The organism is Serratia sp. M24T3, assembly GCF_000257645.1.
GTDB lineage: Bacteria > Pseudomonadota > Gammaproteobacteria > Enterobacterales > Enterobacteriaceae > Rouxiella.
The window spans coordinates 1-54,805 of the sequence record NZ_AJHJ01000009.1 but is presented as its reverse complement, the minus strand read 5'-3'; the positions used below and the strand labels follow the sequence as shown (position 1 = coordinate 54,805).

The window sequence follows — 54,805 nt, the reverse complement described above, 5'->3', positions numbered from 1 at the left end:
ACACCGGCCAGCGTACCCACTACGCGCAGGGCCAGACGCCGACGAGTAGCGCTATAGTTTGGCTGGCAGACGAACAGGCTGGTCAGCAGGATCCAGTATCCATGATTAAGCCCGCTGAACTGAATGAACGTGTAGCCGACCAGCAGCACCAGCGACATTCTTACCGCGTGGCGAAATAGAGCCGATTTCGGTGTCAGATGACGTGAAATACGCAGCCAAATATCTTGAAATCCACTTATTCGGTCATCGGCAAACGTTTTTGGACCTGCAGGCTGGTCGTCAGAAAGCGCCTGCTCAGACTCCATGTTCAATAGATTGGCATCGATGGCGCGCAGGTTTTTAATCAGATGGCGTAACGCTTTGATCAGGCTGCTGTCATGATCAAGGGCAGACTGGCGCTCAATAGCCTCGCCAAGCCTTATAAAAGCCCTCTCAAACAATGGATTATGTTGATATTTTTGACGATATAAAATGCATTGGGACAGTTGCTGACAGGCGGTAGATTGCATGCTCATCAACCGCTGCAAGCGGAATAAAATATCGGTGTGATGAAATTGTTCCCTAAGCTTTTGATACTGCACGTGGATTGAACTGGCGCGCTCATGTATATCCTGTGCGACAAAATAGTACTGCAGCGTGCGCCGTGTTCCCTTCTGGCCGCGATCCCCTTTTAAACGACTTTGTAGCGCCGTTTTGGTTTCATTCAATGTTGATACCAACTGGCTGTTGGCCATCGCCAGATTGACCAGCTGCTGGTTGTTGCTGCCATCCTGATCGGGATCAAACATGATGGATTTCGCATCCAGATAAACAGCCAACTGCTGATAACAGCGAGAAATATGGTCCTGCAACGGGCGAATCGGAAACACAATGTGACCGGTTAGCGTCAGAAGGTAATACCAGAGGGTGCCAATCAACAGTAGCAGCGACTGTTCGTACCACACAGGATAAACGTTATTGATCCCCAGCATGGTGTAAATGGCTATCAAAAGTGCGCCAAATGCGATGGTCGCATAACGCTGCCCTAGCGCGCCGAGTAGGATAAAGCCGCAGGTTGAAAAGGTTAGCCCGATGGCAAACAACCAGGGATAGGGAAAGAGTAAAACCACGGAAACCGAGGCGATAAAAAACGACACCAACGTAATCAGTAAGTTACGAAGCCGCCCCGCTAACCTGTCATCCAGGTCACTCAAACCGGCGGCAACGAGGCCCAGCGTAAGCGGGATGGTTAGCTTGGGCTGTGAGAGGAGCCAGGGACCGGCTACGGTCCCGGCAAGAGCAATAAAAATGCGAATGCTGTACAGCAAATTGCTGTTGTAAGCATAGCGCCGCAGACCTGGTGCGATAGAAAGCACGGAAAACTCCAGCAACAAGGTGAATTAGAAACTCAGCGGAAACGTCCGTTATTTCTGAAACGCGCAGCGCTGGCTTCGCGCGCCTGTCTCGCCAGCTCGACAGAAACCACGCGTCTTCCAACCGGCCACAGCGCGATGCCAGCGATTTTAAAGTTTGCGATGCCAACGGGAATGCCGATGATGCTGATACACTGCGCAATGCCGATGGTGATGTGTGAAAGACACAGCCACCAGCCAAAGAAAATCAGCCAGAAAATGTTTAATAAAGTTCCGCCGCCAGAGAGCAGGGCGTTGCGTTTTTCCGGATATAACTCATCCACATGAATCGCTTCATTGCCAAAAGGCAGAAATGACAGGCGGGTGATTTCCCAGCAGGAGCGAGTCAGCGGTAAGGTAAAAATCAGCACGATGCTGATAACGGTGGCGAATAGCCAGGCAAGAGTGGTAAAAAATCCACCCAAAACGAAATTTAGAATATTCAGTACAGTACGCATAAAAAGTCCCGTCTTTAATTTAAGCTGTCCAACGCCATTGCGTTACGTTTTTCCTACTCTTATGTATTCTACTCTGTTTTTGGTGCTGGAGCGCCACCGCCTATCACAGGTAAACTGTTTTGGGACTCGCTCATAAATTAAAAATCATGGCGCATAAACATGGAACTGAAATCGACATCATTTGGCAAGCATCTGGCACAGCATCCTTACAACCGGGTGCGGCTTCTGAACGCGGGGGTCGAGGTCAGCGGCGATAAACACAACTATTTAATCCCTTTCAATCAGCTGCTCTATATTCGCTGTAAGCGCGGCATTGTCTGGGGCGAGCTGGAGTTTGAGCTGCCGGAGGCCAAAGTGGTGCGCCTGCACGGCACCGAATGGCAGGAAACTCAACAATTTTACCACTATTTAATGAAAGCCTGGCAGAGCTGGAGTCTCGAAATGAGCGAGGTCAGTGCCGGGGTTTTGCATAAGCAAATCGAAAATATCACCCGCATTGAGCAGCAAGACAGCTGGTATAAAAGCTCACGGCTGGCGGAAGTGCAAAAGCAAATCCAGCAGGCGTTTGAGGCGATCCCTGTGCCGGTTGAGCGATTGGTCGAGTTCGATAACTGCCGCGACGATTATGAAACCTGTTTGCGCTGGTTAAAGCAGGGATCGCAAAGCGTGATGGAGCGTAATCAGGCATGGACCGAGCAGGTTATCAGCCAGAACCGGGATTTTTTCGATAATGTCGAAACGAGTCCGCTCAATGACAGCCAGTGTCGCGCAGTGGTTAACGGTGAAGATGCCGTCTTGGTGCTGGCGGGGGCAGGCAGCGGTAAAACATCGGTGCTGGTGGCGCGCGCTGGCTGGCTGTTACTGCGTCAAGAGGCACTGCCAGAGCAGATTTTGCTGCTGGCGTTTGGACGTCAGGCCGCTGACGAAATGAACACCCGTATTAAAGAACGCCTGAAGATCGACGGTATTAAAGCCAAGACTTTTCATGCGCTGGCGCTGCATATTATTCAGGAAGGCAGCAAGAAATCACCGAAAATCAGCAAGCTGGAAACGGACAGCAAAGCTCGCCGTAGCCTGCTGGTTAAAACCTGGCAACAACAGTGCGCCGAGAAAAAGGCTCAGGCCAGCGGTTGGCGTCAGTGGCTGACTGAAGAGCTGGAATGGGAAGTTCCTGAAGGCGATTACTGGAAAAACAAGGCGCTGGCCGAGCGTTTGGGCAGTCGTCTCGAGCGCTGGCTCGGATTAATGCGCAGCCACGGCGGCAGTCAGGCTGAGATGATTGAGCAGGCCTCTGAAGAAGTCCGCGAACTTTTCCAGAAACGTATTCGCCTGATGGGACCTTTATCGAAAGCGTGGAAAGCCAAACTCAAAGAAGAGGATGCGGTCGATTTCTCCGGTCTTATCCATCAGGCTGTCAATATTCTTGAAAAAGGCCGTTTTGTCAGCCCATGGAAACATATTCTGGTCGATGAATTCCAGGATATTTCCCCGCAGCGCGCACAATTACTTTCCGCTTTACGCAAGCAAAATAGCCAAACAAATTTGTTTGCCGTGGGTGATGACTGGCAGGCAATTTATCGTTTCAGCGGTGCCGAGTTACAGCTGACCACCGCTTTTGCTCATCATTTCGGCGAAGGTGCACAGTGCGCGTTGGATACCACCTATCGCTTTAACGATCGCATCGGCGAAATCGCCAATCGCTTTGTCCTGCAAAATCCGCATCAACTTAAGAAGCCGTTGAACAGTTTGACTAAGGGCAACAAGAAAAACGTGGTGATCTTGCCTGAGGATCAGCTGGAGAAGCTGTTCGATAAACTCAGCGGCTTTGCCGAAGATGATGACCAGATTCTGATCCTGGGTCGCTACCATCATTTGCGCCCCGAGGTGCTGCAAAAAGCCGCGACGCGCTGGCCGAAACTCAACCTTGATTTTATGACTATCCACGCCAGCAAAGGTCAGCAGGCGGAGTATGTCATTATTGTCGGACTGCACGAAGGCAATGATGGCTTCCCGGCGGCGGCGCGCGAGTCGGTGATGGAGCAAGTGTTGCTGCCAGAACCAGAAGATTTTGCAGATGCAGAAGAGCGCCGTTTGTTATACGTTGCCATCACCCGCGCCAAACATCAGGTCTGGCTAATGCAGGACAAATCGCGACCTTCGGTGTTTGTCGAGCAACTGGAAGCGCTGGGCGTGCCGACACAGCGTAAACCATAAAATTATGCGTCATCGGCAGGCTCGCTGACGACGCGTAATTTTAATGCCTTATTTCAGGCGATCTTGCAAATAACGCTGATAATCAGGAATGCTGATTTCAACTTTTTGCTCGAACAGTGGGGATTGGATCAGGAAATCTGCAGTCGAGCGGTTGTTGGCGACCGGAATATTCCATACCGTAGCCAGTCGCAGCAGCGCTTTAACATCTGGGTCATGCGGCACTGCATTCAGCGGATCCCAGAAGAAAATCAATACATCAATTTTCCCTTCAGAAATTAAAGCACCCACCTGCTGGTCACCCCCCATTGGGCCGCTAAGCATGCTTTTCACCGGCAATCCGGTATTTTTCTGCACCAGATTCCCCGTAGTCCCGGTGGCATACAACACGTGTTCACTTAACTGAGCCTTGTTGGCATCGACCCAGCTCAGCAAGTTGCTTTTACAGTGATCGTGAGCAACGAGGGCAATATGTTTCTGTTTTGTAATCGTACGAGTGGTGTATTCCATCAGTCTGGCCTTAAGAGGGAGTATGGGGAATAGATTACTTAAACTCGGTTTTTCTGGGAAGCAATTAGCGGCTAAATAGGGTAAGCAAAGTGGCAATCGTGACAAGTATCAGATTAATGAGCGGAAAATTCACCCATTGTACTGTCGATACGCGGGCTGTGCCGCAGCATCGACCATAAAGAGAAAGATACCGAAGCGGTAACATCTTCGGCATGTAATGCTGAATTATTCTCGGTACGGCTGGCGTTTAAGGTCATGGCGCTCTTTTTAGTCAGTGCAAAAGCCGGAATCGAAGCCGAATGACCGGACAAATTATATTGGGTCATGGCTGCTTCCAGGTTGGCAGGATTGGCGTCTTTAATCTGTAACAGCCGATCCTGTCGGTAACTAATCTGATTACCTTTTTCATCCAGCAGAGCAATATTCATCTTTTGGCTGAAATCACGCCCTTCCTGCTCGGTAGTTAACGACGGCAGACTGATGCTAACCGCATGAAGATTTTGTGCATTAAAGGCCACGATAATCGGCGGGGAGTGATAAATGGTCTGGGGAGCAGCGCCAGGATGCATATTTTTACTGATTTGAAACAGCAGTTGATGTTGACCGGCGTCGAGTTCGAGGCTGTCAGCACCTTTTAGTATTGGCCCAGAAACCTGTTTGCCGTCGACAACCAGTAGATCAATTTCTGGTGAAAGTTTGAGGCTTAAGGCGTAAGCAGGCGCACTCAGGTTGGCCAGTAAAATACCGGCAACCATAAAACCAAGCTTCATCATTATCTCCAGCCCCAGTGACTCACCGCATTATTATTCAGCATTGCTTATATTGTGTCAAAGTTTTACAAAATGTATTTTAGTTTATAGTGCTGAAACACCTGTTAAAAAGAGAAAGTTTTTTAATAAAACCTTCACTAAAGTCAGACTGAATTACACTTAACTAACCTACAACTTGGGGAGAGAAGCGAGTGAAAGACACTGAGCTAGCTGTATTACTAAAGAATATCAAAAGCATAGCGTTGGTGGGGGCGAGTGATAATCCTTCCCGCCCTAGCCACGGTGTGATGAGATATCTGCTCGACCAAGGCTATGATGTAACTCCGGTAAGTCCAAAATTGGCAGGGCAAACCTTGCTGGGGCAAAAGGTGGTGGCAACGTTGGCCGATATCCAGCATCCAGTTGATCTGGTTGACGTATTTCGTAATGCAGAAGCAGCGTATGGCGTGGCGCAGGAAGCCATTGCCATTGGGGCCAAAGCACTATGGCTACAGATTGGGGTGATCAACGAACATGCAGCTGTGCTGGCTAAAGAGGCTGGTTTGGCGGTAGTGATGGATCGTTGCCCGGCGATTGAAATTCCCCGTTTGGGGTTGGCGCATTGATGATGTGATTATTCAAGCAGCCAAAATTCAAAGCATAAAAAAACCGGTCATCAAGGACCGGTTTTTAAGTTTCAACTGTTATCTGAACAATTAGTTACGCAGGCGAGGCGCCAATAGCTGGCTACGCACAGATTCTGCCAGTTCATCCAGAGTGCTTTGTTCAGGATGTGGAATGCGTGCCTCATGATCGATTTGAATTTCTGCCAGATAAGTATGCATTGGCTGTCCTTCGTTATCTTCCATCACTACGTGATACCAAGGGGCGGCGCGCATCGCGTCATCGGCCTCGATTTCGGCAGCCTCTGGCTTGTCGAGCGAGAACTCGGCATCGACGTCAATAACCACGCCCAAATAGCCCAACATCCGATGGCGGACCTGTTGGCCAATGCCATACTTGCTGGCGACCCCATATTTGCTAGCTAACATAGCGACCTCCTCAAAAGTGTAACTTGTAAAGGATATGGGGCCAAAGCGTGCATTTTCAACCCGTGTGCTTTTTAAAGCTTACGCTGAAACCAGACAGGCGAAGCCTTTCAAATACAAACCTTCAGGATAAGCGCCGGTTACCGGATGGTCAGCGGCTTGACGGAACTGTTCAACAAACTGGATCTCGCGGCCCGCGTCCAGCGCAGCGTCGGCAAGAATTTTTTGGAACAAATCGGTAGGCAGCAGGCCGGAGCAAGAGAAACTCAGCAAAATGCCGCCGGGACGCAGCAACTGGATCGCCAACATGTTGATGTCTTTATATCCACGACAGGCGCTGGCCAACTGACTTTTGTTCTCGACGAATTTCGGCGGGTCCATAACAATCATGTCAAACTGCTCGCCCTGCGCGCGATATTTACGCAACAGCTGGAAAACGTCATCGCGAACAAACTCGGCCTTGGAAAGATCGAGCTTGTTCAATTCTACGTTTTTGCGCGCGATATCCAGCGCATCCTGTGAAGTGTCAACGTTGATCACTTTCTCGCAGCCGCCCATCAGCGCGGAAACAGCAAACGCACCGGTATAAGAGAAGCAGTTCAGTACTTTTCGGCCAGCGGCATAGTTGCGCGCTGCAAGACGGCTGTCGCGCTGGTCAAGGTAGAAGCCGGTTTTATGGCCGCCTTTGATATCAACCAGCAGGCTCATACCGTGTTCCTGAATTGGCAGCAGATCCGGCGGATTTTCACCCAAGATCAGACCTTGTGTCAGTTCAAGACCTTCTTTTTTACGTACCGCAACATCGGAGCGGTCATAAATTGCACATTCAGGATAGCAATGCTGTAATGCGCCAAGTAGCGCGGCACGTTGATATTCTGCACCTGCCGAGAGCAGCTGCAATACGAGGAAATTCTGGAAGCGGTCGATGGTAATACCCGGCAAACCGTCAGATTCACCGGCAATCAGGCGATAACCATCAAGCCCGTCGCGTTTGGCAATCCAGTCACGCCAGGTTTGTGCCTGCTGCAGACGGCGAATAAAGAATTCGATATCGATAGCTTCGTCTTGCTTGAAGCTCCAGACGCGAGCCCGGATTTGAGAGTTAGGAGAATAGGCGGCAGTTGCCAGCCATTTACCCTGATTGTCTACAATATCAATAGTATCGCCGGAGAGCGCTTTTCCTTCGATGCGTAATACAGCCCCGGAAAACACCCACGGATGGCGACGAAGAAGGGATTTTTCACGGCCTTTGGCCAGATACAAACGTGCAGTCATATAATTAGGTTCTGTCGGTCGGGAGACAAAAAAGAGCGACATTGTCCGAGCAAGAGAATGAGATTGCAACGAATCAAATCGCTATGAGGAGATAATTATGCCAAAAACCAGTATAGCCGCTTACGTTTATGGCCGAGTACAGGGCGTCGGCTTTCGATTTGCAACCCAGCAGCAGGCCAACGGGCTGGGATTAACGGGTTATGCCAAAAATCTCGACGACGGCGGTGTCGAAGTTATTGCCTGCGGTGAGCAGCAGCAAATCGATCAACTTCTCGACTGGCTCAGGCAAGGCGGCCCAAAACATGCCAAAGTGGATAAGTTGTTAACTGAGCCCAGGGCCGTTGCCGAATACCAGGGTTTTGGCATTCGCCACTGATCGTCGATGCTTTATTAAATACATTTAACCGGTTTTGGCAGACCGGCAATTTTGGTGGCCTGCTTGGCAGGACCTTCAGGAAACAGGCGATAGAGATAACGACTATTGCCTTTTTCTTCACCGTATTTATTTGCCATGGCCTTTACTAGCATACGGATTGCTGGAGAGGTGTTGAATTCCAGATAAAAATCACGCACAAAACGGACCACCTCCCAGTGGGCGTCGCTAAGAACAATCCCTTCTTCTTCAGCCAGTATCGGGGCCAGCGCTTCCTGCCAGTCGGCGCTGTTTTTCAGGTAACCTTTGGCATCAGTTTCAATAACCTGGCCGTTAAACTGCAACATATAACCTCTGAAATCTTGAAAGCAGTGCGCAAGTTTAGCAAAAAAGCGGTCCGCGCCAAACAAAAAGCCCCACCATTGGCGGGGCTAGGAGCAGGTTTACCAATTAAATTTAATTACTGCGTGACGATAAACCCAGAATGCTTAGCAGGCTGACAAAAACGTTATACAACGACACGTAGAGGCTCACCGTGGCTCTGATGTAATTGGTTTCTCCGCCGTGAATGATGTTACTGGTTTCCCACAAAATGGCGCCAGCGGAGAACAAAATAAACAGACAGCTAATTGCCAGCGACAGGGCAGGGATATGCAGGAACAAATTGGCGATGACCGCCACCAGCAACACCACAAAACCCGCCATCATCATGCCAGACAGGAATGACATGTCTTTACGTGTAGTCAGCACATAAGCCGAGCAGCAGAAGAACACCAGAGCCGTACCGCCAAGCGCCAACATAATAATGTCGCCTGCACCGGCTGCCAGCAGTGAACTAAGCAAGGGTCCCAGGGTGTAACCCATAAAGCCAGTCAGCGCAAAGGTACATAGAATACCCGCCGGACGATCGGCCATGCGATAAGTGAGGAACATCAGCCCGTAAAAGCCGACCAGAGTCAGGAGCATGCCCGGTGAAGGCAGCATCAATACGGTGCTGGCAGTTGCTGTAATTGCCGAAACACCCAGCGTCAGTGCCAGCAGGAAATAAGTATTACGCAGCACTCGATGCGTGCTGAGCAGTGAGCCAGCGCGTGAACGTGAAGAGGCAACGATACGATCCATTTTAATAATCTCGCTTATCGACAAAAAGTGAAGTCGGTGAAAAAGCATGTAGAGTGGGATGATAGATAGTTGCCTCGCGTGATTAAAGGGGTTTTACCCTTCTTTACCACCTGCCTAGGTTCTTTACCGACAATGAATAAAAATAACCGCGATGAGTCGCTTGAGCAGCCAACGTTGATGAAAATTTGTTAATAATGACGATAAAATCAGCATTCGGATGCCTAAAGTGGATTTTTACTGCAAATGAATAAATTCCGGCTTTACAACCGGATCGCCTATGTTTATAGTGCGTTCCGTTGCGGAGGGGTGGCCGAGCGGCTGAAGGCACCGGTCTTGAAAACCGGCGATGGGAAACCATTCGAGAGTTCGAATCTCTCCTCCTCCGCCATAAACAACACAAGAAAGCTGCTAAGAAATTAGCGGCTTTTTTTGTATCTAAAATTTGTGATTCTGTATGCCAAATACAAAGCCAGCCCGAAGACTGGCTTTAGAAAATTAAACGGGTGCACCTGAATTCATACATCACAACCAATGGGCGGGAGCGAACCCCCGCCATTGAGTCGCTTCTACCTTTAGGCCTTGCAGGCCATCAAAGCCTCAACCGTCAGTAATATACTCGTAATGTGGAGCTCACAAAGCGCGGGCCCCTTTATAAGTACAATCAAAACAATGGCCATACAAATAACCATCACGGCATTTACTATCAGTTTTAGGGGCATTTCTGACCTCCTTATCCTTGCCTTGCGGCGGGTAAGAGGCTAACCTGATGTTGTTGATGCATGCAGATAGGCCTCGATTTGATTAACTTCAATTCGGGGCTTTTCTCTTTCTGCCTTCACATACTCTCTACAACATGACTGCTATACATCGTACTTTATGCTCGGGACAGAAAGATCCAGAGCACCCGCAAGCAGTGTACCAACATTCCAATCCAATTGATCAAATAATAAGCATTAAAATCAATCATTTAAAATTTTAAAACACCACGGTTGGCATTTTGATTCCCGTTGATATAACTTTTTAACCTAGCTCGTTTAATGGCCTGATCAACTTGCATTCATTTTCGGATCGTTTTCCCAACGACTTTTGTTTGTAAAATCGACACTTCCCACGTCGCTGAGCCTTATTCCGAAAAAAATTGAATTTGCGCCGATTTTTCAAGCAAATGAACAACATCGGGCTTTACATCCTCATCGCCTATGTTTATAGTGCGTTCCGTTGCGGAGGGGTGGCCGAGCGGCTGAAGGCACCGGTCTTGAAAACCGGCGATGGGAAACCATTCGAGAGTTCGAATCTCTCCTCCTCCGCCATAAACAACACAAGAAAGCTGCTAAGCAATTAGCGGCTTTTTTTGTGCCTGTCGCATTTCAAAAAACACTTGTTTTAGGCTATCTGCCTGCTTTTCATTACCCAGTCTTTATAAAGCAACGTCCCGCAGCCCGCGAAACGTTTGCTCAAAAAGGCTAGCCCAAACGTTTATCCACCGCATCCCTGAAGCGATACCAGCCACTGGCAAAGGGCAGAAACCACGGATTACCGTTATAAAGCGGGATAGTTTGAAAATCAGCGCGATCAAACGATAGCGGTTGTTTTTCGATTGCCAGAATTTTTTGCGCCAACCGGTAGCCCAGCCAGCTCATCAGCGCTACGCCGTTGCCGTTGCAGCCCACGGCATAGTCCCCGTTATCCATCTTTCCGACGTGTGCGGTTTTATCCGCCGTCATGCCGACATTACCGCTCCAGGCGTGACTAATGCGGTAATCCGCCAGCTCCGGCCAGATATCCAACATTCTTTGACGAATTTTAACTGCCGCACTGCGATCATCGACCTGCAAGATCCCGGGTCGTGATCCAAAGAGTAATCTCGTACCGTCAGGAGAGGGACGGGTATAAATCAGATCGCGTCGGCTGTCGGTTATCATACGTTTTTTAGGGATCAGGTACTCAATCAGATCGGCAGGCAGCGGTTCGGTGGCAATTTGATAGCTTTTCACCGGTACAATGCGGCGCGCAATATTTGGCGTTGCCTGTCGGCCGGTGTAACCGTTAGTCGTGATCAGCACTTTCTCGGCGTTCACGGTGCCGCGCTCGGTCAAAACTCGTTTACCGTTGGCACATTCTTCAATCGAGTTAACTCTTGCATGGGAAAATAGCTGCACGCCGTAGTGTTTTGCCAGATTACGCAGTGAACGGTGATATTTTCCCGGATGAATACCCCCGTACTCATCCACCAGAATCCCGCCGTGATAAAAGTGGGAACCGATGACTTCTGACTGGCTATCGCGATTGATCTTATGCACGGTGACGCCGGTAACGCGGTTCAAGATGTCGCCCATTTCATACAAACGTTTCATCTGGGTCGGCGTGTGGCCGCCAAAATAGCGACCGCCAATGTAAAGGTCGGCGTCGAGATTTTCCTCACGCACCAGTTCCTGAATAAAGGCAAAAGAGGCTATTGAATCGGCAATCATGTTTTTAAATAGTTCTGGCGAGATACCTTTTATCGCGCCGCCAACCACCAACTTTTGTCCGCTGCTGATCATCCCGCCAGTGCGCGTGCTGGCACCGCTGCCCAGGCGATCGGCATCCAGCACAGCAACCTGGCGACCGTTACGTGCGAGTTCAATGGCAGCATTCAACCCGGCATAGCCTGAGCCAACAATCAGAATTTCCACCGCTGACGGCAGCGGATCAAGTTGAGTTTCTGGTTCACTGGCGTCCCACCAATAAGGGGCAGGAGTGAAATCCGAGGTAAAGATATTATTTTGGCTGGACATGGTTTTCTCTGGGTTCGCTATCACAAAGGGATTACAAAACTTGTCCGAGAAACTCGCGAGTTCGCGGGTCCTGCGGGGCATCAAAAATCTGCGCGGGTGGACCGGCTTCGACGATAGTTCCGCGATCGGTAAAGCACACTCTGTCGGCAACCTCGCGGGCAAAGCGCATCTCGTGAGTCACCAGCAGGCAGGTCATGCCTTCCTCCGCCAACTCACGGATAGTATTGAGCACCTCTTTCACCGTTTCCGGGTCCAGCGCTGCCGTCACTTCATCGAACAAAATGATCTCCGGCTGCATCGCCAATGCCCGTGCGATCGCCACTCGCTGTTGCTGACCGCCGGAAAGTTCGCCGGGATAACGAGCTTCTTTGCCGGAAAGACGGACCTTGGCGATCAGCTTCATGGCGCGTTCTTCAACCTCATCGCGTCGATGTTTCAGTACCTGAATTGGCGCCATCATAATGTTGTCGAGCACGGTGCGATGGGGAAACAGGTTGTACTGCTGGAATACCATGGCTACTTGATGGCGCAACGGGCGCATGGCTTTTTCGCTGTGTATTTCATGCACCCGGTGCTGGCCAACGCGAACAAATCCCTCTTCAAACGGCAGCAGCCCGTTGATGCAGCGCAAAATAGTCGATTTTCCGGAACCGGACGGGCCGATGATACATACCGCCTCGCCCTTGGCGACATTCATGGAAATGCCTTTCAGCACCTCAGTGTTACCAAACGATTTGTGGATGTTATCGACTTCAATCAATGCGTCGGTACGGGCTATCATATGGCGTCCCCTTTGGTTTTGTTTTCCAGACGTCGCGCCAGTAGCGCAATCGGATAGCAGTAAAAAAAGAACATCAGCAGCACGGCTACGTAGAAGTAAATCAGCGTGCTTTCGCTCTCCATGGCCAGCGTAGTGCGTAGCAGCGTGACCACTTCCTGCACGCCGGTGACCGTCGCCAACGCGGTGGAAATCATCAGTAGTGCATATAAGCTCATCCAGCCGGGAATAATGCGCCGCAGCGCCTGCGGTAAAATTACCAGCCGATAAATTTGCAGATGGCTGTAACCCAGCGAGCGGGCAGATTCCCACTGTCCGGCATGAATGGATTGCACCGCGCCTCGGATAATTTCGGCAAAGTTAGCCGCCGTCGGCAGACTCAGGCCGATAATTGATTTAGCTACCGGCGAGAAATCAAAGCGAATACCGAATAACTCGGCGTGGTAGGGCAGCAGGTAAAGCATCGAAAACAGCAGCACGAGCCAAGGGGCGTTGCGCAAAAAATTCATCAATAGAATTGCCGGGCGACGCAACCAACCGCGGCGCGCCATCATCGCAATGCCCAGCAGCACGCCCATTACTGTTGCAGCGGCCATGCTGATAATGCTTATAAAAATATTGAGTGCAAAACCGCCGGTAATCGGCCAGCCTGACATACTGCCGGTTAATAACAGAGGCAGCCTCGCCACTACCAGCATCCATTGCGATGCGCCGTGACCAAAAGTGGTAAACACCAGCAACAGCAGGGCCAAAATCGCAACAGCCTGTTTAGTCTGACGTTTACGGCGGATATAAAGAACGTCACTCAGCATCTCAACCTCCGTTACCATAGCCGGGATAGGCAAACAGGCGTTCCAGGCAGGACAGTCCCCACGCCAGCAGGCTGACCAGCACCACGTAAATCACCAGCACCAGCAACATTACTTCCAGCGTGCGGAAAGTGTCGTTGTAGATTTGTCCTGCGGCATACATCAGCTCGGGGACGGTGATGACCGAGGACTGCGAGGTAGTTTTGAACAAATTGGTCAGCACATTGGTTAAAGCCGGTAAACAGACCCGTGAGGCAATCGGCACCTGAACGTGGCGGAATAACCCCAGACGGGTGTAACCCAGCGCTCGCGCGGCCTCCAACGTGGCCTTGGGTACGGCTTCCATACCGGAGCGGAAAGCTTCGACGCACAGCGCGCCGCCAAACAGGCTAAGCGACACGCAGGCCGAGGCAAAGGCGCTGAACAGCGGTTTTTGCAGGCCGGTAACCGGGTCCTCCACGGTAAAGCCCAGCTGAGTCAGGGTGAAGTAAAAGAAAAGCATCTGCAGCAGCGGCGGCGTATTGCGAAACAGTTCAACAAAAAGCTCAATCAGCGCATCCAGCCAGGCAATCCGCAGAGTCAGCGCCAAAGTGGCGACCAGTCCGATAACAATGGCAAACAGCGAAGAGATAACCGCCAGTTCAAGGGTTATCCCCACGCCTTTGAGCAACCACTGCTGATAGACCGGATCAAGAAGCCAGGTGTAATCGAGTCCAGCCATAAGTCTTGCTCCTGCCGATTATTTTGCCGCAGCGCGGGCAGCTTCGGCGCGTTTTGCGATGTAGTCGGAAGCCGGCATATCGAACTGTTTTTCCCACGCGATCAGCTTGTTTTCACCTTCGGTCTTGACGATGGCTGCGTTAACCGCTTTCAGGAATGTCTCGTCACCTTTGCGCACGCCACCGGCCATCGGCAGGAATTCATAAGGCTGAATGGCAATTTTGTAACCCTTCCAGTCCGGCTGCTCGAGCTTGTTGCGTAGCGTCATGTCATCAAAGGCCATTGCCACGCAGCGATTATCCTGCAAGGCACGATAGGCTTCCGGCAGCGCGGTGAAATTCACCAGATTGATTTTGTATTTTTCGGTCAGCAGTTTGTTGTAGTACGAGCCTTGAATGCCGCAAACGTTTTGCCCGGAAAGCTGTTCCCATTGGGTAAACTTCGCTTCCTTGCGCGCAATCACCGAGGCTCCGGCAGCCGAAACATAAGGCACGGTAAAGTCGATTTCTTTGGCACGCTCAGGCGTTACGCCCAATGTCGCCATGATCAGGTCAATCTGACCGGCCTGTAAAAATTGAATACGGTTGGAGGCGTTGACGGGGACCAGCTTGATTTTGTCGGGTGAGCCAAGCAGTTGGTCAGCGATAGCGCGTGCCAGCTGGATCTCGAAGCCGTCAGTTTTGCCCTGCGCATTCATAAAACCGTACGGTGGATAATCATTTTTAACGCCAACGGTCAGTACGCCACGACTTTTGATGTCACTCAGCGTATCGGCGTGAGCCAGCATGGGCGCCAGAACCAAAATCGATGCAGCAACGGTGCGAAGCAGTGTGCGATGTTTTTTCATGGTGTCGGACCTTATTGTTGTGAGTGAGACAAAATGCCCTGGCTAGAGGGTCAAGCTAATGCGCATGGCATCAAACATGGCGGCGTGAATATCACGACTCGCCAGTGCGTCGCCGATGCGGAAAATGGCAAATTCGCCGGAGAGACGGTCAAAATCAGGCTGTGGAGCAAGGTCGACAAACGCCTGCCAGTCAGTGTTGCCGTGGTTGTAAGCCTGTGATTTAAGCTGGTGAAAAAGGGTGTCGTCTGGGATTGAACCATGCTCGACCACCACCTGATCCACCTCGCGAATCATTTCCTGCTCGGAAAACTGGTTGCGAAGCCGCGCCAATAAAGTGCCGTTTTCGCTGCGAGTCAGGCTGAGAAGCTGATGGTCAGGAGTGATTACTCCGCCCAATTGATAAATGTTACGCAGGTGAACGGCGTAGTTTGAGGCGGTCATCTCTACGCCTAAACGATTCTCTGGGGTGACAATATCTACCTGACTGCCAGCGCGCAGCATTTTTTCGGCGCATGATGGGCCGGGGTTGTAACCATTGTCGTCAAACAGCAAAACGCGTGCAGCGGGGGCAACTTCATCGGCCAGAATGGCGCGTGCGCTGACCGCCAGTTCATGTCCGGCAAACTGCCCGAGGCTGGCGGTTCCTCCCGTGGCGATAATCACCACCTCCGGCTGGCAGTGCAAAATATCCTCTGCCGTAGCGCGAATACCCAGTCGCAGGTCAACGCCGCGATTTTCGATTTGCAGCAGCAGCCAGCGCGAAATATCGGCTAACTGAGCGCGCCATCCGCCTTTGGCCGCTATCAACGTCTGGCCGCCAACTTTGCTTTGTGCTTCAAATAACGTGACCTGATGGCCGCGTTCTGCACAAACTCGGGCGGCTTCAAGTCCTCCAGGACCTGCACCGACGATCACCACTTTCCTTTTATCTACGGCAGGGGTGATTTCGTGGGCCAGGCTGGTTTCACGGCCAGTGACTACGTTATGCAGGCACAGTGATTGCCCGCCGAGATGCAGGCGCTCCACACAATAGTTGGCACCCACGCACGGGCGAATATCCGCACTGCGCCCGCTCAGGGCTTTTCTCACCAAATGCGGATCGGCAATGTGCGCCCGCGTCATGCCAACCATGTCAATCTGCCCGCTATTAACGGCCTGCGCAGCCTGATCCAGTGTGAGAAATCGCCCTGCGTGGAAGACGGGAATTCCGGCAGCGCGCCGCATCTCACTGGCTAAATCCACATAAGGATGCGGCGGGGCCCACATGCCGGGGATCGACCGCGCCAGCCCCATCGGTGAGGCGTTTTGCGCGGTAGAAATAGTCAGAAAATCCACCAGACCCGATTTGCCATACAGCGCGGCAATCTCCAGACACTGCTCATGATTCAGACCATCGGCGATCATCTCGTCGCTGGGCAGGCGCAGACCGGCAACGTAATCGTCACCGGCAAATTTACGAATCGATTCAAAAACTTCAAGGCCGAAACGTGCACGGTTTTGCAGCGATCCGCCGTAACCATCGGTGCGCTGGTTGGTGGCCGGTGAGAGAAACTGACCAATCAGATGCGCGCCGGAGCTGATGATTTCCACCGCGTCAATATCACCCTCACGGCAGCGGCGCGCGGCCTGTCCGAAATCGGCAACGACGCGGCGAATGTCAAACTCGTCCATCTCGCGGGCAAAGGAACGATGAGCAAATTCTTTCAACGCAGAGGGGGCAATCGGAGCTAGCCAGGGATCTACGTCATAACGAGAGCGATGGCCGAGATGGCTAAGCTGGCACATTAGCGCGGTATCGTGGCGATGAATGCGCGCTGCAAATTCGCGAAACGACGGAATAATGTCATCGGCGGCGACGGAGATTTGTCGCCATTGGCCGGCGGGGGAGTCCATCGAAACGGAAGAAGAGCCGCCGAAACTGGTCATCGCCAGCCCGCCTTTGGCTTTTTCTTCATGATAGGCAATATATTTTTCACCCGGCTTGCCGGCCACGGCATAGCCCGGCGCATGACTGGTGCTCATCACACGATTTTTCAGCGTTAGCCCCTTAAGGGTAAAAGGGCTGAACAAAGTCGTTAAATGTTCTGGTAGCGTTGCGTCCTGTGCCTGCTGATTATCAAATGCCTGGGTCATGGTTTGCCTACCTGTACTCAGTAAATGATGCCGCCTGGTTGTCAATTGAATGTGATGTATGCTAAATCTTGTGTCAATAAAAAACCACATACCGAAATCTTATGTTAACTTGTTTCATAATGTGGAATTTTAAGGTTTTTGATGGAGGGTTTGGATGAGTGAATCGGCGGGAAAGAATGGGGTGCAACTTTTAGATCGAGCAGTACTTTTGCTTGATTTGGTGGCCAGTGCCGGCAGCGATGGCGCGACACTCAAAACGCTGTGCGAGCTATCGGGTCTGAATAAAGTCACCTGTCACCGCATTCTGAATTCGCTGGTGGATCACGGTTTTCTTAACAAAATGCACGGCGGAAAACATTACCGTCTTGGAACCAAGCTCTTGATATTGGGCGTGAAGGCGGCGAATGGTCCCGGTTTACGTCATCATTTTCAACCTGCGTTGGAACGCATTCGTCAGCAGACCGGAGAGACAGTGATGCTGATGGCTCGCGACAAAGATGATTCAGTCTGTATTGACCGCTTTGACGGAGACTTTCAGATGCAAACGCTGACCGGTTCCATTGGTGGCTTTGTCCCGCTGGGCGTGGGGCCGGGCAGTCTGGCGATCCTGTCATTTTTGTCGCTGGAAGAACGTGAGCAGATTATTGCCCGAAACCTGCCGCGCATGGCGGGATACCCGATGCTGACGCCAGAACGTATTGAACGCTGGATAGCGGAAACGGCGGAGCAGGGGTTTGCCATTGATTCCGGTGAATTAATTCCCGGAATTGCCGGTATTGCGGTGCCCGTGACCGTATCAGGAACCGGTACTGTCGCCTCTTTGGGCCTGACGCTGCTTTCTCCTCGCCTGACGCCAGAACTGATCGCGCAGCACGTAGCTTTGCTGCGTGAGGAAGTGGCTAAAATCGAACCAATGCTTAACCCGCTGGATAAACGCCTCAGCTCACCTGAACGGGTATCTACGCGCTAACTAATTGATTATCATTTCTTTTACCAAGATAAAGAGAGCAAGCCGATGAGCAATAGTCCACGACGAGTCGCCATGATAAGCGGAGCCAGCCGAGGAATCGGCGCGGCGATTGCCAAAAACCTGATCGACAACGGCTGGGATGTCAGTCTCGGCTGCCGCAAGCCGGAAGACGTGCTGATTGAGCATCAAGACCGCCAGTTGGTGTGCCAATTTGACGCGCTCGACCCGCAAACTGAAGACCGCTGGGTTGCCGCGACTGTGGCAAAATTCGGAAAAATTGATGCCATTGTGCACAATGCCGGGGTGATGTTGCCGGTATCAGTGCTTAAAGCTACGGATGAAGAATTTGATCAAACCTTTGATACCAATGTGAAATCTCCAATGCGCCTGAGCCGAAAAGTGTGGCCGCATCTGGTGGACAGCGGTCAGGGGCGTATCGTGATGCTGGTGTCGCTGTCCGGCAAGCGCGTCCGCGGTGAGCGTTCAAGCCTGTATTCTATGAGTAAATTTGCTGCGCTGGCTTTGGCTCACGGTCTGCGTCGCATTGGTGATGAGGCGGGAATTCGCTGCACCGCAATTTGTCCGGGATTCGTCGCCACCGATATGGGCACCGCACTTTCCAGCGCCGAACCGGAAAAAATGACCCAGCCTGAAGACTTGGCACACCTGGTTCGCACGGTTCTGGAGCTGCCAACCACCACCAGTATTGCCGAGATCCCGGTAAACTGGACGGTTGAAGATCAGTATTAATCACTTATTTTTCATTTGATTGAGGTAAGTAATGGGACCAATAGTCGATGTTGTGCCTTCTTCGGCAGATTTCCCGCGCCAGACAGAGGTCGTCGTCATTGGCGGGGGAATAGTCGGTATCGCCACCGCGCTGGCTTTGGTGAGGCAAGGCGTGCAAACCGTGTTGCTGGAAAAGGGCACTGTGGCCGCCGAACAGTCCAGCCGCAACTGGGGCTGGTGTCGCCGTACTGGTCGCGATATTCGCGAACTGCCGCTGATCAATGCCAGCATGCAACTTTGGGAAACCATGAACCAGACCACGGGTCGTGAAACGGGATTTCGTCGCGAGGGAATAATCTATAGCTCGCGCAACGAACAGCAGCGCGAGAGGCATTTGCGCTGGATTGAGGAAGCCAGACAGTACGATATCCACAGCCAGATGCTCGGCCCGTCGGAGTTGGCCGCGCGGGTTCCGGGTCTGACCTCAAGCTTTGCCGGTGCGCTTTTTACCGAGGCCGATGGGCGTGCCGAACCGCAAAAAGCAGCGCCGGCCATGGCGATGGCAGCTATTGAGGCGGGCCTTAATCTGCAACAGCACTGCGCGGTTCGCACCATCGAGCGCAGCGGCGGGCGAGTCAGTCAGGTCGTTACTGAACACGGGGCGATAAACTGCCAGTCGGTGGTCGTTGCCGGAGGAGCCTGGTCGCGTTTGCTGCTGCAAGGCTGCGGTGTTGAAATCCCACAGCTTAAAGTGCTTTCAACGGTAATGCGTACCCGTCCGCTCGAGGCCGATATCTCTTCCTGCGTGAGTTTGGGGAGCGTCGCGATGCGCAAGCGGCTCGACGGCGGCTGGACTATCGCCAGTTCTGCCACCAACGTGGTTGATATTACGCCTGATGGGCTGCGTTTTATGAAGCAGTTTATGCCGGCGTTTAAGGTAGAGCGGGGAGCGTTGAAGCTGAAACTGGGGGCGAGATTTGTTGAGGAAGCGCTGTTATGGAAACCTGGGCAAGCTGATAAAACGTCCATTTACGAGCGCATTCGCGTGCTGGATCCCGCGCCGCATCAGCCTTCATTGCAGCAAATGGTGGGGGATCTGAAACGGGCATTGCCAGCCTTCGACGGATTACAGGTGGCACAAAGCTGGGCTGGGCTGATTGATACTATGCCGGATGCTATCCCGGTGATCTCTGGCGTAGACAACGTTGCCGGGCTGTATATCGCAACGGGTTTTTCAGGGCATGGTTTTGGTATTGCTCCCGCGGCCGGTCAGCTGATGGCGGATTTGGTGCAGAACGCGACTCCGATTGTCGACGCCACGCCTTATCGCCTGTCGCGTTTCACCGATGGTGAGCTTGTGTGCGCTCAGCACTGGCTGTGAGCATGAGAATTAGCATTGGCTTCGTCGCAGAATCCGAGTCATAAAGAGTCCCCGCCTAATAAAAAAATGGCCGTTTTGGCCATTTTTCCATCACATTTACTTATTTCTTGTCTGCATTACACTGCGCAAAAGCAAAAATTACAGTGTTTGCGGGCAAGTTATTTGCTTTGAGCATTCGCGCTGTGCCACAGCAGCATGCTGCCTTCTGTGTGGCCAGTAACCGGATCGCTGGCCGGAAGTGGCACTTTGGCGACCGCTTTGCTGCGTGCGGCAAGTTTTGATGGTTCGTCATGGCACAAGTCGGCAGTGGTATTTGGCGGATAAGCCCCGACCATCATAAAGTTGTCATCGGCAGAGACTTGTTTGTGACCGACACCGGCTGGCAGCAGCAGTACATCGCCTACATTCACCTGAATAATGCTACCTTTCTCGCCACCCAGTTGTAGCTTGGCCGAGCCGGCAAACACCCCCAGCGCCTCGGGCGTATTGCTGTGGAAATGGGTAAAGGTATAGACGCCATAGCGCCACTGCGGCGGCCAACCGTTGGTGCTAAACAAATGCTCGAGATAGTCGGCATTGTCTACCGCCTCAGGAGGAATGACACGATGATAAATCAGCACGGGCAGGGGGCTGTTGGGCACGCCGCCGTCGGGTTTGGTGATGTGCAAAACCTCCATGGCCACCTCTCTTGGCTCGGCAAAGCTCCACCGCGGAAGTGTCATTAACGGTATAAAACCGAGAAGAGCACAAAAACGTCTTCGATCCAGCGGCATTGGCACTGCTCCTTGTCCGTATTGGGCACTGACCTGCTCGGCAGGGTTTAATGAGCATAAATTATTCCGCTCACATTATTCTCAATGGCTTACCTTCTTCATTTATAGAACAAAATGGCTGGAATATCACGCAGAGGTGTCGGCTTTCTGACCGTAATCGTGTCTAAAAGATCAGATAAAGCCGAATTAGGGCCTGAATCAACAAATAAAAGTACTAAAAATTTGATTAATGACCATTTTCTTCTAGCCTTAATGGAACATAAAGCACTTCTGGAGGAGAAGTCATGAATAAGAAAATGTTGATTATGGTTGCTACAGCGGTTTCCGTACTTGCGGGTTGTCAGACTTATGACCGAGCTGCAAGCTATGTTAAAGATCCAGTGGTCAGTGATGTGAAAGTCGGAATGACCCGATCTCAGGTTCGCGCAATTGCCGGTCCACCGTCTACCGAAATTACCATGATCCACGCGAAAGGGACTTGCCAGACTTATGCCGTTGCCCCTCGTGATGGCAAAGCACAGACCTATTTTGTTAGCTACAATGACACCGGTCATGTGATGAACAAAGGCTTCCAAAGCTGTTCAGATTACGATAAAGACCCACAGTCAGGCATGTAATCTGCTTTCTCTGAGTTCAAAAGAAAGCCTGCTATCGTAGCAGGCTTTTTTGTGGGTAATGGCCGGCAGCTTTCTTTAAGTGGTCAAGCCTGCTGCGTTACGATGCGCACGCCCACCTTGCTCACCCGTTTACCTTCCATCTCGGCGATTGTCCAGGTCAGGCCATCCCACTCGATATGGTCGCCAATAACCGGTTCACCCCCCAATAGCTGGATGACGAAATGCCCCAGCGACAGCGTTTTGTCGATTGATTCGTCGAGGTTCAAACCATAGACCTGAGAAATGGCTTCCAACGGCGCATCCGCTTCCAGAATAAAGTCGCCGAAGAAGCGTTCATCCATCACGACCGCATTGGTATCGCTGAACAGCTTGCCTAATTCTGGTAAATCTTTCTCCTGACCGATTACGCAAAGAATATCACCCTCCTTGAGCCGCGTGCTGCCGGTAGGATGCAGCATCACCGTGCCGCGAAACAGCGCCGCGATGCGAGTTTCTTTCGGCATTTTTAAATCACGCAGTGCCGCACCGACACACCATTTCTCAGACCCAAGTTGATAGATGAAATGCTCCCACTGGGTATAGATGTCAATGTCTAGCCCAACGCGGGAAATAGGCGTCGGGGCAGGGGGAATAATCACCTTGGCTTTTTTCGCCGCAAATCCCAGCGAAGTTCCCTGCAATAGCAGCGAGACCAGCACGATAAAGAACGCCACGTTGAAATAAAGATGCGCTTGCGGAATACCGGCCATCATCGGAAATACGGCCAAAATAATCGGAACTGCGCCGCGTAAACCCACCCAGGAGATAAAAAAGCGCTCGCGCAGGGTAAAATTTTTGAAGGGCAGCAGGCCGACAAATACCGATAATGGGCGGGCAAACAGGATCATCCACAGCGACAATGCCAGCGCAGAAACAGCAATCGGCAGCAGATCGCTGGGCGTCAGCAGCAGGCCCAGCACCAGGAACATGGCAATCTGGCTCAGCCACGCCAACCCATCGAAGGTCTGCATGATGCCGTGTTTATTTCGCACTGGCAGGTTGCCCAACATCAAACCGCAGAGATAAACCGCCAAAATTCCACTGCCCTCGAGGCTGACCGTAGCAGCATAAACGAGCAAGCCGCCGCTGAAAGCCAGCAAGGGATAGAGACCGGTTGGTAGTGTGACGCGGTTAATAAGCTGTTGCAGCAGCCATCCACCGACCAGCCCGAAGCTAATGCCTAATCCAAACTGGCGGATTACGTCGACGACGAACATCCAACTTAGCCCGTGCTCGCCCTTGGCAATCATATCGATCAGGGTGATAGTCAGAAATACGGCCATGGGATCATTGCTGCCCGACTCTATTTCCAGCGTCGCACTAACGCGTTCGTTTAATCCTTTACCGCCAATTAGCGAAAACACGGCGGCGGCATCGGTTGATCCAATAATCGCCCCGATCAACAAACCTTGCATCAGGTTGATGTGAAATAGCCAGGCCGCGGCGAGGCCGGTCAATCCTGCGGTAATCAGTACGCCGACGGTGGCCAGCGAAAGTGCGGGCCAAAGTGCCACGCGAAATGATGAGGCGCGAGTGCGCATGCCGCCATCGAGCAGGATCACCGCCAGTGCCAGATTGCTAACCAGATAGGCGGCGGGATAGTTGTCAAAAACGATACCACCAATACCATCGACCCCGGCCAGCATGCCGATAGCGAGAAAGATAACCAGGATAGGAATGCCAAGGCGTGACGAGAGCGAGCTAAGCAGAATACTTGCTGCTACCAACATTGCGCCTATGAAAAAAAGTGTGTTGATAGTACTCGCATCCAATGTGTCATTCTCCTGTGAATATAGCGGCGATGAAGCAGTCACTCGGTCAATGACTATAGTGTTAATTTAACAGGAAATTGTAATATCCGCTGGCCTAAGTGCGGATTTTTATTGACCAATAAGTCGAGCTGATAATTTCTTGTTGGTTGTCGGCTAAAACTTATCGATTTGCGGCTTTGGACTCCTAAAAGCCATGGAAACGCTATGCTTATTAAGTTGAGATAAATGCTCAAACTAATCAATGACTGAATGGCAATAGGGAGGCAGCAATGGCTAAATTTACTGGAATTCATCGTGAGGTTTTACAGGATGGCACCATAAAACATGTATTGGTGCGCGACGAGCAGGGAAACGAACACGTTAAAGCGGCTAAAGATTATATTTCTGAAGGGATCCGACCACAGCTCGAGGATCTGCCCGAAGTGGGGACTGACACGGAATTTCCGCAAGATGCGGCTAATTGATATCACTGTGCCCGCGATCTCGTTCAGTGATTTTCCGCAGCGCGGGGCTTTAGATGCTGCGCACAGGCTTTAGGTGCTGCGCACGGGCTTTTTAAGGTCAATGATCACTGAGCAGTTTTTCCGGTTCACGAAATTCAATGGTCAATTAACCGGCAGCGCCGGAACCGGGCAAGAGGTCTCCAGGGCGAGCCCTCTTGCATCTCCGTGCTTTGGGTGCTGCGCACGGGCTTTAAATGCTGTGCATGGGATTTTTAAGGTCAATGATCACCGAGGCGTTTTTCCGGTTCACTCATTTCAATGGTCATTTAACCGGCAGTGCCGGAACCGGGCAAGAGGTCTCCAGGGCGAGCCCTCTTGCATCTCCGCGCCCCTTTGGTGTCGTTTGGCTGTACGGCACCAGACGATGAGTTCGTTTCAGTAACTATCGAGTGTGGCGTTGGTCGCGCCGCTGCGCGGTCCCCTCGTTCGTTCGAAAGCCAAAAGCGTCTTTCTCACTCCCTCAGCGCCGCCCCGAGGCCGCCAATAGCAGCTAAAAAGAAAAACCGGCAACCTAAGCTGAGGTCAAAAGACCTTCCATCCGGCATAAAGTCAAAAATCCATCGCCCTTACCCATTATTTTTCCTTTGCCGTTGTGAGTTTTATTTAAAAAAAGGAGGGAGCGGTTTTCCCTAGGGGCTAATATTGGCGCACTCCGTGACGGCGCTGAGTGAGGGGAGGGAGACGTTTTTGGCTCCTAACCGAGCGAAGGAATGGCGGAGCCACGCGGCAACGCGCCACACAGAGGAGTGACTGGAAAGAGCTACAAACTTGAGAACCGTTTTATTCAACGGCGACAAGGGCCCAGGATTCTTAAGGGTGGCGGCCCAAGGGCCACCCTTGAGGCGGTCTGGGCCGCAGCCCAGTAAGCGAAGCGCATTAATTTGAATTTGAAGTTAAGCTAAAGGCCGTGCGCAGCATCAAGTGTGGCGTTGGTCGCGATTAACTTTTAAGGCCGATAAACTCCGAGCAGTTTTTCCGGTTCACTTATTTCAATGGATATTTAACCGGCAGTGCCGGAACCGGGCAAGAGGTCTCCAGGGCGAGCCCTCTTGCATCTCCGCGCCCTTATGGTGTCGTTTGCCTGTACGGCACCAGACGATGAGTTTGTTTCAGTTGCCACCGTGTGTGGCGTTGGTCGCGCCGCTGCGCGGTCCCCTCGTTTGTTCGAAAGCCAAAAACGTCTTTCTCCCTCCCTCAGCGCCGCCCCGAGGCCGCCAATCTCGACAATTATAAAAACAGGCAACCTGACCTTAGGTCCAAAAACTTTCCATCCGACATAAAGTCAAAAATCCATCGCTCTTACCCATTATTTTTCCTTTGCCGTTGTGAGTTTTATTTAAAAAAGGAGGGAGCGGTTTTCCCTAGGGGCAAATATTGGCGCACTCCGTGACGGCGCTGAGTGAGAGGAAGGAGACGTTTTTGGCTCCTGACCGAGCGAAGGAATGGCGGAGCCACGCGGCAACGCGCCACACAGAAGAGTGACTGGAAAGAGCTACAAACTTGAGAACCGTTTTATTCAACGGCGACAAGGGCCCGGGATTCTTAAGGGTGGCGGCCCAAGGGCCACCCTTGAGGCGGTCTGGGCCGCAGCCCAGTAAGCGAAGCGCATTAATTTGAATTTGAAGTTAAGCTAAAGGCCGTGCGCAGCACCTAAGCTATGCGCAGCATTAAGGCCGTGCGCAGCACCTAAGCCATGCGCATCATTAAAGGCCGTGCGCAGCACAAGATTTTGACTTAACTCTCTTGATTTAAAATAGTTTTTTGAGGATTAAAAAGAAAAAAACCAGCAGGTAAATCGGACGGGTGGACCGATTAGCTGCTGGCGATCATCAAAGTTGATGAGCTAAGGAGAAACTGAGGTCGTCAGTGATCTTTTAATGCAGTATCCGTGCCAACAACGGCGAGCTTTCTATTTTTAAGCAGCGCGTTAAGCAGGATAGCCCCGAAAGTGGCGGTGCCTATCCCACCCATGGTGAATCCACCGAAGGTCAGCGAAAAGTTGCCAGCCCCCAGCACCAGCGTCACCGCGACCATAATCAGGTTGCCATTCTGGTTCAAATCCACCTGGTTTTGCAGCCAGATGCGAGCGCCAGCAACGGCAATCAGGCCAAATACTACAATTGAAGCGCCACCTAAAACCGGACCGGGGATGGTATGGATCAATGCACCAAATTTGGGAGAGAAGCCCAACAGAATGGCAACTATGGCAGCAGCAACGAAAATCAGTGTCGAGTAAATCTTGGTTACCGACATTACGCCGATATTTTCAGCATAAGTTGTAACCCCTGTGCCGCCCGCAGAGGCAGAAAGCATGGTAGCCAGTCCATCACCGACAAAAGCGCGGCCCAGATACGGGTCAAGATTTTTACCGGTCATTCCTGCAACAGCCTTGATATGACCCAGGTTTTCGGCAATCAGAATGACTGCAACCGGCATCAGTAACAGCATCGCATGGCTGCTAAACACGGGTGCGGTAAAGCTCGGCATGCCAATCCACGCGGCGCTGGCAATGCCACTAAAATCAATAGGCTTGCCCCAACCGAGCACGTTAGTGATGGCAAAATAAATCACATAGGCCGCAATGAGGCCCAGCAACAGCATCAGACGCTGCATCAGCCCGCGAGTAAACACTGCAATACCGCCAATACACAGCACGGTTACCACCGCCATCCAGCTGTCAAACATTGAGGCAGAGACACTGTTGACCGCGATCGGTGCCAGATTCAGCCCAATCGCCATCACCACGGCGCCAGTAACTACCGGCGGCATCAGTTTTTCAATCCAGCGCGTGCCGACTGCCATCACCACAAAGCCAATCAGCGTATACAGTGCACCACAGGCAATAATACCGCCCAGCGCCAGCGCAATATTCGGATTGGGGCCGTGACCGCTGTAGCCGGTGACGGCAATCACCAGGCCGACAAACGAGGCGCTGGAACCCAAATAGCTCGGCACTCGACCGCCGACGATGATGAAAAACAGCAAAGTCCCAATCCCTGACATCAGGATCGACACATTGGCGTCAAAACCCATCAGCAGCGGCATTAACACTGTCGCGCCAAACATCGCTACCGCGTGCTGTAAACCCATGATAATCGTTGGTATTAAAGGCAAACGCTCGTCCGGAGCAATCACTGCACCTTCCAGACTGCCGGTCCTTTTTCGCCATTGAGGAAACCAGGTATTCGCCATCGTCTTCTCCACGTCTTGTTAATATCGCTGTGATAAAAAAACAGAGGAAAGGCCTGCTGTCAGGCCTGTGTTTTTTGACGTATCAGAGGGTGATAGCGTCGGTCGAAATAGACCAATCCGTGGCTTTCATCATTACGTAAAATATCGATGACTTCGCAAAACAAAACATCATGGGTGCCGACGCTGGTGACCTGACTCACGCGGCAGTCGAACGAGGTCAGTGCGCCTTCGAGCGCCGGAGAGCCGCTCGCCATCGCAGTCCAGTTAGCGGCAGCAAAACGCTGCTCCATCGGCGTCTTACCGCCAAAAAGATTAGAAAGCCCTTCGTGGCTGTCGGACAGCGTGTTGACACACAGCACCTGATTCTGCTGGAAAATCGGGTATACCGAAGCCGAGCGATTCAGGCATACCAGCAGCGTTGGTGGGGTGTCGGTCACGCTGCACACCGCTGAGGCGGTAAATCCTGCACGTCCGGCCTTGCCATCGGTAGTGATGATATTCACCGCCGAACCGAGGTGTGACATCGCATCGCGAAAGGCCTGTTTTTCGACCCCGGCCAGTTCAGTCAGCGGGATGTCGAGAATTTTTTCAGGCATGGGTTCCAGAGATAAAGGTTTCAAAGACATAAATCACTCCGCTATTCGCTGGTTCAGATGATTTTACAGACGCGCTCAAAGGCCAGTCGCGGCGCACGCGGATAAACCTTGCCGCTGTCGCCATAGCCGATATTGAGCAGGAAGTTGGCTTTCCAGCCGCTCTCTGCCAGGAAGGTGTCGTTAACTTTGGCTTGATCGAATCCAGACATTGGGCCGGTATCGAGACCCAGCGAGCGCAGCGCGAGGATCAGATACGCCGCTTGCAGGCTGGCATTGCGAAACGCAGTCTCGTGGGCCAACTCAGGGCTTGAAGTGAACCACGATCGGGCATCGCCGTGTGGATAAAGCTCCGGCAGCAGATCGTAAAACGCCGGATCGTAAGCCAGAATGGCGGTCACTGGCGCGCTCAGAGTCTTTTGCAGATTGCCGCTCGACAGTGCAGGAGCGAGCTTTTCTTTTTGCTCCTGGCTGCGAATAAACACCACGCGCAATGGGCAACAGTTAGCCGATGTTGGCCCCATGCGCGCCAAATCGTAGGCCTGTTGCAGCAGTTCGTCGCTGACCGGTTTTTCCTGCCAGCCATTGTGAGTCCGTGCTTCAGTAAATAATGTTGCCAGTGCGCTGGCAATTAATGCGTCGGCCATTGGGACTCCGAAGTCTGTGGATTGGCATCGCTCGCAAAACGCAGCAGCCATTCCAGTAAAAGAGGGTTGAAGGTTTCACTATCGGTCACGCTCATCGCATGGCCGCCGTAGTTCATTTGCAAGTGCTCACCAATCGGCAGATTGCGCGCCAGCGTGCTCGAGCAGTGCCACGGTACCAGCAGATCATCTTGGCAGCTGAAAGCCAGCGTCGGCGTATTAATGCTGTCCAGACTATCGCTGAGATCGTGCGCCATCAGTGCCTGCAAGCGATGCAGCAGGTTTTCCATTCCTTGAAAATGCTCAACCTGATGCGCCTGTTCGTGATCCATCAAATCCGCGTGGGCTGAAAGCCAGTCAGCCGGATACAGGAACAGCGGCTGGGCGCGCACATAGGCTTCCACGCCGCTGTTGAGCAGCAAATCCTGGCGCACCATGAAACAGCGGCGAGTCTGGCTATCAAGCACTGTCCAGCCGTTGACAACCACCAGACTTTCCAGCAGCGCCGGGTAGCGTTGGGACAAATGCAATCCAATATTGCCACCTAATGCATGGCCAATAAGATGGCAGCGGTCAATCTGAAGAGTATTGAGCAGCGCGGCGAGCTCGTCTGCCATGTCTTCCAGGCGATAACCTGCCGGAATTACGCCCTGACTGCGGCCAGTACCAAACTGATCGTAGACGACAACCCGAAAATGCTTTTCCAGCATTGCCAGCTGTGGCTGCCAAAATCCGTGTACGCCGCCCAGACCCGACGAAAGCACCACGGTTTGCGCCGTAGGTAACGTACTGCCAGAAACTTTGTAAAACAGGGACGTTTTGCTCATGCCATTCTCACCTTGTTTCGCGGTGTCGTTATTTGCCTATGTGGGCAACGGAGGCTATCTCTACCAGCGCTTCGGGTTTGACCAGGCCACACTGTATGCAGAAACGAGCCGGTTTTTCGCCGGGAAAATATTCGGCGTAGACCTGGTTAACTGCGGCATAGTTGCTCCAGTCGGTGATGAAAATCGAGTTGAAAGTCACGTCATCCATGGTGCCGCCCGCGGTTTCAATCACCCCTTTGATGGTCTCCAGTACATGGCGGGTTTGCGCCTGGGCATCACCGGGAAACACCACATTATTATCTTTGTCGAACGGCAGGGTTCCGGAAACATAAACAATGCCGTCAGCCAGCGTGCCGGGAACAAATGGCGCAATGGGTACGCCGGTGCCTTCAGGGATGATGATGCTTTTTGGCATAATGCTTTTCCTTTTCAAAGTGTAATGGGCAGTATTTATTGTCTGTAAGTCAGGCCGTTTGGCTCAATTTCTCGGCGGTTTTCGCTACCGTGTTACAGAAACTGTCGACGTTGGAAACCCAGCCGAAGAAGGTTTCAATGTTGTATATCGCCGCTTTCTGGGCAAATTCCGGACCCGCCTGATGGGTAGCGTCTTCCAGCACGACGCTGAAATATTCCAGGAAGAAACCATCGCGCAGTGTGGATTCCACACACACATTGGTCGCAATCCCGGTAAATACCAGATGATGAATGCCGTAGCTGCGCAGCAGGCTGTCGAGTTGGGTATTGAAGAAGCCGCTGTAGCGCGGTTTTGGCAGCACAATGTCGCCAGGCTGTGGTTGTAATTCATCAACCAGATCGTAATCCCAGTCACCCTTGGCCAGCAGCTTGCCCATCAGTTCCGGGTGCTTGCGCATGGTTTTCAATGCATTGGATTTATGGAAGTTTGGTGAACCTTCACCGCCAGCCTCGACGTATTGATTATCCCAGCCGTTCTGGAAAAAGATCACTTTAATGCCCGCAGAGCGAGCGGCAGCGATAGCGCGTTTGATGTTGGCGATTACCGGGCCGGTATGTGAAACGTCAAAACCGGCCAGATCCAGATAGCCGCCCCTGGAGGCATAAGCATTCTGCATATCTATGACGATAAGCGCCGTCTGCTGCGGGGAAAAGGCCAGCGACTCAGGGCGTGCGGGTAAAATAACTTCGCCGTCAACCGAGCCCGGATCACGACGTACCACGGCATTTTCAACAATTTTCATTACGCGACCTCTTTTTCGGCAGATGAGTCATTAAGCAGATATTGGCGAGTTTTCATTAATGGCTGGATAAACTGGCCAAAATTTTCAATTCCCTGAACAAAATCGTCGAAGGTTAGCAGTACGCCCTCGGTGCCTGGTACGGTAGCAATTTCGTCGAGCATTTTTGCCACGTTGGCGTAGGAACCTACCAGCGTACCCATGTTGATGTTCACCGCTGAAGTCGGGTCGCCCATCTGACGAACATTGGTATCCGCGCCAGATTTGGTGTCTTTGCTGGCCTGATCGGTCAGCCAGGCCAACGCCTCGCTGTCAGCACCTTCTTTGTAAGACTCCCACTTGGCGCGAGCCGCGGCGTCACTTTCATCAGCAATAATCATGAACAATACATAGGAAGCGACATCGCGTTTTTCGGCTTCGGCGGCAACTTTCATGCGTGCAGGAACGGATGCAAATGCGGTCGGGGTATTCACGCCTTTGCCAAAGCAGAAGTTGTAGTCGGCATATTTGGCAGAGAACGCCATGCCAGCATCGCTTTGCCCGGCACAGATAATTTTCATCTCGGCCTGCGGACGCGGACTGACGCGGCAGTCGTCCATCTTGAAGAATTCGCCTTTCATGTCACAGTGTCCGGTGCCCCACAGGTCACGCAGCACTGTGACGTACTCGGTTAAATAGTCATAACGACGGCTAAAATACTCATCGCCTGGCCACATTCCCATCTGCTCATATTCAGGCTTCTGCCAGCCAGTAACGACGTTGACGCCAAAGCGGCCGTTGGAAATCGAGTCAATGGTCGCGGCCATGCGTGCAACAATCGCCGGTGGCATAACCAGCGTAGCGGCGGTAGCGTAAAGTTTGATTTTGCTGGTAACAGCAGCCAGACCCGCCATCAGCGTGAAAGACTCCATGTTGTGTTCCCAGAATTCAGTCTTGCCGCCGAATCCGCGTAACTTGATCATCGAGAGCGCGAAATCAAAATTATAATGTTCGGCTTTTAGTACGATGGTTTTGTTCAGCTCAAAAGTCGGCTGATACTGTGGCGCGTTTTCTGAAATCAACCAGCCATTGTTACCGATAGGAATAAAGACACCGATTTTCATAGCACACCTCTTGAATGAATTTGGCCCGGCTTAGGCAGGGCGCTTCGACTACCTGTCTATCCAAATCAACACAGCGCGGCTTGAGTGCATCCTGCGGGTTCCAAATTGCGCCTTGCTGTTCGACTACGTAAGGTATTGATTGCAAACTCGATGCCAGTTTTTAAAATTCATTTATTATCAATGTGTTAAATATGTGTGCTAAATTTTGGTAGAGCAAATGGTCTAAATCGGACCATTTGGTAAAAAATAACTGCACGAAAATCATGCAAGATTGAACGAAAATGGTGCGGAAATGCCTGTTGATTAGACGGTGAGATGCAGTAAATTCCGGGCAATGGGCGGGCATGGTCGTGATGACAGGGTTTTGTTATGCTTGGCAAACGCAAGAGTCGATGAATAGAGGATGAAGCCAGTGGCAGCAGAGGGAACGACCGGGAACAAAAAGCCGCCGAGCCGGCGTTCGCGTGCCGTGGCGGCAAAACGGACCACGATTATGGCTGCGGCATTAGAGTTTTTTTCTTTATACGGTATTCATGGTACCAGCCTTGATCAGGTGGCCGAGCGGGCCGACGTTTCAAAAACCAATCTGCTGTATTACTTTCCGTCAAAGGAAGATTTGTACGTTGCGGTTTTGAAAGACTTGCTGGATATCTGGCTAGAGCCGCTGGCGGCGCTGAATGCTGATCAGCAGCCAATGCAGGCAATTAAAGAATATATCTATCTCAAGCTTTGCGTGTCGCGTGACCATCCTCAAGCTTCACGACTGTTTTGCCTGGAGATGTTGCAGGGCGCGCCGCTGCTTAAACAGGTGTTGAGTACTCATCTTAAACAGCTGGTTGACGAAAAATCTGCGATTATTCGTGGATGGGTAAAAGCCGGACAACTCGCGCCGATAGAGCCTTTGCACCTGTTGTTTATTTTGTGGTCAACCACCCAGCACTATGCCGATTTCGGCGTGCAGATTGAAGCTATTAGCGGCCAGACATTAGATGACGAGGCTTTCTTTGAGCAGGCGGTGTCTAACTTACAGCAGATTATTATTCAAGGTATCAGGCCGCGAGAGTAACGTTGCCAACCCTTGCCATCGATAAAAAAATGCCCATCTGGTTAAACCGATGGGCATTTTTCATTGATTGAGCAGCGGCATTACTTCAGTGCTGGCTGCTTTTTACAACGGATCCAGTAGCCAATTCCCAGAATAACGAACCACAGTGGCGTAACCATCAGTGCCTGGCGGGTATCATCTTGCAGTGTCAACAGCACCAGTACGAAGGCGAAGAATGCCATCCCGACCCAGCACATTAAAATCCCCAGCGGCATTTTATATTCCGAAGCGGCGTGCAGCTGTGGGCGTTTACGGCGATAAACCAGATATGAACACAGGATAATGGTCCAGACGAACATAAACAGAATCGCTGAAACCGTGGTAACCAGAGTGAACACCGTCAATACGTTAGGGATTAGATAAATCAGCACTACGCCTGCCAGCAGGCAGATGCAGGAGAAAATCAGTCCGTTGGACGGTACGGCACGCGAAGACAGTTTGCCAAAGGCCTTTGGCGCCATTCCTTCCTGTCCCAGACCAAACAGCATGCGACTGGTGGAGAAAATGCCGCTGTTGGCGGAAGAGGCGGCGGACGTCAGCACCACAAAGTTGATGATGCTGGCAGCAGCGGGCAGGCCGGCAAGCACAAACAGTTCAACGAACGGGCTTTTATCAGAGGCAACCGAGCTCCACGGCGTTACGCACATAATGGCAATCAGTGCGAAAACGTAAAACATGATGATACGCAGCGGAATGGCGTTGATAGCGCGGGGCAGCGATTTTTTCGGATCTTTAGTTTCTGCTGCGGTGGTGCCTACCAGTTCAATGCCAACGAAGGCGAAAATGGCAATCTGGAATCCGGCAAAGAAGCCGCTGACACCTTTCGGGAAAAACCCGCCGTTGTCCCAAAGGTTGCTGAATGCAGCCACGGAACCGCTTGGCGTCTGGTAGTGCATCAATACCATGACCAGACCGGTAATGATCAGACCGACGATAGCGACAATTTTGATCATTGCGAACCAGAATTCGGTTTCGCCGAACATTTTTACCGTCGCGAGATTAAGCCCAAACAGGATCAATACGAAAATTAGCGAGGCGACCCATTGTGAAAGACCCGGGAACCAGAATTGTGCGTAAGACGTGACGGCCACGACGTCGGCAATGCCGGTAACTACCCAGCAAAACCAGTAGGTCCAGCCGGTAAAATAGCCAGCCCATGGACCGAGCAGGTCGGCGGCAAAGTCGCTAAATGACTTGTATTCGAGATTGGACAGCAGCAATTCACCCATCGCACGCATCACGAAAAACAGCATAAAGCCGATGATCATATAAACGAAGATGATAGAAGGGCCGGCAAGGCTGATCGTTTTTCCAGAGCCCATAAACAGGCCGGTACCAATGGCACCCCCGATGGCGATCAACTGAATATGCCGATTGCTTAAATTTCGGCGCAAATGTTCCGGTGTTTCTTCTTCCGTTTTTGCAATGATTTCTGTCTCGTTTTGCATAGCTTTCAGGTTCCTGTCATGTATGGAATAAGAGCTCTAACCGGCTCTTTTCTCTATTATTGTGGTGAATTCTGCCGCTTGAGGATGAACAGCATTCGGGCAGGTGTGCCACATAGTAATGTTAAATTCCGGCGCATTATAACTTCGTGAAGAAAAAATCTGACAGCAAATGTACCTTTATTTTTACAGGGTTATGACAATGCTCACTTCCTCGGCAATCTCAGTGTTGCTTTGTCCGTTTTGCGCGGGTCAATGTCATTTAGCGAGGCGCGACACTTTGCAGATTGCGCCATACTTGTTTCTGGCAGCGGAATTTGGTCCGCACTCAAGAATGGAGAAATACTATGTTAGCCAACCCGTCGCAAAAATACGTGGCCTTCCCACCGGTAAATCTGCCCGACCGTCAATGGCCGAGCAAAACCCTTGATAAGGTTCCGCAATGGTGTTCAAGCGATCTACGGGATGGTAACCAGTCGCTTGCCGAGCCAATGGATAACCAGCGTAAGCGCCAATTTTATGACATGCTGCTGCGTTGTGGATTCAAGCAGATTGAAGTGGCATTCCCTTCGGCTTCGCAAACAGATTTCGACTTTGTCCGCGGTTTAATCGAAGACAAGGCCATTCCTGAAGATGTTTATATTCAGGTATTGACTCAATCGCGCAGTGATTTAATCGAACGTACCTTTGAATCGCTGATTGGCGCGCCGCGCGCCATCGTGCATTTATATAACGCGACATCGCCGATGTTCCGCGAAGTGGTGTTTAACACCGATAAAGCTTCCACGGTCGAATTGGCAGTGCGCGGTGCCAGGCAGATCCGCCAGCTTTGCGAAAAGTATCCGCAAACAAAGTGGACCTTTGAGTATTCGCCGGAAACTTTCTGCATGACTGAACTCGATTTTTCGCTGGAAGTGTGTGAAGCGGTTGCCGCAGTCTGGGAGCCTTGCGCCGAGCGGCCGATGATCCTCAACCTGCCAGCCACGGTAGAAGTGAGCTCACCCAATATTTATGCCGATCAGATTGAGTGGTTCTGCCGTCATTTCAGCCGTCGCGATCAGGTTTCTATTAGCGTGCATCCACACAATGACCGTGGTACCGGAGTCGCCTCTGCCGAACTGGCGTTGCTGGCCGGTGCCGACCGCGTTGAAGGGTGCCTGTTTGCCAACGGCGAGCGCACCGGCAATGTCGATTTAGTGACTATGGCACTGAACTTCTACACTCAGGGTATTTCTCCGGGCCTGGATTTCAGTGACCTCAAAGGCATTGTTGAAATTGTCGAGCAGTGTAATCAGCTGCCGGTGCATCCGCGCCACCCGTATGCCGGTGAACTGGTATTTACTGCCTTCTCAGGTTCGCATCAGGACGCGATAAAAAAAGGTTTCGCGGCGCAAAAACTGCGTGGAGATCAGCGCTGGAATGTCCCATATTTGTCGCTGGACCCTGCCGATGTTGGCTGTAGCTATGAAGCGGTGATCCGCGTCAACAGCCAGTCTGGCAAGAGTGGGGCGGCGTGGTTACTTGAGCAGAACCATGGGCTTAAGCTGCCACGCGGGTTGCAGATTGCGTTTAGCAAAGCGGTACAGAAAGAGACTGACACCAGCGGAAAAGAGATGGGCACCAGCGACATCTGGCGTTTATTCCGTCAGCAATATGGTCTGATAGATCAGCCGAAAATGAAGCTGCTGAGCTATGACATTCGCAGCGATGAAAGCAGCGTTCGCCAGTTTAGTGCCAAGGTAAATTATCAGGGCAAAGAGCTGACCTTGACCGGAAGCGGCAATGGCTTGCTGTCTTCAGCCGTGGATGCACTGCATCGGACGTTTGATTTAATGCTGGAAATTGGCGATTACGACGAGCATACGCTGGGACACCAGAGCCACAGCCGTGCGGTGGCCTATGTCAGCGTTCAGCGCCCTCAGGGAGAAAGAGTTTACGGCGTGGGAATCGACAGTGACGTTTCCAGCGCCTCTCTCCAGGCTCTGTTTAATGCCAGTGCTCAACTGTTAGGATAATGACTCTGCTGTTTCTGCGGCGCGTGCCGCAGAACTGAAATATTCGCTGGGTGACACGCCCAGCGTTCTGCGAAACATGGCGCTGAAAGCACTGGGGCTGTCATAACCTAGCTCCAGCGCCACATCTAATACCGATTGCCCCAATGCCAGGCCGTTCATTGCCGACAATATCTTCGCTCGTCTAATCCAATCGCTAAACCGCAATCCGGTCTCGCGCTGAAAGCGGCGTGACAGCGTTCTCCCACTGATCCCCATGTTGGCGGCTATCTCTTCCAACTCCCAGGCAGCAGACAAATCTTGTTGTATTTGCTGGCAAATAGCCAAAAGCTGAGTATCGCGCGGTTCAGGAAGATGCAGTGGCAGGATTGGCAACAGTCGTAGTTCGTCGAGGATCAGTTCGATGATTCGTTCGTCGCGTCCGCCTACGGCATAATTTTCCGGAACGCTAAAAGAGGCCAGAATAAGTTCGCGCAGCAGCGGTGAAACCTGGACCACCTGGCACTGATCCGGCAAGTCGGCGCGAGCCAGAGAATCTACAAATAAAGTGCGTGCCTGTACGCCACCGATAAATCGCAGACTGTGAGTAACATTGGCGGGCAACCACACGCCGCGGCCGGGTGGCACCATCCAGACGCCGTGATGAGTAGTCACCTGAACAACGCCGGAAAGAGCATGAATTAGCTGGGAGCAGCCATGACTATGCGACGGCTCAAAGTCTCCGTGTTGATAGTCGATTGCCTTTGCGACAAGCGATTGGTTTTTAGCTAAAAAATTCTCATGCATGGTAATTACAGCGTCCGGGGTGCAGGCAGTTAACGCACACAGTATCAGGGGTGCGGATTGTTCTTCGCGTCTTCGGCCGCTTTTCTGGCCTCTTCGGCAATTTTATGCAGTTCTTCTTCGGTGAGTTGTTCGGCAACTTTATGCATTTCTGCCAATCCATCACTAACGTGTACATCATCAGCTTTGGTTTTGTTTTCACTGGATTTTTCAGTCATAAAAAGAGCCTCTGGTTGAAAGTAAACGGTTCTTTATTTTAGCAGATTTAATCTATTGGGCGTTTATCTCAAGAGAAACTTTGGCTCACGACTTGATGAGGATCAGCTTAATGACAAAAAAAGAGAGCCGCGGGCTCTCATATAAATGTGTTTAAAGTTACCGCGTTATTATTGGCGGTAGCCAAGTTTGATCTGCTGTAGGGTCGCGTTGAAAATTTCAGCCTGCTGTGGGTCTTCAATTTGGGTAATGAATTTTTCGAGATTCAGCACTGCTTTGCTCGCATCAACCTGGCCGATAGCCTTGAGTAAAAAAGTGACGGTAGCCTTCAGACAGGCAACTTCGGTTGCGAGGGTTTCAACGTTTGCCTGGGTGTTAAAATCAGATGCGCTCATTTAAGCTCCTTAAAACTGGCCACTCTTTGGAGGCCATTGGGGTCGTTTGAAAATTTATCGCCAATATGGGGACAAGCTGCACAAAAGGTTGCACCATATTAGCACAGTCATCTTCTGGCGTGGAGCATCTTGCCATTAGCACCGGGTAAAACACTATTCTGGTGCTACGGATAAAGCAGATGCAGGGATAGGATGCTAAACAAAGTCTCTAACATGAGAATACTTCAACCTAATGTTGACGCTTTTTCATATTAAAAATTTAATCAAGCTCATAACAAAAAAATAATTCCTGATTAAATCAGTAATATATGTTTTCCGTTGGCTGCTGTTATTTTGCTCGTTAATAAAATCGTCATGACCAAATGCAGTTTTTGCTTATCTTGTTATCTTCGTCTTTTGACGATTGTTGCGCTATTTCATGATTTTTATAGGATTTCGTCTTATACTGGAATAAGCCTGTACAGTAGACTGGAATTTCTCCCTTACATTTTTAAAGGGTAAGTTTTTGCAATCAGTACTTGGTTAATTTCTCCCGCATGCAGTAAAATACGCCAGTTGATTTAATTAGCTTCAATACTATTTTTTATATCCGCAGTCATGTTTGTTGCTTTCAGGTCTTACCTGGTACTAATGAAAAATACGACCGTGTGACGCCCTTAATTTTGGAGAGTTCTCTTTGATTAGCGTTCTTCTTGTAGATGACCACGAACTGGTGCGCGCAGGGATTCGACGCATTCTTGAGGATGTCAAAGGCATCAACGTTGTTGATGAGGTGCAATGCGGTGAAGATGCCGTAAAATGGTGCCGCAGCAATCATGTCGATATCGTTTTGATGGACATGAGTATGCCGGGTATCGGCGGCCTGGAAGCCACAAAAAAAATTGTGCGTTTTTGTCCTGACATCAAGATAATCATGCTGACGATATATACCGAAAACCCTTTGCCCGCGAAAGTGATGCAAGCTGGTGCGTCCGGTTATCTCAGCAAAGGAGCTGCACCACAGGAAGTAGTTAATGCAATACGTCTTGTAGATTCTGGCCAGCGTTATATTGCCTCCGATATCGCTCAACAAATGGCGCTTGGCCAGCTTGAACCTCAGTCTGAAACGCCTTTTGACAGCCTTTCTGAACGTGAGCTGCAAATTATGTTGATGATAACCAAAGGACAAAAAGTCACTGAAATCTCAGAGCAGCTTAATCTCAGCCCTAAAACGGTAAACAGCTATCGTTACAGAATGTTTAGTAAACTAAATATTAATGGTGATGTAGAATTGACCCATCTGGCAATTCGCCACGGTCTTTTCAACTCGGAGACGTTATCTGGCAGTGAGTAATGAGCGCTTTGATCCCCAGGCCTTTTTAAAAACGGTCACCAGCCAGCCCGGCGTCTACAGAATGTACGATGCAAGCGGGACGGTCATTTACGTTGGTAAAGCCAAAGATCTTAAAAAGCGGCTTTCCAGTTATTTTCGTGTCCAGGTCTCAAGTCGCAAGACTGAGACACTGGTCAAAAATATCGAGCAGATCGATGTCACGGTAACTCACACAGAAACCGAAGCATTGCTGCTTGAGCATAACTACATCAAGCTCTACCAGCCGCGCTACAATGTGTTGTTGCGTGACGACAAATCTTACCCGCTAATTTTCCTGAGTGCCGATAATCACCCGCGACTGACCATTCACCGTGGCGCTAAACATGCCAAGGGCGAATATTTCGGTCCGTTCCCAAATTCTTATGCTGTCCGGGAAACATTGACCCTTTTACAGAAACTGTTCCCTATTCGCCAATGCGAGAACAGTGTCTATCGCAACCGCTCCCGCCCGTGCCTGCAATTTCAGATTGGGCGTTGTCTAGGGCCTTGCGTCAGCGGGTTAGTGAGCGAAGATGAATATAAACAGCAGGTTGATTACGTTCGGCTTTTTCTGACCGGGAAAGACCAGCAGGTGGTAACTCAGCTGATTGAGCGCATGGAAGATGCCAGTAAGAATCTTCGTTTCGAAGAAGCGGGGCGTTTTCGCGACCAGATCCAGGCGGTGCGTCGTGTTACCGAGCGCCAATTTGTCAGCGGAAACAGCGAAGATCTCGACGTTATCGGCGTTGGCTTCGAGTCCGGTATGGCCTGCCTGCATGTGCTGTTTATCCGTCAGGGTAAAGTGCTGGGCAGCAGAAGTTATTTTCCCAAAGTGCCGGGTGGCACCGACATGTCAGAAGTGGTGCAAACCTTTGTTGGCCAGTTTTATCTGCAAGGTAGCCAGGCCCGAACGCTGCCGGGCGAGATCCTGCTCGATTTCAGTCTGCCGGAAAAAGACCTGTTGGCCGAATCGCTGAGTGAAATGGCGGGTCGCAAAGTTTATATTCAGAGTAAGCCGCGAGGCGACAGGGCGCGCTATCTCAAACTGGCGCGCACCAATGCGACTACCGCCCTGACAACCCGTTTGTCCGAGCGTTCTACCATCCATCAACGTATGGCCGAGCTTGCCAAAACGTTAAATCTTTCCGAGATTAACCGGATGGAATGTTTCGACATTAGCCATACTATGGGCGAGCAGACTGTGGCTTCATGTGTCGTATTTGACGCGAATGGTCCAGTGCGCGCCGAGTATCGTCGCTATAATATTACCGGCATTACCCCTGGCGACGATTATGCCGCGATGACACAGGTTCTCAATCGTCGTTATGGTAAAGCTATCGAAGAGGCAAAAATCCCCGACGTTATTTTCATTGACGGCGGCAAAGGCCAGCTGGGGATGGCTATCGATGTGTTTAAACAATTAGACGTGGCGTGGGATAAGACCAAGCCGCTGCTGATTGGTATTGCCAAGGGTGCAGATCGTAAAGCCGGTCTCGAGACGCTTTTTTTCAAAGCCGAGGGCGAGGGCATTGCATTGCCATCTGACTCACCCGCACTGCATGTGATACAACATATTCGTGACGATTCGCACGATCACGCTATTACTGGGCACCGCAAGAAACGAGCGAAGGTCAGAAATACCAGTGCGCTTGAAGAAATTGAAGGGGTAGGGCCAAAAAGGCGTCAAGTTCTGCTTAAGTACATGGGAGGCATCCAGCCATTATTGAATGCCAGCGCAGAGGAAATTGCAAAAGTGCCGGGTATTTCACACGCATTGGCAGAAAAAATCCATAATGCGTTGAAACACTAGGGTCATTGTAGCAACATACTCATAATATCTACATCGGACAGATAGTTACCTACGCACATGCAATTTAATATACCGACGTGCCTTACCCTATTTCGCGTTGCGATGATCCCGTTCTTTGTACTGGCTTTCTATTTGCCGTACGTCTGGGCTCCAGCCGCATGCGCGTTAATCTTTGTTTTCGCCGCTATCACTGACTGGTTTGATGGCTATCTTGCTCGTCGCTGGAAACAGACCACGCGCTTTGGTGCGTTTCTCGACCCAGTGGCCGATAAAGTGCTAGTGGCAATTGCGCTGGTGCTGGTGGCAGAATACTTCCACGCCTGGTGGATAACCTTGCCGGCAGCAACCATGATTGCTCGTGAGATTATTATCTCTGCACTGCGTGAATGGATGGCGGAAATTGGCAAACGCAGTAGCGTGGCGGTGTCGTGGATAGGCAAGGTTAAAACCATGGCACAGATGCTGTCATTGGTTGCTCTGCTTTGGCGTCCAGATGACATTGCAGTGGCAGTGGGCGTTGTAGCGTTGTACATCGCTGCGGTGCTGACATTCTGGTCAATGTTCCAATATTTGTTCGCTGCGCGAAACGATTTGCTGGAACCTTGATCGAAGTGATTTAAAAAGCGGCAAACAGTCGCGATAAGCAGATAATTTTATTGACTCATCGCGTCATCTAAGTAGAATGCAACGCATCGGAAGGCAGCAAGCCAACAGCCAGAAGATAAGTTAAAAAAATCAGTAAGTTCTGATTAAAGCGGGAATAGCTCAGTTGGTAGAGCACGACCTTGCCAAGGTCGGGGTCGCGAGTTCGAGTCTCGTTTCCCGCTCCAAATTCGATATATAGAATCAAGTTCTGTATAACAGTAAGATTAGTAAAGAATTAAGGCGCGTTAACAAAGCGGTTATGTAGCGGATTGCAAATCCGCCTAGTCCGGTTCGACTCCGGAACGCGCCTCCAATTTTCCCGGAGCCCGGGTGGTGGAATCGGTAGACACAAGGGATTTAAAATCCCTCGGCGTTCGCGCTGTACGAGTTCAAGTCTCGTCCCGGGTACCATGGAAAATTAGCTGAATAATCAAAAGCAATAAAGTAGTAATGTCGTTATGCCACCTTCGGATGGTTTTTTTGTTTTTGGGGTTTCATAATATCCTTTCATAATATTATTGATCCCCTACAGCTGGAACAATCGCAATTTTCCTATCATATCTGGCCGTCTGAGACGCCGATTTATGCCCTGATATTGCCTGCTTGTCAGACAAAGAACCCTCAAGATCCGATATCCCCTTCGCCTTCAGATCATGGAATGTAAAATTGAAATCCAACTCTGGGAATTTCTGCTTTGCTTCCTGTTTTGCCTTCATCCAACGACTGTTAAACCCATCCCGCGTGTAACCAGCCCCCGATGCCTGATGCAGAACAAAAATACTGCTCATCCCCGCATTAATCGGCAGAGTTCCGGCAAGAGCAATAGCCGCCTTCAAACGTGGCCCCCATGCCTTGATCTGAGCAACACCGGTTTTGCTTTGCTGAATCATTATTCCATTTTCCAAGAGCTGCATTTTTTTCATGCTCAACACATCCGCCTGGCGGGCAACGCACAGGTAAGCCAGCTCCATTGCAACTTTCACGACTGTCGGCGCAACGCTATAAAGCGCATTATATTGCTTATCAAAAATGTATGTCGTTCTGGCCTGCTCCTTAAACTGCTTTACACCTTTGCACGGATTCATCTTCACCATGCCGCGCTCATATCCCCAGCGAAACACTCGTGAGATAAATGCCTTTTCTCTGTTAGCCTGCGTTCGGCTTTTAACCCCGCGCTTATCCATATACTTTCGAATGTGCTCCGGTTTAATATTATCTGGCTGCATGCCACCAAATACCGGCATAACCTTCACGGAATATTTCCGATAGTCTTTTTGTGTTTCTTTTGCCAGTTCCATAAAGTCACCAGAGTTGAAGAAACTATCCACCAAGCCTTCGAATAAATTCTCATCTTTCTTATCGTTGATTAATTCCTCGTATGCTGCCCAAACCTGAGCAGGAGAGGAGTCAAAACCGCATAGCCGGATAGTACCGCCATTTTTTGGTTTAAATTCAAAGGCCGAACGGCCCCGGCAAGTGCGCGGGGGCATCCAGTTATCGGCCGGGTTTGTGCGTTTTCTTCCCATTAGTCCATAGCTCCAAAATTTGGCTCCTGCATTGAAGTGGCAGCAGGCTGTTGACGATGACCCATAGGGTCATTGAAATGCTGCCAAGTTGTCCGAGGACGTCCATCTCTTCTCACAATGAAGAAGATCCCCGCGGTACGGAGAGCATCACATTGCTTGGTCGGGATTTTATAACCGGTCAACGCTTCAATATCAGAATCAGAAATTATGCTGGTTTCAGAATGTTCAGACATAAACCTCTCCACATGTTTATTTTACCTGCTGCACACAGGGTGATATTTAAATGCCCGCTGGTGGACACTCTGCCACGGGAGCAGCAGATAAAACGTTAATGCCAGCGGCTTCAACAGCTTTTCGGTCCATAATTCCACGAACGTTATAGCCATCCATAAAATCCGAAGAAATATTCGCTTTAATGGCATCAGAAATCTGCATGTCTTTAGGGAACTTCACCGGCTTAACCAAGAACGGCTGTAAAGGGTTATAAAACGGGATATCTGATGCTGCCATGCGAGCATCAATTGCAGCGTCAAAGCTGCCAGTCTCAAGGGTTATCAAGTTCGCCGAGCTGATTAGGCCAGTCCGAGTATCGGGGTCCCAACTATCGCTATCCTCGCCCCAAGCATCTCCATCACGCAGAAAACGATAGCGATTAGCATCGCGAATTATGCCAGCATCGACAACCGGCACCGGCTGTGCATGGGTGAATAGCTCTTGACCAACGACTAGCGCATTTTCGTATAACTCTTTAACAGCTTTTCTGCGTGGCACTTCACCCTTTATTTCAGCAACAGTAAGGGAGTCGCTAAGCTCGACCACTGCCACCGGCTTTTGCCCACGTAGCGCGGCAAGCTCGGTTTCTGCTGATTGAACACGAAGCACTAACGCGTGCACCTCCCAACCTTTAGCATTAGCCGCCGTATCGTTATGCGGGGAATTGAATTCTAATAGATTGGCTAAATATAGCTCAGCCACTTGGGTTTTATTGGTCATGAGGTTGCTCCTTCATGGCAATGGGGAGGATCAGGTCTATTAACCATGATTTAATCTGCACTTCATTAGCTGAGTGTGGTTTTCCAGCCACATAGTAACGGGCATTTTCACGGCCCTTTGCTGGGTCATAAATAGTGACTCCGTTACCTTCAAGCGCCAGGCATAACACTTGATGCATTCCAGCCTCGATATTCAATGAAGGAACTGTTAGAAAATAAATGAAACCATTGGTGATGGTTGCTTTACGCGGATGCCCATAAAAGTACTGCTTTCCGTAGTAGTCGAGGGCATCGTCAAGCCATTCCCCTTTACCGGCGTGGAAGTGCTCATGCCATTTATCGATTACTTCTTGCACCGGTAACCCGACAACCATCGCTATACATGCGCACATGCATGTGTTGTAAGTTGGTTGCTGCTGGTGGGTAATCATGGCTTTCCCTCCCTGTAAGCGTTTAAGTTGATGGATACCTCTTTCACGAATAGCTCATCCCAACGCTTTAGAAATTCAGAACGGGCCTGCGAAGGTGTCAGTGGATGTATAAGAATATCGGCAGGCTTTATTCCCTCTAAAATTGGCCAGATGCTTCCGTCGTCTATTTCTAAATCGCGTCGCTCAGTGGCCAGCATGATCAGGTCTGCCATTTTCACTTCCGGGCTAGTGTTCAGCGGCAGCGCATATTTAAAGCGGATCAGGTGGTCTATCTGCCGTTCGATTCGCTGATAGTCCGGCAATAGGCCTTTCAGCGGTTGCGGGATATCTTTGCAATATGCCTCGACCGCATCATGCAGTAAGGCTTCGCGGGCGTACTGGCGTGGTACCAGGTAACTGGCAAGAACAGAATGCTGTGCCACGCTGTAGAACTGAGGGATATGACCGCCAAATCTGCATTCATTTGAAAGAGCCTGGGCGATATCCTCTTTATTTATCGCCCCAATATCTGGTGCTAGGAAGTTGAAGTGCTTACCGGAAAATGTTGTTAGCCATGTCATTTTTTTACTCCACAATTTATTATCGAAATAACCTGCACATTGATTTCTGGGTGATCGAATCCCTTGCCAGTGACGGCAATAAATTTAATGGATAACGATTCACTAAATACCCCGCTGGTTTGGGGCATTTAAGGTTGCGCTATCAGGCGGTAAAGTCACCAATAAAGGTTTCAACTTCAACGCCGGTAAAGTTCTCTTCCAGCAGAGCTTGGAACTCGATGGCCATATCTTCTTCTGCTGTTTCCAACTGAACAATACGCAGCACTAGGACAGGGACATCGCCGCCGGTCAGGATGCTGTAACGGAGTCGGAAGCGGCGTTCTGTCAAACCTTCATACGGCACGCATGCAAACTCGAATGCCGCAGGCATAGCCTCTTTGCCCTTGGCCTCGACGGTTTCCATAAGCGAGCGTTTAGCGCCAAAGTCAGAATCTTCATGGTCTGAATTACTGGATGATTCGATAGTGATTTTACGCACACCGCTAATAGCTCTTTTGATATCTAAAACTTCGCCGTCAGCGGTGAACGCCAGCAGGTATTCAGCCCAGTCTTCCAGCCACTCAGCCAGATCTTTCTGGCGATTTTTCTGGCCGTTGATATTCAGCAGCGCTTTAAATGGGGCCGTTTTCTTGAGCTTTAACGCTGCAGTGTTATCGGCATGACCTGGTTCGCCAAGGGTGCCTAGGTTAAACACGGTCACCGCCTCCATGCCTTCAGCGTCAATAAAGCTGCGCACGCCTTCGCCCGCGAACTCTTTGCAGTAGCGAACAAAGTCAGGGATGTTTGCCGTCTGTAGCTTTCCACGAAAACGGAAACGGCCCAGCTGATAGCCTTCTAGACTTTGAAGTCGCACATTGCTCGGCAGGGCAATAGTCGGGCAGTCTGCACCATCTAATTTATCACTCAGAAAACCAGTGAAAGTCATATCACGGATTTCTGCGATCGCAGTTTGGTCTAAAACTTGAGACATGAAATTTTCCTTTTAGCTAAGGTCTGATTAATTGGCCGGATTAGCGCGCGTCGCGCAGTTTGCCGTCGGCATCGCCTTTGATGGTGAACAACTGGCCCTGATCTTCCTGCATGATAGTGAGCTTGCCGCCTTTACCCACGTACATAGGTGTTTCGGTAAGGTCCTCTTCTGAGGTTTTACCGCGCGGTGTAGGGGCAGAGAACTTCAGCTTGTGAGACAGCATCACGCGTTTTTCTTCCATCGAGTTACTGATCCGCGACACATCGATTTCGATGGTCACTTTTCCCTTGCCGCCATTGTTCAGCACACCGAGCGCGGCGTTATTCAGCGCGGCAGCTATTTTGTTTTCGAAGATGCCTGCGTCTAACTCGGAGAGGAACTCCGGGACGTTGGTCATACGGCTTACAGTCATTGTCATGCCCTCAGTTATCGCAGTGCACCCTGCGGAAAAATCACTCACACACATAGCGAAAGGCACCGGAACGGGAGGCTTTATACTGTACGAGGGTTTAAAGGGATAACCCGCCCGGTACTCTTCGCTATGAATGCAAAAAAAAGGCGGCTGGCCCGTAGCGGACACTATCCTCACTCCTCCGTAATTGGTTGATTGAGATGGGTCCAGCCGCAAAAAACTACACACAGCATCACATTCCACAGTGATTTGGATTGTGGAGGCGGTATCGAAACCGCAGACGGGTAGGTAGCCCGCCCATCACCTGATGCTTACACCACAACGCGAAGTACACTGCCGGTGTCCGAATTGAACGGACCTTTTCCCTGCCCATCACCAAACATTTAAGTTTGTCGCCTGGAATCGAACCAGGCTCTATGTCCTGCTCGTCAGTGAACTTCGCGTTGTGTGCCTGGATACTTCTCCACCTCAGGCGGCGGTGTTATCTTGGGAGTTCTCACACAACCAAGAAATTAAAACCTATGGAAAATCCAGTTAGTAAACTGAAGCTAGACGCTTGGTACATGGTGGTAATTTCAGTCTGTACAGCCATTTTTCTTGCTTCGGCCGCAGGCCTACTTCCTAACCTTCCAACCAAACCGACATTACTTATTTCGCTTGGTGGCATTTTTCTTGGTCTTGGAGAATGGAAAAACCACCCACTTCGAACTCACATACAAGAAGTATGGGGCCAGCGCTTTATGGGCCAAGGCTACAAAAGAAAGTTTAGCCCCACGGGTACGGCACTTTGCTTGCTCGGCATTTACCTTGTCGGCAAGGGGCTCTGGGATCTTATTTAGGTCGAACCCGCAGCAGGGACATTTACTGTACAGAGGAGTCCATTCACCATTTAGCTCGACACGCTCACCTTCGGCCATTCTGATACCTCATTAAGCTGCTGTGTTCTTTCCGTTGTGCTGTCTGTTGGATTTAAGTTTAACTTTTCAAACAGAACTGTCAATGAAAAAGTTCGAATAATTAAACAATAAAGTTTGAGGCGAAAAAAAACCGGCCGGAGCCGGTCATTCGTAAAGCTTAATTGGTCACATCAAATTCATTTCAACGCGAACGCAGACCCCAATAATTTCGCAGTTCTCATCGAATGGGATGGGTTTGAAATTTGGATTGAGCGGCATCAAATACATGTTCGGTCCGTCAATAGCCAATTTTTTTACTGTCGCTTCGTTTGAGCCATTGATGCGCGCAACAACAATACGACCATTTATTGCCTCTACATCTGGATCAACAATAACGATGGAGCCATTAGGCAGGGAAATTCCTTGCCCTGGAGGGCTATCCATAGAATCGCCAGATACACGCAGCGAAAATGAGTAAGGAGATACTTTCGCTGTGGTTTCAATCCACTCAGTCACGTCCTGCAAATGCCCCTCGACGATTTCTTTCCAGGCTCCTGCCTGCACTGATGATAACAGCGGAACCCGGCGGCGCAGTGCGGGGCCAGGTGTTGCGTTCCCGATTGACTCTTCGATAAGTCCGCCTTCATACAACCAACGTTCAGTTACGCCTAACACCTCAGCCAGTTTACTCAAATAGCGCGCAGACGGCTCGGTACCGCCGTTTACCCATTGACTAACGGTTCCCTTCGATGCGCCAGTGGCGCCCATTAAATTAGTGCTCCGCAACCTCAGTAGCTTCATACGTTGGTTTATGCGGTCGCTCATCGTTTCTTTTTTCATGTTTAAAGAATTAAACAACATGGGGTTTAATTTCTTGACTATTTTGCGTTTGAAATATTAAACTTTGCATTATTGATTATTTATCTGGAGGTGAAATGTTTAAACAAGATTTAGTAGCGCATTTCGGAACTGCGACTGCGGCAGCCAAAGCGCTGGGGGTTTCAAAATCAACCGTCAGTCTTTGGAAAGATATTGTGCCATGGCAGTACGCGTTATTGGCTGAGAAGGCCACAAACGGTGCTCTCAAATACGACCCATCTCAATACGAAAAGATTACCACCGCTGGCGCACAGCCGTAACCACAGAGAGAGGTAACACATTGTGGATAACAAGAATTTCCCTGTACCAGAAGAATTCACCGCGGCGATGCATCGTCTTATCACATCTTTTGCTGGTGGATATGGCGCTATGTCTCAGCACCTGGCACATGACGGTACCCATAACGCGCTGAGCAATCGCGTGCGGCAGGTTGGTGGTCAGATGGTGCCATTCGGCATGGCCATCATGATGGAGCAGATCTCCGGGCGTACTGATATCACCGAAGCTATGTGCAGAAGCAACGGAGGGACCTTCGTAAAATTTCCAGATATCGCGGAAATGGGCAATGAAGAACTGCTGATTAAGTTTAATGAGTTGCTGTCTGCGCTGGGGCAATTTGCAAAAGCCCACAATGAGTTGACGGCAGACGGCGTGTTAGATCGCGATGAAAGCAAGCGGATGCGAATTAAGGGGTATCGGGTTCAGGCGCTGGTGGCAGAAATCATGGTCGTGACAGAACTGCTTTTCGGAGAAGTTGACGCCCCAAGTGTGCAGCTCGGGGCGTCGGGTGCATTAACTAAACAGTGTGGAGTAATCAACGCATGAACAGTGTAAACCGCGTTAGGCCGGTTGTGCAATTCCAATGTATATCGCAGCGGCCCTGCGTCTACGTAGAAATAGTACGCGAGCCGGGAAAACCCAGCAACCACAGCATAGCGCGTGAAGATGTGGTTGCGCGTTGGAATAAGTTTAACAGCGAAGGCATGAAAGCCCGCCAGGCGAAGGAAGAGAGATATGACGTTAAAAAATAAACATTCCTCAGTTGGTGGGATATCGCTTCGGTCACACGCTGTAGTGGTTGGTGGTCGACAACTGTCGTGTAACCGTAAATTTGCTACCTGGTGGGAAAGACACGGATATGACACTGCTTGCGGGGGGTATTCATGTCAGGAACAACCCAAAAGATTGACCGGTACTATAAGGATTGGCGGGGCGTTATGGTCCACGTTGTGGGTTTCGACCGACTTGGAAACCGCGTCATCTTCATGCGAACGGGATATGACCACGAATGCGCGCAGCCCGTTGAACTCTTTCGCCAGAAGTTTGAGAGGGTAATCGATGAGCCGGATATTTGATGTTGTTCAGTCTCTTTCAGGCCAGCGTAATGTGATTATCATTCCGCGCCCATATATTCGCTTCTTCGCCGGTGACCAGCAGGCGTACGTCCTCGGTGCGATTTTAAACCAAATTGTATATTGGTCTGGTGTCGAATCGTCTGCTGGGGAAGGGTGGTTCTATAAGAGTCACAAGGAAATGGGGGATGACCTGGAAGGGCTCAGTGATGATCAGGTTTCCCGCCTGACCAGTAAGCTGTGTACGAAGTATTTCCCTGGGATTATCGAGACCAAAAGTCGAAAGGTAAACGGTACCCCTACAATGCACTATCGTGTTGATGGTGACGCCCTAATTGCCAAAATATTCCCGTCCTGCTTGGACTCCGCGAAAGTGCGGAATCCAAATCGCGAAAGTGCGGAATCAGAAACGCAGAATCGCGGAATGGAAATCGCAGAAGTGCGGAATGATGGAAACCGCGAAAGTGCGGAATCCTATCTCTATACAGATCATGACACAGATAAAAACAAACAGATCATAAAACCCTCTTGTCAGCCGGCTGCGCCGACCGACGGAGAGGAATTTATTTCTGAACGTTTAACCAGAGAAGCGACGGAGGTTATTCAGCACCTGTCAAAACTCACCGGCGTTCAGTTCGAACCGACAGACGGCAATCTGCAACACATTCGTGCCCGTCTGCGCAACGCTACGGCGACCAGAACTGAAATGCTTATCGTGGTCGACCACCTGATTGCCTGCTGGCTGGGCACGAAATATGCGCGTGGCCTGAACCCGGCAACTATTTTCTCGTCCGAAAAGTTCTCATCCAACTTGTTGGCTGCGAAAGCCTGGCACACAGCTGGCCGTCCAGCATGTTCAAGTGAAGCCGTAGCAGCAGAAAATGACTCCACGCTTGATGCTGCTGAGCGCGATGCCGCCTATCGCCGGTTTACCTCAGGTGTTGGGGCTACCAAAAAGCCAAGCGAACTGGAGAAGCTTGTCTGTTCCGAGGCCAGCAAAGCCAACGTGAGAAACATGGGGCCAGCATATTCACAGCCTCGCTGGAACCAGATCTGGAAGGAATGCCACCAGCGGATGCAGGGAGGGAAGGCAGCATGAAAACCTCACTCCAAAGTCTTGTTATCGCAGATATGACCGAAAACCAGAAACCGCGCAGTACCAGGCAGATTGCTTTGGACATCATAGAAAAAACGGGGCAGCCCACTAACTCAACATGCGTTTCGACTGTGATGCAGACTTTAAAAAATCATCGGGATCACGCGCTTGAAATAACTGGGCCAGCTGGGAACAGACAATACCGCCTGAAATCATCGCTGAAAGAAATCACACAACAGGTTGAACAGCAACTTTGGGCACTGCGCCGGGCGAGGGGGAACGCATGACTTATCAGCTAAATATGGGACGTTGCGAAGACGTTTTGCGCCGTATGCAAGAAAGCTCTATTGACTCAATTGTTACCGATCCTCCCTATGGACTTAGCTTTATGGGTCAAAAATGGGACTACCAGGTGCCGACTGTTGCGCAGTGGCTTGAGTGTTTTCGTACCCTCAAGCCCGGCGGCTATCTGTTGGCATTTGGCGGCGCTCGGACCTACCACAGACTTGTCGTGAACATTGAAGATGCTGGATTCGAGATCCGCGATCAAATTATGTGGCTGTACGGTAGTGGTTTCCCTAAGTCAAAAAACTTAACTGGGGAGCACCAGGGGAAAGGTACCGCTTTGAAGCCAGCACACGAGCCCATTGTTTTGGCAAGAAAACCACTAAACGGAACGGTTGAACAAAACGTCATACAGTTCGGTACAGGTGTGTTGAACATAGATTTAAGTCGGCTACCAACAACCGAAGCGCTTAAAGGAGGATCCGGTGAACTGCTTTCGAACATTAGGGACAGCAAGCCTGCAGACGGTCCCGATTGGAACGCCGCTGAGCTTGGTCGATGGCCAGCAAATATAATACATGACGGTAGTGATGAAGTAATCGCCTCTTTTCCTGATGCAAAGGGTCAGCAAGGGGATCTGAAAACTACCGGAAAATCCCGCCCATCTAGGGTGTGTTACGGCGATATGTCTGCTCCTCGCGAGCATATTGCGCGCATTGAGGCTAGTAAGTCAGCGGCACGATTCTTTTACTGCGCCAAGGTCAGTAAGGCAGAGCGTGATGAAGGTATGGAACGTTTTTTACTAGTATCCGCATCAGATATGACAGGTGGGAGGAAGGAAGGTAGCGCAGGCCTAAATGATCCACGCGCTGGGGCCGGTAGAACCAACGGCGCCAGGAACAGTCACCCAACGGTAAAACCAACAGAACTAATGCGCTATTTGTGCCGATTGATAACACCTGCCGGCGGAACCGTCTTAGATCCATTTATGGGGTCTGGTTCTACAGGTAAGGCGGCGCTGTTAGATGGTTTCAGCTTTATTGGCATCGAGTTAGATGCTGATTATATGACTACTGCGGCGGCACGTATTGCCCATTCTGTAAAGGTGGCAGTCAATGAATGAAATGCAGCTTCTTTGGCTCCAGCAATATCGAAACTATCTAACAGCATGCTCCCCTACGGGGGAGCTAAGCACCTTCGATTACACCGCAGCGCTGCAGCATGCCGACTCCGTCATTAACAGTTTACTCATGCTGAAAGGGGAGGCGTCATGCGCTTAACGTTACCTTTCCCGCCCAGCGTTAACGGGTACTGGCGCGCCACTAATACCGGAATGAAGATCAGCGAGAGAGGGCGCTTATTCCGAAGTAACGCTATTGCGGCCATTTACGAGCAACTCAGGCGACGACCAAAGCCCATCATGACGGAAGTTGAGGTGCATGTTGTATTGTTTCCGCCAACGCGGGCTAAAAGGGATTTGGATAACTTCCAGAAAGCCTTGTTCGACTGCATGACACACGCCGGTGTGTGGGGTGACGATAGTCAGATAAAAAAAATGGTGGTCGAGTGGGGGCCGGTGATAAAGGGTGGTAAAGCTGAGCTGTTAATTACTGAATTTATGCCTGGCGCTGGGGGTGTAATTTGAAATTGCACAAGCCTCCAACTCGTTGTACGTTTATACAGTGCAGTGAACGTTCCCTGTGCAGTCGGTGTGCAGCCGATAGGGGACAAATAAAACATAAACTGTGGAGTTATCTATGAATCAATTACTCGTAATTGAGGGTGTTTCTGTTCGTCTGGATAAAGATGGCCGCTACTGCCTCAATGATTTACACCGTGCCGCTGGCGCTTTAGATAAGCATAAACCCGCTTTCTGGCTCAGAAATGAGCAAGCTGTACAGTTGGTGACCGAGTTGCAAATTAGCAACTCGCCTACGGAGCAACCAGTTCACGTTGTTCGTGGTGGTGTCGAACAAGGCACATATGTCTGCAAAGAACTGGTATATGCCTATGCCATGTGGATCAGCCCAACGTTCAGCCTTAAAGTCATCCGTACCTTCGATCAGGTAGTTACCCATTCCATCACTGCCGCTAACCCATCTGCTGACAAAATGCAGGCTGGGATTATCTTGCTCGAGTTCATGCGTAAAGAGCTCAACCTTTCAAATTCCTCAGTCCTTGGGGCCTGCCAGAAGTTGCAGGTTGCTGCTGGTTTGCCAAACCTAGCACCGGAATATGCCATTGACGCGCCAAGTAATGCCGTTGATGGATCCAGCCGGCCAACTCAGGCGCTGAGTACCATTCTCAAAAATAATTCAATCCCTGTCAGCCCAACAGAAGCATTTAAGCGTCTCGCTCGCCTCGGCATTGTCCAGCGATTAACGCGCCCAAGCAATTCAGCAAAAGCCCGCAATGGCGAAAAGCAGTTCTGGTCAGTGACAGCTAAGGGATTGCAGTACGGCAAGAACATTACCAGCCCGAATAACCCAAGAGAAACACAGCCTCACTTCTATGAATCAAAAGTTCAGGAATTGATCCGGTTGATGGTGACGGCCAGCGCGGCCTAATGGGGAGTGAATGAGAGCAATATTAACGCCGTATCCACAACGAGACGCCGGGATCGTTATTTTGAAGCCTGGCAGCGGCCTCATGAATTTGTTCCACCAGCGTCGCCTGCTAATTTCGTCTGTCCCGGATGAGTTGGCACACTTTTCGATCGGCGAAATACCGGAAGCCAATCAGTCTCTGCTGGATGATGAGCGTTTGAAGGTTTTTTTCTTGGATAAGCGGGTGATAACCGCTGCTGGTGGTATAGAAAGTATGAAGATCTGGCTTGAACACGGCAAGGGTTGCCAGTGGAAGCATGGAGAGGACAATTATCACGATAAAAACCTGACGGTGACCGAATACGAACTAAGTGCCGTTCGCCTTTGTTGGTACCACGATACAAAGCTTCGTGGTCATCTGGTAGAGGGCTTAGACGAGCTGGTTTATATCAATCAAGCTGAATACGTGATCCGCGCCGCCATGACCGAGTTACAGCTGCCGCAGGGTCACCAGCTGAGTTTTCCAGAGTTGTGCTGGTGGGCATGTCTCAAAGGTGTCGTTGATGTTTTGCCGGAATCCGCCGCGCGTAAGGTGTTCCGTTTGCGACCCCAAGAACCAATTAAGGCTGTTGGCCGGGAGGCAGATATACAACCAGAACGAGCGGCAACGGAGATGATTCAGGAGGTGGTGGAGAGAGTTAAGCCAGTCCTTAATCTGGCAATCGACCCCGAGACACCGGAAAGCTTCATGCTACGGCCCAAGCGCCGCCGATGGGAGAACGCGAAGTACACCCAATGGGTGAAGCATCAAGCTTGCTGTGGTTGTGGGGGACAGGCGGATGACCCGCACCACATCACCGGCAACGGTCTTGGCGGAATGGCTACCAAAGCACATGACTTGTTCGCGATACCGCTGTGCAGGAGGTGTCATGACGAGTTACATGCGAACACAACAGACTGGGAAGAGATAAACGGGAGCCAGATTTTATTGCTGGTTAAGACTTTAGATAAGGCGTTGGCGATGGGTGTTATCGCTACCGGCAAGCAAAAATAAGTGTGGAGAGAATAATGCGTGATATTCAGGAAGTTTTATCCCGATGGGGTGTATGGGCAAAAGATAATAGCTGCATTGATTACTCGCCGATAGCTGCAGGTTTTAAAGGCCTTCTGCCACCATCTGGAGCATCCAAGCCGTCATGCAGCGATGACGATGGATTAGTGATTGATGGATGTGTTGCCAGGCTGAAAATATCACGGGTTAATGAATTTGAATTAATAATTTTACATTACGTATATAATGTTTCTAAAAGAGAGATAGGAAGACGTAAAAAAAGGGGGAGAGAATAATAAGAATAAATATGCAGTTAGCTGAAGGATTTATTGAAGGGAGTTTAAGTACCTTAAATGTGAGGTTAGGTACTGATTAAATGGTTATTAAAGCACTCTATGAGTGCTTTAATAACCATGTAGGCTTGGGGTGTTAGCATGAAAAAAGCTATGTGTGCTAATAAAAAACCTACAATTAGGACACCCAATACA

At 50.7% G+C, this 54,805-nt stretch carries 60 protein-coding genes, 5 tRNA genes and 1 pseudogene (1 of these 66 cut by a window edge); 29 read left to right on the top strand and 37 right to left on the bottom strand.

Annotated elements, in window-relative coordinates; genetic code table 11:
• Together yccS and SPM24T3_RS09835 are read right to left on the bottom strand one after the other, a co-directional pair.
• Positions 1-1,355 carry the 5' portion of a YccS family putative transporter gene (yccS, locus tag SPM24T3_RS09840; protein ID WP_009636596.1) on the bottom strand. Its footprint begins 796 nt before the window's first position, so only the first 1,355 of its 2,151 coding nucleotides appear in the window; the start codon lies at positions 1,353-1,355; its stop codon lies off the left edge, out of view.
• 32 nt (positions 1,356-1,387) lie between these two features.
• Positions 1,388-1,849 (bottom strand): YccF domain-containing protein, encoded by a 462-nt coding sequence (locus tag SPM24T3_RS09835; RefSeq protein ID WP_009636595.1) that lies wholly within the window; start codon positions 1,847-1,849, stop codon positions 1,388-1,390.
• A gap of 159 nt (positions 1,850-2,008) precedes the next feature.
• Between SPM24T3_RS09835 and helD the strand changes: the two genes are divergently transcribed.
• Positions 2,009-4,063, top strand: coding sequence for a DNA helicase IV (gene helD / locus SPM24T3_RS09830; RefSeq protein ID WP_009636594.1), 2,055 nt, complete (start codon positions 2,009-2,011; stop codon positions 4,061-4,063).
• Positions 4,064-4,111: 48 nt separating this feature from the next.
• Here the strand turns inward: helD and SPM24T3_RS09825 are convergent, their stop codons facing one another.
• Entirely contained in the window at positions 4,112-4,570 is a 459-nt protein-coding gene (locus tag SPM24T3_RS09825; RefSeq protein ID WP_009636593.1) for a methylglyoxal synthase, read from the bottom strand.
• A 113-nt stretch (positions 4,571-4,683) separates the two neighbouring features.
• Complete coding sequence (locus SPM24T3_RS09820) at positions 4,684-5,343, bottom strand: DUF2057 family protein (protein ID WP_202799591.1); 660 nt, start codon at positions 5,341-5,343, stop codon at positions 4,684-4,686.
• A gap of 188 nt (positions 5,344-5,531) precedes the next feature.
• Between SPM24T3_RS09820 and SPM24T3_RS09815 the strand changes: the two genes are divergently transcribed.
• Positions 5,532-5,945, top strand: coding sequence for a CoA-binding protein (locus tag SPM24T3_RS09815; RefSeq protein WP_009636591.1), 414 nt, complete (start codon positions 5,532-5,534; stop codon positions 5,943-5,945).
• A gap of 90 nt (positions 5,946-6,035) precedes the next feature.
• On the opposite strand, the gene hspQ is transcribed toward SPM24T3_RS09815, so the two are convergent.
• Together hspQ and rlmI are read right to left on the bottom strand one after the other, a co-directional pair.
• Positions 6,036-6,371, bottom strand: a complete 336-nt coding sequence (gene hspQ / locus SPM24T3_RS09810) for a heat shock protein HspQ (protein WP_009636590.1) — start codon at positions 6,369-6,371, stop codon at positions 6,036-6,038.
• Between the two features lie 78 nt (positions 6,372-6,449).
• Positions 6,450-7,643, bottom strand: coding sequence for a 23S rRNA (cytosine(1962)-C(5))-methyltransferase RlmI (gene rlmI, locus SPM24T3_RS09805; RefSeq protein ID WP_009636589.1), 1,194 nt, complete (start codon positions 7,641-7,643; stop codon positions 6,450-6,452).
• A gap of 97 nt (positions 7,644-7,740) precedes the next feature.
• Between rlmI and yccX the strand changes: the two genes are divergently transcribed.
• Positions 7,741-8,019 (top strand): acylphosphatase, encoded by a 279-nt coding sequence (gene yccX, locus SPM24T3_RS09800; RefSeq protein ID WP_009636588.1) that lies wholly within the window; start codon positions 7,741-7,743, stop codon positions 8,017-8,019.
• Positions 8,020-8,033: 14 nt separating this feature from the next.
• Here the strand turns inward: yccX and tusE are convergent, their stop codons facing one another.
• Together tusE and yccA are read right to left on the bottom strand one after the other, a co-directional pair.
• Entirely contained in the window at positions 8,034-8,363 is a 330-nt protein-coding gene (gene tusE / locus SPM24T3_RS09795; RefSeq protein ID WP_009636587.1) for a sulfurtransferase TusE, read from the bottom strand.
• A gap of 109 nt (positions 8,364-8,472) precedes the next feature.
• On the bottom strand, positions 8,473-9,138 hold the full coding sequence (yccA, locus tag SPM24T3_RS09790) for an FtsH protease modulator YccA (protein WP_009636586.1): 666 nt from the start codon (positions 9,136-9,138) through the stop codon (positions 8,473-8,475).
• 300 nt (positions 9,139-9,438) lie between these two features.
• Here yccA and SPM24T3_RS09785 point away from each other — a divergent pair.
• A tRNA-Ser gene (locus SPM24T3_RS09785) sits at positions 9,439-9,526 on the top strand.
• Between the two features lie 184 nt (positions 9,527-9,710).
• Here the strand turns inward: SPM24T3_RS09785 and SPM24T3_RS26140 are convergent.
• Positions 9,711-9,827 (bottom strand): Hok/Gef family protein, encoded by a 117-nt coding sequence (locus SPM24T3_RS26140; protein ID WP_369699987.1) that lies wholly within the window; start codon positions 9,825-9,827, stop codon positions 9,711-9,713.
• A 533-nt stretch (positions 9,828-10,360) separates the two neighbouring features.
• Between SPM24T3_RS26140 and SPM24T3_RS09780 the strand changes: the two genes are divergently transcribed.
• Positions 10,361-10,448: transfer RNA gene (locus tag SPM24T3_RS09780), tRNA-Ser, on the top strand.
• Positions 10,449-10,601: 153 nt separating this feature from the next.
• Here SPM24T3_RS09780 and SPM24T3_RS09775 read toward each other — a convergent pair.
• From SPM24T3_RS09775 to SPM24T3_RS09750, 6 genes are read right to left on the bottom strand one after another with little or no spacing between them, the layout of a single operon-like run.
• Positions 10,602-11,915: an FAD-binding oxidoreductase gene (locus SPM24T3_RS09775; protein ID WP_009636585.1), complete on the bottom strand. Its 1,314-nt coding sequence runs from the start codon at positions 11,913-11,915 to the stop codon at positions 10,602-10,604.
• 31 nt (positions 11,916-11,946) lie between these two features.
• Positions 11,947-12,696: an amino acid ABC transporter ATP-binding protein gene (locus SPM24T3_RS09770; RefSeq protein WP_304412041.1), complete on the bottom strand. Its 750-nt coding sequence runs from the start codon at positions 12,694-12,696 to the stop codon at positions 11,947-11,949.
• Positions 12,693-13,505 (bottom strand): amino acid ABC transporter permease, encoded by an 813-nt coding sequence (locus SPM24T3_RS09765; RefSeq protein WP_009636583.1) that lies wholly within the window; start codon positions 13,503-13,505, stop codon positions 12,693-12,695. Before SPM24T3_RS09765 ends, SPM24T3_RS09770 begins: the two co-directional genes overlap by 4 nt.
• Before the next feature lies 1 nt (position 13,506).
• Positions 13,507-14,223 carry an amino acid ABC transporter permease gene (locus SPM24T3_RS09760; protein WP_009636582.1) on the bottom strand — a complete coding sequence of 239 codons (717 nt, stop codon included), beginning with the start codon at positions 14,221-14,223 and terminating at the stop codon, positions 13,507-13,509.
• Between the two features lie 18 nt (positions 14,224-14,241).
• Positions 14,242-15,069 carry a transporter substrate-binding domain-containing protein gene (locus tag SPM24T3_RS09755; RefSeq protein WP_009636581.1) on the bottom strand — a complete coding sequence of 276 codons (828 nt, stop codon included), beginning with the start codon at positions 15,067-15,069 and terminating at the stop codon, positions 14,242-14,244.
• Positions 15,070-15,111: 42 nt separating this feature from the next.
• A complete protein-coding gene (locus tag SPM24T3_RS09750; RefSeq protein ID WP_009636580.1) occupies positions 15,112-17,202 on the bottom strand; it encodes an NADH:flavin oxidoreductase in 2,091 nt (696 codons plus the stop codon).
• A 154-nt stretch (positions 17,203-17,356) separates the two neighbouring features.
• Between SPM24T3_RS09750 and SPM24T3_RS09745 the strand changes: the two genes are divergently transcribed.
• Genes SPM24T3_RS09745 through SPM24T3_RS09735 form a run of 3 tightly spaced genes read left to right on the top strand, consistent with a single transcriptional unit; the run spans position 17,357 to position 20,282 of the window.
• The gene (locus SPM24T3_RS09745; protein WP_009636579.1) at positions 17,357-18,172 is read left to right on the top strand and encodes an IclR family transcriptional regulator; all 816 of its coding nucleotides are present in this window, start codon (positions 17,357-17,359) and stop codon (positions 18,170-18,172) included.
• Between the two features lie 45 nt (positions 18,173-18,217).
• On the top strand, positions 18,218-18,922 hold the full coding sequence (locus tag SPM24T3_RS09740; protein WP_037378115.1) for an SDR family NAD(P)-dependent oxidoreductase: 705 nt from the start codon (positions 18,218-18,220) through the stop codon (positions 18,920-18,922).
• A 31-nt stretch (positions 18,923-18,953) separates the two neighbouring features.
• Complete coding sequence (locus tag SPM24T3_RS09735; RefSeq protein WP_009636577.1) at positions 18,954-20,282, top strand: FAD-binding oxidoreductase; 1,329 nt, start codon at positions 18,954-18,956, stop codon at positions 20,280-20,282.
• 158 nt (positions 20,283-20,440) lie between these two features.
• On the opposite strand, the gene SPM24T3_RS09730 is transcribed toward SPM24T3_RS09735, so the two are convergent.
• Positions 20,441-21,055, bottom strand: coding sequence for a cupin (locus tag SPM24T3_RS09730; protein ID WP_037378112.1), 615 nt, complete (start codon positions 21,053-21,055; stop codon positions 20,441-20,443).
• A 284-nt stretch (positions 21,056-21,339) separates the two neighbouring features.
• Between SPM24T3_RS09730 and osmE the strand changes: the two genes are divergently transcribed.
• Positions 21,340-21,672 carry an osmotically-inducible lipoprotein OsmE gene (gene osmE / locus SPM24T3_RS09725; protein WP_009636575.1) on the top strand — a complete coding sequence of 111 codons (333 nt, stop codon included), beginning with the start codon at positions 21,340-21,342 and terminating at the stop codon, positions 21,670-21,672.
• A gap of 83 nt (positions 21,673-21,755) precedes the next feature.
• Here osmE and SPM24T3_RS09720 read toward each other — a convergent pair whose 3' ends face one another.
• Positions 21,756-23,483: a potassium/proton antiporter gene (locus SPM24T3_RS09720; protein ID WP_009636574.1), complete on the bottom strand. Its 1,728-nt coding sequence runs from the start codon at positions 23,481-23,483 to the stop codon at positions 21,756-21,758.
• 269 nt (positions 23,484-23,752) lie between these two features.
• Here SPM24T3_RS09720 and SPM24T3_RS09715 point away from each other — a divergent pair, with 269 nt between their 5' ends.
• Positions 23,753-23,947: a hypothetical protein gene (locus SPM24T3_RS09715; protein WP_009636573.1), complete on the top strand. Its 195-nt coding sequence runs from the start codon at positions 23,753-23,755 to the stop codon at positions 23,945-23,947.
• A 1,902-nt stretch (positions 23,948-25,849) separates the two neighbouring features.
• Here SPM24T3_RS09715 and rutG read toward each other — a convergent pair.
• The 7 genes from rutG to rutA are packed head-to-tail and all read right to left on the bottom strand — an operon-like array spanning position 25,850 to position 31,559.
• Positions 25,850-27,178, bottom strand: a complete 1,329-nt coding sequence (gene rutG, locus SPM24T3_RS09710; protein WP_009636572.1) for a pyrimidine utilization transport protein G — start codon at positions 27,176-27,178, stop codon at positions 25,850-25,852.
• 59 nt (positions 27,179-27,237) lie between these two features.
• Positions 27,238-27,774 carry an NADH-dependent FMN reductase RutF gene (gene rutF / locus SPM24T3_RS09705; RefSeq protein ID WP_037378160.1) on the bottom strand — a complete coding sequence of 179 codons (537 nt, stop codon included), beginning with the start codon at positions 27,772-27,774 and terminating at the stop codon, positions 27,238-27,240.
• Between the two features lie 53 nt (positions 27,775-27,827).
• Complete coding sequence (locus SPM24T3_RS09700) at positions 27,828-28,418, bottom strand: malonic semialdehyde reductase (RefSeq protein ID WP_009636570.1); 591 nt, start codon at positions 28,416-28,418, stop codon at positions 27,828-27,830.
• Positions 28,403-29,227, bottom strand: a complete 825-nt coding sequence (gene rutD / locus SPM24T3_RS09695) for a pyrimidine utilization protein D (protein ID WP_037378157.1) — start codon at positions 29,225-29,227, stop codon at positions 28,403-28,405. The genes SPM24T3_RS09700 and rutD overlap by 16 nt, the downstream gene beginning before the upstream one ends.
• Positions 29,228-29,270: 43 nt before the next feature.
• Positions 29,271-29,657 carry a pyrimidine utilization protein C gene (gene rutC / locus SPM24T3_RS09690; RefSeq protein ID WP_009636568.1) on the bottom strand — a complete coding sequence of 129 codons (387 nt, stop codon included), beginning with the start codon at positions 29,655-29,657 and terminating at the stop codon, positions 29,271-29,273.
• A 49-nt stretch (positions 29,658-29,706) separates the two neighbouring features.
• Positions 29,707-30,459 (bottom strand): pyrimidine utilization protein B, encoded by a 753-nt coding sequence (rutB, locus tag SPM24T3_RS09685; RefSeq protein ID WP_009636567.1) that lies wholly within the window; start codon positions 30,457-30,459, stop codon positions 29,707-29,709.
• On the bottom strand, positions 30,459-31,559 hold the full coding sequence (rutA, locus tag SPM24T3_RS09680; RefSeq protein ID WP_009636566.1) for a pyrimidine utilization protein A: 1,101 nt from the start codon (positions 31,557-31,559) through the stop codon (positions 30,459-30,461). Before rutA ends, rutB begins: the two co-directional genes overlap by 1 nt.
• 403 nt (positions 31,560-31,962) lie before the next feature.
• Here rutA and rutR point away from each other — a divergent pair, with 403 nt between their 5' ends.
• Positions 31,963-32,625, top strand: coding sequence for an HTH-type transcriptional regulator RutR (gene rutR, locus SPM24T3_RS09675; RefSeq protein WP_009636565.1), 663 nt, complete (start codon positions 31,963-31,965; stop codon positions 32,623-32,625).
• A gap of 80 nt (positions 32,626-32,705) precedes the next feature.
• Here rutR and cycA read toward each other — a convergent pair whose 3' ends face one another.
• On the bottom strand, positions 32,706-34,112 hold the full coding sequence (gene cycA, locus SPM24T3_RS09670) for a D-serine/D-alanine/glycine transporter (RefSeq protein WP_009636564.1): 1,407 nt from the start codon (positions 34,110-34,112) through the stop codon (positions 32,706-32,708).
• A gap of 344 nt (positions 34,113-34,456) precedes the next feature.
• On the opposite strand from cycA, the gene leuA reads away from it, so the two are divergent.
• The gene (gene leuA, locus SPM24T3_RS09665) at positions 34,457-36,124 is read left to right on the top strand and encodes a 2-isopropylmalate synthase (protein WP_009636563.1); all 1,668 of its coding nucleotides are present in this window, start codon (positions 34,457-34,459) and stop codon (positions 36,122-36,124) included.
• Here leuA and SPM24T3_RS09660 read toward each other — a convergent pair.
• The 3 genes from SPM24T3_RS09660 to SPM24T3_RS09655 form a co-directional block, all read right to left on the bottom strand.
• Positions 36,116-36,907, bottom strand: a complete 792-nt coding sequence (locus SPM24T3_RS09660; RefSeq protein ID WP_009636562.1) for a helix-turn-helix transcriptional regulator — start codon at positions 36,905-36,907, stop codon at positions 36,116-36,118. The genes leuA and SPM24T3_RS09660 overlap by 9 nt on opposite strands.
• A 44-nt stretch (positions 36,908-36,951) precedes the next feature.
• Positions 36,952-37,122 (bottom strand): hypothetical protein, encoded by a 171-nt coding sequence (locus SPM24T3_RS25715; RefSeq protein WP_009636561.1) that lies wholly within the window; start codon positions 37,120-37,122, stop codon positions 36,952-36,954.
• 168 nt (positions 37,123-37,290) lie between these two features.
• On the bottom strand, positions 37,291-37,515 hold the full coding sequence (locus tag SPM24T3_RS09655) for a DUF2594 family protein (protein WP_009636560.1): 225 nt from the start codon (positions 37,513-37,515) through the stop codon (positions 37,291-37,293).
• Between the two features lie 676 nt (positions 37,516-38,191).
• On the opposite strand from SPM24T3_RS09655, the gene uvrY reads away from it, so the two are divergent.
• The 6 genes from uvrY to SPM24T3_RS09625 all read left to right on the top strand — a co-directional run bounded on the left by uvrY (position 38,192) and on the right by SPM24T3_RS09625 (position 41,732).
• Positions 38,192-38,848 carry a UvrY/SirA/GacA family response regulator transcription factor gene (uvrY, locus tag SPM24T3_RS09650; protein WP_009636559.1) on the top strand — a complete coding sequence of 219 codons (657 nt, stop codon included), beginning with the start codon at positions 38,192-38,194 and terminating at the stop codon, positions 38,846-38,848.
• Positions 38,841-40,676, top strand: a complete 1,836-nt coding sequence (gene uvrC / locus SPM24T3_RS09645; protein ID WP_037378110.1) for an excinuclease ABC subunit UvrC — start codon at positions 38,841-38,843, stop codon at positions 40,674-40,676. The genes uvrY and uvrC overlap by 8 nt, the downstream gene beginning before the upstream one ends.
• A 57-nt stretch (positions 40,677-40,733) precedes the next feature.
• Positions 40,734-41,282 carry a CDP-diacylglycerol--glycerol-3-phosphate 3-phosphatidyltransferase gene (gene pgsA, locus SPM24T3_RS09640; RefSeq protein ID WP_009636557.1) on the top strand — a complete coding sequence of 183 codons (549 nt, stop codon included), beginning with the start codon at positions 40,734-40,736 and terminating at the stop codon, positions 41,280-41,282.
• Between the two features lie 148 nt (positions 41,283-41,430).
• A tRNA-Gly gene (locus tag SPM24T3_RS09635) sits at positions 41,431-41,506 on the top strand.
• A 54-nt stretch (positions 41,507-41,560) separates the two neighbouring features.
• Positions 41,561-41,634: transfer RNA gene (locus SPM24T3_RS09630), tRNA-Cys, on the top strand.
• 11 nt (positions 41,635-41,645) lie between these two features.
• Positions 41,646-41,732, top strand: a tRNA-Leu gene (locus tag SPM24T3_RS09625).
• A gap of 104 nt (positions 41,733-41,836) precedes the next feature.
• On the opposite strand, the gene SPM24T3_RS09620 is transcribed toward SPM24T3_RS09625, so the two are convergent.
• The 9 genes from SPM24T3_RS09620 to SPM24T3_RS09580 all read right to left on the bottom strand — a co-directional run bounded on the left by SPM24T3_RS09620 (position 41,837) and on the right by SPM24T3_RS09580 (position 47,969).
• A complete protein-coding gene (locus SPM24T3_RS09620; RefSeq protein ID WP_009636556.1) occupies positions 41,837-42,847 on the bottom strand; it encodes a tyrosine-type recombinase/integrase in 1,011 nt (336 codons plus the stop codon).
• A complete protein-coding gene (locus tag SPM24T3_RS09615) occupies positions 42,847-43,080 on the bottom strand; it encodes a DUF4224 domain-containing protein (RefSeq protein WP_009636555.1) in 234 nt (77 codons plus the stop codon). The genes SPM24T3_RS09620 and SPM24T3_RS09615 overlap by 1 nt, the downstream gene beginning before the upstream one ends.
• Before the next feature lie 46 nt (positions 43,081-43,126).
• Complete coding sequence (locus SPM24T3_RS09610) at positions 43,127-43,840, bottom strand: hypothetical protein (protein ID WP_009636554.1); 714 nt, start codon at positions 43,838-43,840, stop codon at positions 43,127-43,129.
• Complete coding sequence (locus SPM24T3_RS09605) at positions 43,830-44,270, bottom strand: hypothetical protein (protein WP_009636553.1); 441 nt, start codon at positions 44,268-44,270, stop codon at positions 43,830-43,832. The genes SPM24T3_RS09610 and SPM24T3_RS09605 overlap by 11 nt, the downstream gene beginning before the upstream one ends.
• A complete protein-coding gene (locus tag SPM24T3_RS09600) occupies positions 44,267-44,830 on the bottom strand; it encodes a hypothetical protein (protein WP_009636552.1) in 564 nt (187 codons plus the stop codon). The genes SPM24T3_RS09605 and SPM24T3_RS09600 overlap by 4 nt, the downstream gene beginning before the upstream one ends.
• 142 nt (positions 44,831-44,972) lie before the next feature.
• Complete coding sequence (locus SPM24T3_RS09595; protein ID WP_009636551.1) at positions 44,973-45,800, bottom strand: YfdQ family protein; 828 nt, start codon at positions 45,798-45,800, stop codon at positions 44,973-44,975.
• Positions 45,801-45,840: 40 nt separating this feature from the next.
• The gene (locus SPM24T3_RS09590) at positions 45,841-46,212 is read right to left on the bottom strand and encodes a hypothetical protein (RefSeq protein WP_009636550.1); all 372 of its coding nucleotides are present in this window, start codon (positions 46,210-46,212) and stop codon (positions 45,841-45,843) included.
• 644 nt (positions 46,213-46,856) lie between these two features.
• Positions 46,857-47,129, bottom strand: a complete 273-nt coding sequence (locus SPM24T3_RS25885; RefSeq protein WP_237713022.1) for a hypothetical protein — start codon at positions 47,127-47,129, stop codon at positions 46,857-46,859.
• Between the two features lie 165 nt (positions 47,130-47,294).
• Positions 47,295-47,969, bottom strand: a complete 675-nt coding sequence (locus tag SPM24T3_RS09580) for a LexA family transcriptional regulator (protein WP_237713020.1) — start codon at positions 47,967-47,969, stop codon at positions 47,295-47,297.
• Positions 47,970-48,043: 74 nt separating this feature from the next.
• On the opposite strand from SPM24T3_RS09580, the gene SPM24T3_RS09575 reads away from it, so the two are divergent.
• From SPM24T3_RS09575 to SPM24T3_RS24635, 11 genes and pseudogenes are all read left to right on the top strand, one after another.
• Positions 48,044-48,247 (top strand): Cro/CI family transcriptional regulator, encoded by a 204-nt coding sequence (locus SPM24T3_RS09575; protein WP_009636547.1) that lies wholly within the window; start codon positions 48,044-48,046, stop codon positions 48,245-48,247.
• Positions 48,248-48,356: 109 nt separating this feature from the next.
• Positions 48,357-48,812: a YmfL family putative regulatory protein gene (locus SPM24T3_RS09570; RefSeq protein WP_369699986.1), complete on the top strand. Its 456-nt coding sequence runs from the start codon at positions 48,357-48,359 to the stop codon at positions 48,810-48,812.
• Positions 48,809-49,018 carry a hypothetical protein gene (locus tag SPM24T3_RS09565; RefSeq protein ID WP_009636545.1) on the top strand — a complete coding sequence of 70 codons (210 nt, stop codon included), beginning with the start codon at positions 48,809-48,811 and terminating at the stop codon, positions 49,016-49,018. Before SPM24T3_RS09570 ends, SPM24T3_RS09565 begins: the two co-directional genes overlap by 4 nt.
• Before the next feature lie 132 nt (positions 49,019-49,150).
• Positions 49,151-49,342, top strand: a complete 192-nt coding sequence (locus SPM24T3_RS09560) for a DUF4222 domain-containing protein (RefSeq protein WP_009636544.1) — start codon at positions 49,151-49,153, stop codon at positions 49,340-49,342.
• Complete coding sequence (locus SPM24T3_RS09555; protein ID WP_009636543.1) at positions 49,326-50,438, top strand: conserved phage C-terminal domain-containing protein; 1,113 nt, start codon at positions 49,326-49,328, stop codon at positions 50,436-50,438. The genes SPM24T3_RS09560 and SPM24T3_RS09555 overlap by 17 nt, the downstream gene beginning before the upstream one ends.
• Positions 50,435-50,722 (top strand): hypothetical protein, encoded by a 288-nt coding sequence (locus SPM24T3_RS09550; RefSeq protein ID WP_009636542.1) that lies wholly within the window; start codon positions 50,435-50,437, stop codon positions 50,720-50,722. Before SPM24T3_RS09555 ends, SPM24T3_RS09550 begins: the two co-directional genes overlap by 4 nt.
• The gene (locus tag SPM24T3_RS09545; protein ID WP_009636541.1) at positions 50,719-51,843 is read left to right on the top strand and encodes a site-specific DNA-methyltransferase; all 1,125 of its coding nucleotides are present in this window, start codon (positions 50,719-50,721) and stop codon (positions 51,841-51,843) included. The genes SPM24T3_RS09550 and SPM24T3_RS09545 overlap by 4 nt, the downstream gene beginning before the upstream one ends.
• 147 nt (positions 51,844-51,990) lie before the next feature.
• A complete protein-coding gene (locus SPM24T3_RS09540) occupies positions 51,991-52,365 on the top strand; it encodes a RusA family crossover junction endodeoxyribonuclease (protein ID WP_009636539.1) in 375 nt (124 codons plus the stop codon).
• Between the two features lie 112 nt (positions 52,366-52,477).
• Entirely contained in the window at positions 52,478-53,287 is an 810-nt protein-coding gene (locus SPM24T3_RS09535) for a KilA-N domain-containing protein (RefSeq protein WP_009636538.1), read from the top strand.
• Between the two features lie 10 nt (positions 53,288-53,297).
• The gene (locus SPM24T3_RS09530) at positions 53,298-54,320 is read left to right on the top strand and encodes a DUF968 domain-containing protein (RefSeq protein ID WP_009636537.1); all 1,023 of its coding nucleotides are present in this window, start codon (positions 53,298-53,300) and stop codon (positions 54,318-54,320) included.
• Between the two features lie 14 nt (positions 54,321-54,334).
• Positions 54,335-54,693 (top strand): annotated as a pseudogene (locus SPM24T3_RS24635) (antiterminator Q family protein).
• Positions 54,694-54,805: the final 112 nt, after the last annotated feature.

Excerpts from the sequence above, each read along its gene's own strand:
- SPM24T3_RS09835 (WP_009636595.1), bottom strand. The coding sequence starts at position 1,849 with ATGCGTACTGTACTGAATATTCTAAATTTCGTTTTGGGTGGATTTTTT.
- helD (WP_009636594.1), top strand. The coding sequence starts at position 2,009 with ATGGAACTGAAATCGACATCATTTGGCAAGCATCTGGCACAGCATCCT.
- SPM24T3_RS09825 (WP_009636593.1), bottom strand. The coding sequence starts at position 4,570 with ATGGAATACACCACTCGTACGATTACAAAACAGAAACATATTGCCCTC.
- SPM24T3_RS09820 (WP_202799591.1), bottom strand. The coding sequence starts at position 5,343 with ATGATGAAGCTTGGTTTTATGGTTGCCGGTATTTTACTGGCCAACCTG.
- hspQ (WP_009636590.1), bottom strand. The coding sequence starts at position 6,371 with ATGTTAGCTAGCAAATATGGGGTCGCCAGCAAGTATGGCATTGGCCAA.
- rlmI (WP_009636589.1), bottom strand. The coding sequence starts at position 7,643 with ATGACTGCACGTTTGTATCTGGCCAAAGGCCGTGAAAAATCCCTTCTT.
- yccX (WP_009636588.1), top strand. The coding sequence starts at position 7,741 with ATGCCAAAAACCAGTATAGCCGCTTACGTTTATGGCCGAGTACAGGGC.
- tusE (WP_009636587.1), bottom strand. The coding sequence starts at position 8,363 with ATGTTGCAGTTTAACGGCCAGGTTATTGAAACTGATGCCAAAGGTTAC.
- yccA (WP_009636586.1), bottom strand. The coding sequence starts at position 9,138 with ATGGATCGTATCGTTGCCTCTTCACGTTCACGCGCTGGCTCACTGCTC.
- SPM24T3_RS26140 (WP_369699987.1), bottom strand. The coding sequence starts at position 9,827 with ATGGTTATTTGTATGGCCATTGTTTTGATTGTACTTATAAAGGGGCCC.
- SPM24T3_RS09775 (WP_009636585.1), bottom strand. The coding sequence starts at position 11,915 with ATGTCCAGCCAAAATAATATCTTTACCTCGGATTTCACTCCTGCCCCT.
- SPM24T3_RS09770 (WP_304412041.1), bottom strand. The coding sequence starts at position 12,696 with ATGATAGCCCGTACCGACGCATTGATTGAAGTCGATAACATCCACAAA.
- SPM24T3_RS09765 (WP_009636583.1), bottom strand. The coding sequence starts at position 13,505 with ATGCTGAGTGACGTTCTTTATATCCGCCGTAAACGTCAGACTAAACAG.
- SPM24T3_RS09760 (WP_009636582.1), bottom strand. The coding sequence starts at position 14,223 with ATGGCTGGACTCGATTACACCTGGCTTCTTGATCCGGTCTATCAGCAG.
- SPM24T3_RS09755 (WP_009636581.1), bottom strand. The coding sequence starts at position 15,069 with ATGAAAAAACATCGCACACTGCTTCGCACCGTTGCTGCATCGATTTTG.
- SPM24T3_RS09750 (WP_009636580.1), bottom strand. The coding sequence starts at position 17,202 with ATGACCCAGGCATTTGATAATCAGCAGGCACAGGACGCAACGCTACCA.
- SPM24T3_RS09745 (WP_009636579.1), top strand. The coding sequence starts at position 17,357 with ATGAGTGAATCGGCGGGAAAGAATGGGGTGCAACTTTTAGATCGAGCA.
- SPM24T3_RS09740 (WP_037378115.1), top strand. The coding sequence starts at position 18,218 with ATGAGCAATAGTCCACGACGAGTCGCCATGATAAGCGGAGCCAGCCGA.
- SPM24T3_RS09735 (WP_009636577.1), top strand. The coding sequence starts at position 18,954 with ATGGGACCAATAGTCGATGTTGTGCCTTCTTCGGCAGATTTCCCGCGC.
- SPM24T3_RS09730 (WP_037378112.1), bottom strand. The coding sequence starts at position 21,055 with ATGCCGCTGGATCGAAGACGTTTTTGTGCTCTTCTCGGTTTTATACCG.
- osmE (WP_009636575.1), top strand. The coding sequence starts at position 21,340 with ATGAATAAGAAAATGTTGATTATGGTTGCTACAGCGGTTTCCGTACTT.
- SPM24T3_RS09715 (WP_009636573.1), top strand. The coding sequence starts at position 23,753 with ATGGCTAAATTTACTGGAATTCATCGTGAGGTTTTACAGGATGGCACC.
- rutG (WP_009636572.1), bottom strand. The coding sequence starts at position 27,178 with ATGGCGAATACCTGGTTTCCTCAATGGCGAAAAAGGACCGGCAGTCTG.
- rutF (WP_037378160.1), bottom strand. The coding sequence starts at position 27,774 with ATGCCTGAAAAAATTCTCGACATCCCGCTGACTGAACTGGCCGGGGTC.
- SPM24T3_RS09700 (WP_009636570.1), bottom strand. The coding sequence starts at position 28,418 with ATGGCCGACGCATTAATTGCCAGCGCACTGGCAACATTATTTACTGAA.
- rutC (WP_009636568.1), bottom strand. The coding sequence starts at position 29,657 with ATGCCAAAAAGCATCATCATCCCTGAAGGCACCGGCGTACCCATTGCG.
- rutB (WP_009636567.1), bottom strand. The coding sequence starts at position 30,459 with ATGAAAATTGTTGAAAATGCCGTGGTACGTCGTGATCCGGGCTCGGTT.
- rutA (WP_009636566.1), bottom strand. The coding sequence starts at position 31,559 with ATGAAAATCGGTGTCTTTATTCCTATCGGTAACAATGGCTGGTTGATT.
- rutR (WP_009636565.1), top strand. The coding sequence starts at position 31,963 with ATGAAGCCAGTGGCAGCAGAGGGAACGACCGGGAACAAAAAGCCGCCG.
- cycA (WP_009636564.1), bottom strand. The coding sequence starts at position 34,112 with ATGCAAAACGAGACAGAAATCATTGCAAAAACGGAAGAAGAAACACCG.
- leuA (WP_009636563.1), top strand. The coding sequence starts at position 34,457 with ATGTTAGCCAACCCGTCGCAAAAATACGTGGCCTTCCCACCGGTAAAT.
- SPM24T3_RS09660 (WP_009636562.1), bottom strand. The coding sequence starts at position 36,907 with ATGCATGAGAATTTTTTAGCTAAAAACCAATCGCTTGTCGCAAAGGCA.
- SPM24T3_RS25715 (WP_009636561.1), bottom strand. The coding sequence starts at position 37,122 with ATGACTGAAAAATCCAGTGAAAACAAAACCAAAGCTGATGATGTACAC.
- SPM24T3_RS09655 (WP_009636560.1), bottom strand. The coding sequence starts at position 37,515 with ATGAGCGCATCTGATTTTAACACCCAGGCAAACGTTGAAACCCTCGCA.
- pgsA (WP_009636557.1), top strand. The coding sequence starts at position 40,734 with ATGCAATTTAATATACCGACGTGCCTTACCCTATTTCGCGTTGCGATG.
- SPM24T3_RS09620 (WP_009636556.1), bottom strand. The coding sequence starts at position 42,847 with ATGGGAAGAAAACGCACAAACCCGGCCGATAACTGGATGCCCCCGCGC.
- SPM24T3_RS09615 (WP_009636555.1), bottom strand. The coding sequence starts at position 43,080 with ATGTCTGAACATTCTGAAACCAGCATAATTTCTGATTCTGATATTGAA.
- SPM24T3_RS09610 (WP_009636554.1), bottom strand. The coding sequence starts at position 43,840 with ATGACCAATAAAACCCAAGTGGCTGAGCTATATTTAGCCAATCTATTA.
- SPM24T3_RS09605 (WP_009636553.1), bottom strand. The coding sequence starts at position 44,270 with ATGATTACCCACCAGCAGCAACCAACTTACAACACATGCATGTGCGCA.
- SPM24T3_RS09600 (WP_009636552.1), bottom strand. The coding sequence starts at position 44,830 with ATGACATGGCTAACAACATTTTCCGGTAAGCACTTCAACTTCCTAGCA.
- SPM24T3_RS09595 (WP_009636551.1), bottom strand. The coding sequence starts at position 45,800 with ATGTCTCAAGTTTTAGACCAAACTGCGATCGCAGAAATCCGTGATATG.
- SPM24T3_RS09590 (WP_009636550.1), bottom strand. The coding sequence starts at position 46,212 with ATGACTGTAAGCCGTATGACCAACGTCCCGGAGTTCCTCTCCGAGTTA.
- SPM24T3_RS25885 (WP_237713022.1), bottom strand. The coding sequence starts at position 47,129 with ATGGCCGAAGGTGAGCGTGTCGAGCTAAATGGTGAATGGACTCCTCTG.
- SPM24T3_RS09580 (WP_237713020.1), bottom strand. The coding sequence starts at position 47,969 with ATGTTGTTTAATTCTTTAAACATGAAAAAAGAAACGATGAGCGACCGC.
- SPM24T3_RS09575 (WP_009636547.1), top strand. The coding sequence starts at position 48,044 with ATGTTTAAACAAGATTTAGTAGCGCATTTCGGAACTGCGACTGCGGCA.
- SPM24T3_RS09570 (WP_369699986.1), top strand. The coding sequence starts at position 48,357 with ATGTCTCAGCACCTGGCACATGACGGTACCCATAACGCGCTGAGCAAT.
- SPM24T3_RS09565 (WP_009636545.1), top strand. The coding sequence starts at position 48,809 with ATGAACAGTGTAAACCGCGTTAGGCCGGTTGTGCAATTCCAATGTATA.
- SPM24T3_RS09560 (WP_009636544.1), top strand. The coding sequence starts at position 49,151 with ATGTCAGGAACAACCCAAAAGATTGACCGGTACTATAAGGATTGGCGG.
- SPM24T3_RS09555 (WP_009636543.1), top strand. The coding sequence starts at position 49,326 with ATGAGCCGGATATTTGATGTTGTTCAGTCTCTTTCAGGCCAGCGTAAT.
- SPM24T3_RS09550 (WP_009636542.1), top strand. The coding sequence starts at position 50,435 with ATGAAAACCTCACTCCAAAGTCTTGTTATCGCAGATATGACCGAAAAC.
- SPM24T3_RS09545 (WP_009636541.1), top strand. The coding sequence starts at position 50,719 with ATGACTTATCAGCTAAATATGGGACGTTGCGAAGACGTTTTGCGCCGT.
- SPM24T3_RS09540 (WP_009636539.1), top strand. The coding sequence starts at position 51,991 with ATGCGCTTAACGTTACCTTTCCCGCCCAGCGTTAACGGGTACTGGCGC.
- SPM24T3_RS09535 (WP_009636538.1), top strand. The coding sequence starts at position 52,478 with ATGAATCAATTACTCGTAATTGAGGGTGTTTCTGTTCGTCTGGATAAA.
- SPM24T3_RS09530 (WP_009636537.1), top strand. The coding sequence starts at position 53,298 with ATGAGAGCAATATTAACGCCGTATCCACAACGAGACGCCGGGATCGTT.